The 57,671-nt window shown below is 20.3% G+C and carries 55 protein-coding genes and 3 tRNA genes (2 of these 58 only partly in view); 20 read left to right on the top strand and 38 right to left on the bottom strand.

Annotated features, from left to right (window positions below; all coding sequences use genetic code 11):
* From gshA to alaS, 5 genes are all read right to left on the bottom strand, one after another.
* A protein-coding gene (gshA, locus tag RJU59_RS01545; RefSeq protein WP_343155048.1) for a glutamate--cysteine ligase crosses the window boundary here: on the bottom strand, positions 1-811 show its 5' portion. 722 nt of this gene lie to the left of the window's left edge; the window shows 811 of its 1,533 coding nt (coding positions 1-811); the start codon lies at positions 809-811; its stop codon lies off the left edge, out of view.
* Between the two features lie 77 nt (positions 812-888).
* Positions 889-962: transfer RNA gene (locus tag RJU59_RS01540), tRNA-Arg, on the bottom strand.
* Positions 963-979: 17 nt separating this feature from the next.
* Positions 980-1,065, bottom strand: a tRNA-Ser gene (locus tag RJU59_RS01535).
* Positions 1,066-1,285: 220 nt separating this feature from the next.
* Positions 1,286-1,471 (bottom strand): carbon storage regulator CsrA, encoded by a 186-nt coding sequence (csrA, locus tag RJU59_RS01530; protein WP_343128457.1) that lies wholly within the window; start codon positions 1,469-1,471, stop codon positions 1,286-1,288.
* A gap of 104 nt (positions 1,472-1,575) precedes the next feature.
* Positions 1,576-4,212, bottom strand: coding sequence for an alanine--tRNA ligase (gene alaS / locus RJU59_RS01525; RefSeq protein WP_343155047.1), 2,637 nt, complete (start codon positions 4,210-4,212; stop codon positions 1,576-1,578).
* Between the two features lie 353 nt (positions 4,213-4,565).
* Between alaS and RJU59_RS01520 the strand changes: the two genes are divergently transcribed.
* Positions 4,566-5,336 carry an RluA family pseudouridine synthase gene (locus RJU59_RS01520; protein WP_343128455.1) on the top strand — a complete coding sequence of 257 codons (771 nt, stop codon included), beginning with the start codon at positions 4,566-4,568 and terminating at the stop codon, positions 5,334-5,336.
* An 87-nt stretch (positions 5,337-5,423) separates the two neighbouring features.
* Here the strand turns inward: RJU59_RS01520 and aroQ are convergent, their stop codons facing one another.
* Entirely contained in the window at positions 5,424-5,882 is a 459-nt protein-coding gene (aroQ, locus tag RJU59_RS01515; RefSeq protein WP_343155046.1) for a type II 3-dehydroquinate dehydratase, read from the bottom strand.
* A gap of 142 nt (positions 5,883-6,024) precedes the next feature.
* Between aroQ and tldD the strand changes: the two genes are divergently transcribed.
* Positions 6,025-7,485 (top strand): metalloprotease TldD, encoded by a 1,461-nt coding sequence (tldD, locus tag RJU59_RS01510; protein WP_343155045.1) that lies wholly within the window; start codon positions 6,025-6,027, stop codon positions 7,483-7,485.
* Between the two features lie 137 nt (positions 7,486-7,622).
* On the opposite strand, the gene rplS is transcribed toward tldD, so the two are convergent.
* From rplS to RJU59_RS01480, 6 genes are all read right to left on the bottom strand, one after another.
* A complete protein-coding gene (gene rplS / locus RJU59_RS01505; protein ID WP_343128452.1) occupies positions 7,623-7,967 on the bottom strand; it encodes a 50S ribosomal protein L19 in 345 nt (114 codons plus the stop codon).
* A gap of 24 nt (positions 7,968-7,991) precedes the next feature.
* Positions 7,992-8,720, bottom strand: a complete 729-nt coding sequence (gene trmD, locus RJU59_RS01500) for a tRNA (guanosine(37)-N1)-methyltransferase TrmD (protein ID WP_343155325.1) — start codon at positions 8,718-8,720, stop codon at positions 7,992-7,994.
* Positions 8,721-8,750: 30 nt separating this feature from the next.
* A complete protein-coding gene (gene rimM, locus RJU59_RS01495; RefSeq protein ID WP_343128451.1) occupies positions 8,751-9,287 on the bottom strand; it encodes a ribosome maturation factor RimM in 537 nt (178 codons plus the stop codon).
* The gene (gene rpsP, locus RJU59_RS01490; RefSeq protein ID WP_343128450.1) at positions 9,284-9,541 is read right to left on the bottom strand and encodes a 30S ribosomal protein S16; all 258 of its coding nucleotides are present in this window, start codon (positions 9,539-9,541) and stop codon (positions 9,284-9,286) included. Before rpsP ends, rimM begins: the two co-directional genes overlap by 4 nt.
* 63 nt (positions 9,542-9,604) lie before the next feature.
* On the bottom strand, positions 9,605-10,951 hold the full coding sequence (gene ffh / locus RJU59_RS01485) for a signal recognition particle protein (protein WP_343155044.1): 1,347 nt from the start codon (positions 10,949-10,951) through the stop codon (positions 9,605-9,607).
* Positions 10,952-11,126: 175 nt separating this feature from the next.
* Positions 11,127-12,260 carry a prephenate dehydratase domain-containing protein gene (locus tag RJU59_RS01480; RefSeq protein WP_343155043.1) on the bottom strand — a complete coding sequence of 378 codons (1,134 nt, stop codon included), beginning with the start codon at positions 12,258-12,260 and terminating at the stop codon, positions 11,127-11,129.
* Between the two features lie 305 nt (positions 12,261-12,565).
* On the opposite strand from RJU59_RS01480, the gene rplM reads away from it, so the two are divergent.
* Together rplM and rpsI are read left to right on the top strand one after the other, a co-directional pair.
* Positions 12,566-12,994, top strand: a complete 429-nt coding sequence (gene rplM, locus RJU59_RS01475) for a 50S ribosomal protein L13 (RefSeq protein WP_343155042.1) — start codon at positions 12,566-12,568, stop codon at positions 12,992-12,994.
* A 30-nt stretch (positions 12,995-13,024) separates the two neighbouring features.
* Positions 13,025-13,408 (top strand): 30S ribosomal protein S9, encoded by a 384-nt coding sequence (rpsI, locus tag RJU59_RS01470; RefSeq protein WP_343128446.1) that lies wholly within the window; start codon positions 13,025-13,027, stop codon positions 13,406-13,408.
* A 92-nt stretch (positions 13,409-13,500) separates the two neighbouring features.
* On the opposite strand, the gene cgtA is transcribed toward rpsI, so the two are convergent.
* The 4 genes from cgtA to RJU59_RS01450 form a co-directional block, all read right to left on the bottom strand.
* Positions 13,501-14,535 carry an Obg family GTPase CgtA gene (gene cgtA / locus RJU59_RS01465; protein WP_343128445.1) on the bottom strand — a complete coding sequence of 345 codons (1,035 nt, stop codon included), beginning with the start codon at positions 14,533-14,535 and terminating at the stop codon, positions 13,501-13,503.
* A 94-nt stretch (positions 14,536-14,629) separates the two neighbouring features.
* Positions 14,630-14,890 (bottom strand): 50S ribosomal protein L27, encoded by a 261-nt coding sequence (gene rpmA / locus RJU59_RS01460; RefSeq protein WP_343155041.1) that lies wholly within the window; start codon positions 14,888-14,890, stop codon positions 14,630-14,632.
* An 8-nt stretch (positions 14,891-14,898) separates the two neighbouring features.
* Positions 14,899-15,222: a 50S ribosomal protein L21 gene (gene rplU, locus RJU59_RS01455; protein ID WP_343155040.1), complete on the bottom strand. Its 324-nt coding sequence runs from the start codon at positions 15,220-15,222 to the stop codon at positions 14,899-14,901.
* A 386-nt stretch (positions 15,223-15,608) separates the two neighbouring features.
* Positions 15,609-15,860: a BolA/IbaG family iron-sulfur metabolism protein gene (locus RJU59_RS01450; protein ID WP_343128442.1), complete on the bottom strand. Its 252-nt coding sequence runs from the start codon at positions 15,858-15,860 to the stop codon at positions 15,609-15,611.
* Positions 15,861-16,234: 374 nt separating this feature from the next.
* Here RJU59_RS01450 and greA point away from each other — a divergent pair, with 374 nt between their 5' ends.
* From greA to RJU59_RS01395, 11 genes are all read left to right on the top strand, one after another.
* Positions 16,235-16,714 carry a transcription elongation factor GreA gene (gene greA, locus RJU59_RS01445; protein ID WP_343128441.1) on the top strand — a complete coding sequence of 160 codons (480 nt, stop codon included), beginning with the start codon at positions 16,235-16,237 and terminating at the stop codon, positions 16,712-16,714.
* An 85-nt stretch (positions 16,715-16,799) separates the two neighbouring features.
* Positions 16,800-17,435: an RlmE family RNA methyltransferase gene (locus RJU59_RS01440; protein WP_343155039.1), complete on the top strand. Its 636-nt coding sequence runs from the start codon at positions 16,800-16,802 to the stop codon at positions 17,433-17,435.
* A 52-nt stretch (positions 17,436-17,487) separates the two neighbouring features.
* Positions 17,488-19,323: an ATP-dependent zinc metalloprotease FtsH gene (gene ftsH / locus RJU59_RS01435; protein WP_343155038.1), complete on the top strand. Its 1,836-nt coding sequence runs from the start codon at positions 17,488-17,490 to the stop codon at positions 19,321-19,323.
* Between the two features lie 291 nt (positions 19,324-19,614).
* Positions 19,615-19,872: a preprotein translocase subunit SecG gene (gene secG / locus RJU59_RS01430; protein WP_343155037.1), complete on the top strand. Its 258-nt coding sequence runs from the start codon at positions 19,615-19,617 to the stop codon at positions 19,870-19,872.
* A 72-nt stretch (positions 19,873-19,944) separates the two neighbouring features.
* A tRNA-Leu gene (locus tag RJU59_RS01425) sits at positions 19,945-20,030 on the top strand.
* A gap of 243 nt (positions 20,031-20,273) precedes the next feature.
* A complete protein-coding gene (gene nusA, locus RJU59_RS01420) occupies positions 20,274-21,764 on the top strand; it encodes a transcription termination factor NusA (protein ID WP_343155324.1) in 1,491 nt (496 codons plus the stop codon).
* Positions 21,765-21,780: 16 nt separating this feature from the next.
* On the top strand, positions 21,781-24,453 hold the full coding sequence (gene infB / locus RJU59_RS01415) for a translation initiation factor IF-2 (protein WP_343155036.1): 2,673 nt from the start codon (positions 21,781-21,783) through the stop codon (positions 24,451-24,453).
* 72 nt (positions 24,454-24,525) lie between these two features.
* Complete coding sequence (gene rbfA / locus RJU59_RS01410) at positions 24,526-24,894, top strand: 30S ribosome-binding factor RbfA (protein WP_343155035.1); 369 nt, start codon at positions 24,526-24,528, stop codon at positions 24,892-24,894.
* A gap of 328 nt (positions 24,895-25,222) precedes the next feature.
* On the top strand, positions 25,223-25,492 hold the full coding sequence (gene rpsO, locus RJU59_RS01405; RefSeq protein WP_343155034.1) for a 30S ribosomal protein S15: 270 nt from the start codon (positions 25,223-25,225) through the stop codon (positions 25,490-25,492).
* Between the two features lie 182 nt (positions 25,493-25,674).
* The gene (gene pnp / locus RJU59_RS01400; protein WP_428994333.1) at positions 25,675-27,705 is read left to right on the top strand and encodes a polyribonucleotide nucleotidyltransferase; all 2,031 of its coding nucleotides are present in this window, start codon (positions 25,675-25,677) and stop codon (positions 27,703-27,705) included.
* A gap of 409 nt (positions 27,706-28,114) precedes the next feature.
* A complete protein-coding gene (locus RJU59_RS01395; protein WP_343155033.1) occupies positions 28,115-29,875 on the top strand; it encodes a DEAD/DEAH box helicase in 1,761 nt (586 codons plus the stop codon).
* 86 nt (positions 29,876-29,961) lie between these two features.
* On the opposite strand, the gene RJU59_RS01390 is transcribed toward RJU59_RS01395, so the two are convergent.
* Together RJU59_RS01390 and argF are read right to left on the bottom strand one after the other, a co-directional pair.
* Positions 29,962-30,348, bottom strand: coding sequence for a Rid family detoxifying hydrolase (locus RJU59_RS01390; RefSeq protein ID WP_343155032.1), 387 nt, complete (start codon positions 30,346-30,348; stop codon positions 29,962-29,964).
* Positions 30,349-30,378: 30 nt separating this feature from the next.
* Positions 30,379-31,428: an ornithine carbamoyltransferase gene (gene argF / locus RJU59_RS01385; protein WP_343155031.1), complete on the bottom strand. Its 1,050-nt coding sequence runs from the start codon at positions 31,426-31,428 to the stop codon at positions 30,379-30,381.
* Positions 31,429-32,403: 975 nt separating this feature from the next.
* Between argF and RJU59_RS01380 the strand changes: the two genes are divergently transcribed.
* From RJU59_RS01380 to asnS, 3 genes are all read left to right on the top strand, one after another.
* The gene (locus RJU59_RS01380) at positions 32,404-35,256 is read left to right on the top strand and encodes a valine--tRNA ligase (RefSeq protein ID WP_343155030.1); all 2,853 of its coding nucleotides are present in this window, start codon (positions 32,404-32,406) and stop codon (positions 35,254-35,256) included.
* Between the two features lie 116 nt (positions 35,257-35,372).
* A complete protein-coding gene (locus tag RJU59_RS01375) occupies positions 35,373-36,317 on the top strand; it encodes a rhodanese-related sulfurtransferase (RefSeq protein WP_343155029.1) in 945 nt (314 codons plus the stop codon).
* Positions 36,318-36,476: 159 nt separating this feature from the next.
* On the top strand, positions 36,477-37,874 hold the full coding sequence (gene asnS, locus RJU59_RS01370) for an asparagine--tRNA ligase (protein WP_343155028.1): 1,398 nt from the start codon (positions 36,477-36,479) through the stop codon (positions 37,872-37,874).
* Positions 37,875-37,914: 40 nt separating this feature from the next.
* Here the strand turns inward: asnS and RJU59_RS01365 are convergent, their stop codons facing one another.
* The 10 genes from RJU59_RS01365 to RJU59_RS01320 all read right to left on the bottom strand — a co-directional run bounded on the left by RJU59_RS01365 (position 37,915) and on the right by RJU59_RS01320 (position 45,789).
* Positions 37,915-38,247 (bottom strand): HIT domain-containing protein, encoded by a 333-nt coding sequence (locus tag RJU59_RS01365; RefSeq protein ID WP_343155027.1) that lies wholly within the window; start codon positions 38,245-38,247, stop codon positions 37,915-37,917.
* A gap of 123 nt (positions 38,248-38,370) precedes the next feature.
* Positions 38,371-39,813 carry a PTS glucose transporter subunit IIBC gene (ptsG, locus tag RJU59_RS01360; RefSeq protein WP_343155026.1) on the bottom strand — a complete coding sequence of 481 codons (1,443 nt, stop codon included), beginning with the start codon at positions 39,811-39,813 and terminating at the stop codon, positions 38,371-38,373.
* Between the two features lie 89 nt (positions 39,814-39,902).
* The gene (locus RJU59_RS01355) at positions 39,903-40,691 is read right to left on the bottom strand and encodes a TatD family hydrolase (RefSeq protein WP_343128425.1); all 789 of its coding nucleotides are present in this window, start codon (positions 40,689-40,691) and stop codon (positions 39,903-39,905) included.
* Between the two features lie 34 nt (positions 40,692-40,725).
* The gene (locus RJU59_RS01350; RefSeq protein ID WP_343155025.1) at positions 40,726-41,703 is read right to left on the bottom strand and encodes a DNA polymerase III subunit delta' C-terminal domain-containing protein; all 978 of its coding nucleotides are present in this window, start codon (positions 41,701-41,703) and stop codon (positions 40,726-40,728) included.
* Entirely contained in the window at positions 41,703-42,332 is a 630-nt protein-coding gene (gene tmk, locus RJU59_RS01345) for a dTMP kinase (RefSeq protein ID WP_343155024.1), read from the bottom strand. The genes RJU59_RS01350 and tmk overlap by 1 nt, the downstream gene beginning before the upstream one ends.
* Before the next feature lie 197 nt (positions 42,333-42,529).
* Positions 42,530-42,772: an acyl carrier protein gene (gene acpP / locus RJU59_RS01340; protein WP_343155023.1), complete on the bottom strand. Its 243-nt coding sequence runs from the start codon at positions 42,770-42,772 to the stop codon at positions 42,530-42,532.
* Positions 42,773-42,806: 34 nt separating this feature from the next.
* The gene (gene fabG, locus RJU59_RS01335; protein ID WP_343155022.1) at positions 42,807-43,553 is read right to left on the bottom strand and encodes a 3-oxoacyl-ACP reductase FabG; all 747 of its coding nucleotides are present in this window, start codon (positions 43,551-43,553) and stop codon (positions 42,807-42,809) included.
* Entirely contained in the window at positions 43,531-44,481 is a 951-nt protein-coding gene (locus RJU59_RS01330) for an acyltransferase domain-containing protein (RefSeq protein WP_343155021.1), read from the bottom strand. Before RJU59_RS01330 ends, fabG begins: the two co-directional genes overlap by 23 nt.
* An 82-nt stretch (positions 44,482-44,563) precedes the next feature.
* Positions 44,564-44,737 carry a 50S ribosomal protein L32 gene (gene rpmF / locus RJU59_RS01325; protein ID WP_343128419.1) on the bottom strand — a complete coding sequence of 58 codons (174 nt, stop codon included), beginning with the start codon at positions 44,735-44,737 and terminating at the stop codon, positions 44,564-44,566.
* Between the two features lie 101 nt (positions 44,738-44,838).
* Positions 44,839-45,789 (bottom strand): RluA family pseudouridine synthase, encoded by a 951-nt coding sequence (locus RJU59_RS01320; RefSeq protein ID WP_343155020.1) that lies wholly within the window; start codon positions 45,787-45,789, stop codon positions 44,839-44,841.
* Between the two features lie 414 nt (positions 45,790-46,203).
* On the opposite strand from RJU59_RS01320, the gene RJU59_RS01315 reads away from it, so the two are divergent.
* Positions 46,204-48,846 (top strand): Rne/Rng family ribonuclease, encoded by a 2,643-nt coding sequence (locus RJU59_RS01315; RefSeq protein ID WP_343155019.1) that lies wholly within the window; start codon positions 46,204-46,206, stop codon positions 48,844-48,846.
* Positions 48,847-48,904: 58 nt separating this feature from the next.
* Here the strand turns inward: RJU59_RS01315 and RJU59_RS01310 are convergent, their stop codons facing one another.
* The 10 genes from RJU59_RS01310 to flgB all read right to left on the bottom strand — a co-directional run bounded on the left by RJU59_RS01310 (position 48,905) and on the right by flgB (position 55,884).
* Entirely contained in the window at positions 48,905-49,204 is a 300-nt protein-coding gene (locus tag RJU59_RS01310; RefSeq protein ID WP_343128416.1) for a rod-binding protein, read from the bottom strand.
* On the bottom strand, positions 49,204-50,289 hold the full coding sequence (locus RJU59_RS01305; RefSeq protein ID WP_343155018.1) for a flagellar basal body P-ring protein FlgI: 1,086 nt from the start codon (positions 50,287-50,289) through the stop codon (positions 49,204-49,206). Before RJU59_RS01305 ends, RJU59_RS01310 begins: the two co-directional genes overlap by 1 nt.
* Positions 50,290-50,373: 84 nt before the next feature.
* Complete coding sequence (locus tag RJU59_RS01300) at positions 50,374-50,919, bottom strand: flagellar basal body L-ring protein FlgH (protein ID WP_343155017.1); 546 nt, start codon at positions 50,917-50,919, stop codon at positions 50,374-50,376.
* Positions 50,920-50,957: 38 nt separating this feature from the next.
* Positions 50,958-51,092, bottom strand: coding sequence for a hypothetical protein (locus RJU59_RS01295; protein WP_343155016.1), 135 nt, complete (start codon positions 51,090-51,092; stop codon positions 50,958-50,960).
* 90 nt (positions 51,093-51,182) lie between these two features.
* Positions 51,183-51,971: a flagellar basal-body rod protein FlgG gene (gene flgG / locus RJU59_RS01290; RefSeq protein ID WP_343155015.1), complete on the bottom strand. Its 789-nt coding sequence runs from the start codon at positions 51,969-51,971 to the stop codon at positions 51,183-51,185.
* 32 nt (positions 51,972-52,003) lie between these two features.
* Entirely contained in the window at positions 52,004-52,774 is a 771-nt protein-coding gene (locus tag RJU59_RS01285; RefSeq protein WP_343155014.1) for a flagellar basal body rod C-terminal domain-containing protein, read from the bottom strand.
* A gap of 69 nt (positions 52,775-52,843) precedes the next feature.
* Positions 52,844-54,028 carry a flagellar hook-basal body complex protein gene (locus tag RJU59_RS01280; RefSeq protein WP_343155013.1) on the bottom strand — a complete coding sequence of 395 codons (1,185 nt, stop codon included), beginning with the start codon at positions 54,026-54,028 and terminating at the stop codon, positions 52,844-52,846.
* Between the two features lie 111 nt (positions 54,029-54,139).
* Positions 54,140-54,859, bottom strand: a complete 720-nt coding sequence (locus RJU59_RS01275) for a FlgD immunoglobulin-like domain containing protein (RefSeq protein ID WP_343155012.1) — start codon at positions 54,857-54,859, stop codon at positions 54,140-54,142.
* A 44-nt stretch (positions 54,860-54,903) separates the two neighbouring features.
* A complete protein-coding gene (gene flgC / locus RJU59_RS01270) occupies positions 54,904-55,320 on the bottom strand; it encodes a flagellar basal body rod protein FlgC (RefSeq protein WP_343155011.1) in 417 nt (138 codons plus the stop codon).
* A 168-nt stretch (positions 55,321-55,488) separates the two neighbouring features.
* Entirely contained in the window at positions 55,489-55,884 is a 396-nt protein-coding gene (gene flgB, locus RJU59_RS01265; protein WP_343128408.1) for a flagellar basal body rod protein FlgB, read from the bottom strand.
* 617 nt (positions 55,885-56,501) lie between these two features.
* Between flgB and murJ the strand changes: the two genes are divergently transcribed.
* On the top strand, positions 56,502-57,671 hold the 5' portion of the coding sequence (gene murJ / locus RJU59_RS01260) for a murein biosynthesis integral membrane protein MurJ (protein ID WP_343155010.1). It continues 366 nt past the right edge of the window; 1,170 of the gene's 1,536 nt are visible here — the first part of the coding sequence; the start codon lies at positions 56,502-56,504; its stop codon lies off the right edge, out of view.

The raw sequence follows: 57,671 nt of genomic DNA, 5'->3' as shown, positions 1-57,671 counted from the left end.
TTTTTGCAAATTTAACTTTTGTAATATATTCATCTAAACTATTATAATGAATTTTCAATATTTTTTTTTCTATATCATTATTATATCCAATATTACTAGTTCTGATAGAAGTAGACCAAGGTAAGTATAAGAAATTTTTTTTATGTTTTTTAAATTTAATATTTTTATTTATTTTATTTTCTAAAAAATTAATAGGTAAAGCAGGAGAAGATCCAAATAATAACGGTATTATCCAACCTACTCTATAATAATTTCTTATTAAACCTAAGTATCCTGTAGAAATTATTTTTTTTTGTTCTTCTATATTTTTTATATTTTTCCATTTTTTCCAAAAATTTAAAGGAAAAGAAAAATTATAATGAATACCTGCTATTATATTTTTTGCGTTTCCATATCTATTTTTTAAACCTTTTCTATATATTTCTTTTAAAATTCCTATATCAGAATTTCCATATCTAGCAATATTTATTTTTGTATTTTTATTATTATAATAAGGAATACTTAATGGCCAAAGTCTTTCTTTAAAATAAATATTTTTAGTAGAATATTTATACAAATCCTGTAAAAATTTTATTATATAATTTATAGATTTATTTTTTGGAGTTATAAATTCTATTAAATTTTCAGAAAAATCAGTAGTAATCCATTTATGCGTTAATGTACTTCCCATATTACCAGGATGATTTTTTAAAGATGGGTTTCCTTTACAATCTACTCTTAATGTCTCTCTTTCTATACCTCTTGTTATATCTTTTAGTTCAGATATATTTTCTTTTAACCAATTTATTTCTTTTGATATGTTTAAAAACAAAATTTCTATTCCTGATTTAAATTTAAATTAAATATAATTTAATATTTTATTATTTTTTATATTTTAAAAAATTTATTTGCATCCGAAAGGATTCGAACCTTTGACCTCTCGGTTCGTAGCCGAGTGCTCTATCCAACTAAGCTACGGATGCAAAAATTTTTTCACTATTGGCGAGAGAGGGATTCGAACCCTCGATGCAAAAATTGCATACTACCTTAGCAGGGGAGCGCCTTAAACCACTCGGCCATCTCGCCTTGTTAAAAATATATACAATTTATTTAAAGTATAAGTAAAAATAATACTGTATATGATATTACTGTGTTTAAATAATAAGTCAATTATATTTTTTAATTTTAAATTAAAAAAAAAAAATAAAATTTTATTTTTTAAAAAATTTTTATAAAAAATATATAATTATTTTTTTTAAAATTACGTCTTAATATTAAGACGTAATTTTTTATTCATATATATTTTTTATTTAATTAGTTTTTTATTTTTTTCTGCTTTGATTCTTTCATATATTTCTTCACGATGTACTGATACATTTTTCGGAGCATTAACACCTATTCGAACCTGGTTTCCTTTAACACCTAATACTGTAACGGTAACTTCATCACCAATAATTAAAGTTTCTCCAACTCTACGCGTTAGAATAAGCATTCTATGAAATCCTGATTAAATTAAAATACAAAATTTTTGTTTATGTTTGTATGAAATACTATTTTTTAATATATATAAATTATTATTTTTTTTAATTATTTTTTCTAATTTATTTTTTTTAAATCATTATTAATCCAATTATAAATTTTATCTTCTAATTGTGAAAGAAATATAATTTTTTTAATACCTCCTTTAGCTACTGTAATATTACCACCTCCTTTTCCTTTTATTTCAGACATAATTTTTTTTAATATATTTACTGCACTAATTTGATTTGTAATATTTTTATTAATTTTAATAATAAAAAATGTTTTATTATCATAAATATTACTAAATATAATAATTAGATTATTAATTTTATTCATTAAAAAATCTATTACGTTATACAAAAAATTATTATTTTTTTTATTAAATTGATATATTAATATATTAAAACTATATTTTGAAATAATCTTTAAAATTAGTTTTTTACTTAAGTAATATATTTCTATTTTTTCTAATTCAGATATTTTTTTTTCTAAAATATTTATTTTATTTATTTTTTTTTTTATTTCTTGTATTAATTGTAATTCATTTATTTGTAATTCTTGTTTAATTGTATCTAAAATAAGATGTTTATTTTGAATATCATGAATCGCTTGATTTCTTGTTACAGCTTCAATTCTTCTAATTCCGGAAGATACACTAGATTCTGAAACAATTTTAAATGTTCCAATTTCTCCTGTTCTAGAAACATGAGTTCCTCCACAAAGTTCGATAGAAAAATCATTTATTTTTACTACACGTACCTTGTTTTCATATTTATCTTTAAAACTAGCAATAGCATTTATTTTTTTCGATTCCAGTAAAGACATATTTTTTATTTTTACTGAAACATTATTTTGAATTTCAGAATTTACTAATTTTTCAATTTTAAACAATGTTTTAATAGATAGTTTTTTATTATGGGAAAAATCGAATGTTAAATGATTTTCGTCAATCCATGATCCTTGTTGATTTATTTTATTCCCTAATACATATCGTAAAGAAGCATGTAATAAATGAGTAGCAGTATGATTAGATGATATATTTATTCTATTTTTTTTATTTATTTTAGTTGTAAAAATATTTTTTTCTTGTATATATCCTGTAATAACATTTCCAAAATGTAATATTAAATCTTCTTTTTTTTGAGTTTTATATACTTTAAATATTCCTGTGTTGTTGTAAATAATTCCTGAATCACCTGTTTGTCCGGATGATTCTCCAAAAAAAGTTGTTTTATTTAAAATAATATAAGCATTTTCTCCGTAATATATTTTTTTTTTTCTTTTTCCATTAGAAATAATAAATAATATTTTAGATGTAGTAATATCTTTTTTATATCCTACAAATTTAGAAGAATTAATTGTTGGTAAAAATATATTTTCAGTATTATTTTTTAGATCTCTATTTTTTCTTCCTTTTTCTTTTTGTATAGCCATTTCTTTTTTAAATCCATATTCATCTATTTTAATATTATTTTTTTTACAAATTTCATTAGTAATTTCAACAGGAAAACCAAATGTATCATATAAATAAAATAATATTTTTCCTTGTAAAGTATTATTTCTTACTTTTTTTATTTCTTTATTCAATATAAAAAGTCCTTTTTCTAAAGCGAAATGGAATTTTTCTTCTTCATCATAAATAATTTTTTTTATTTCTTTTTCTGTTTTTTTAAAAGTAACATATTTATTATCTATAGATTTTATAAAAATATTTACTATTTTATAAAAAAACAAATTCTTAATTCCAATGTTATTTCCATGAACTATCGCTCTTCGAATGATTCTTCTTAATATGTACCCTCTACCTTCATTTGAGGGAATAATATTACAATCGATCATAAATACCGCTGCTCTGATATGATCAGATATTACTCTTAAAGAAATTCTATTTTTTTTATCTATATTGAAAAAATTAATAATATTTTCAATTAATATTTTAAAAATATCAGTTTCATAGCTTGATTTTACATTTTGTAGTACAGAACTAATACGTTCTAATCCCATTCCAGTATCTACACAAAAACTTTTTAAATTTTTTAATGGTTTATTTTTTTCTTTTTGGAATTGCATAAATACAATATTCCAAATTTCTACACATTGATTATTAAGAAATTTTTCATATAAACTTATATTTTTTAATTTTTTACTATGTTGATAAAATATTTCCGTTGATAATCCACAAGGTCCATATTTTCCCATTTTCCAAAAGTTTTCATCTTTTTCAGAAATGATATTCTTTTTACCTAATTGAATTATTTTATTAATGGGAATTTTTATTAAATTTTTCCATATATTATATGATTCTATATCTGAAGAATGTACAGTTACCCATAATTTTTCAGGAGAAATATTAAAACCGTATGGTTCAGTTAATAATTCCCATGCATATGATATTGCCTCTTCTTTAAAATAGTTATTAAAACTAAAATTCCCTAACATTTCAAAAAATGTATGATGATATTGAGTATATCCTACTTGTTCTAAATCATTATGTTTACCTCCTGTTCTCAAACAATTTTGTGCAGTAACAATTCTTTTATGAACAGATTTTTTTCCTAAAAAAAAGTTTTTAAATTGATTCATTCCAGCATTGACAAACAGAATCGATGAGTCTTCTTTAGGTATTATTGATGATCCAGGTAATATTTTATGATTTTTTTTTTCAAAAAATTTTAAAAAAATATCTCGTATTTCTGCAGTTTTTTTATACATATTACTCCTTTTTTATGTATTATGTATTTGCATTATTAAAAAAAAATAATTTTAATTGAAAGAAATTTATTTATTTTATAATATAATTAATATTACATACTGTATTTTTATATACTTTTTGCTTGTTTTAAAGTAAACAGTCAACATATAAATTATTTATATATTAAAAAAATGATATTAAAAACAATAGTATTAAATAAAATTTTTCATAAAAAACGTTTAGATGTTTTTCTGTCTTTATTTTTTTCAAATTATTCCAGATCATTTTTTAAAAAATGTATTAAAAACGGATATGTAACTATAAATAGCATAATATGTTTTTATCCTAAAAAAAAATATTTATTCAAGATTTAGTGGTTGTTAATATTCAACAACAAAAAAAAATTTTTCCTGAAGAACAAAAAATATTTTTTGATATTATTTATGAAGATAAATATTTATTAATAATTAATAAACCAGAAAACTTAGTTATGCATCATGGACATGGAAATTATACAGGAACATTACTAGATATTTTATTGGAAAAATATGATTTTTTAAAATATATTCCCAGATCAGGTATTGTTCACAGATTAGATAAAAATACTTCAGGTTTATTAATAATTGCAAAAACTTTAGAATCATATTTTATTTTGAAAAAAGATTTAAAAAATAGAAAAATTACAAGAGAATATGAAGCTATTGTGCATGGTCTAATTTTTTTTGATAATACAATTATAGAAAAAATAAATAGACATCCGGTTCATAGAATAAAAATGTGTGTTAGCAAACAAGGAAGAAATGCTATTACGCATTATAAAGTAATTAAAAGATTAAAATTTTATACTCATATCAAAGTTATTTTAGAAACTGGGAGAACTCATCAAATTAGAGTTCATATGGATTATATTCATCATCCTATAGTAGGAGATAGTTTGTATAAAGGTAGTAACGGAATTTATAAAAAAATTATATCTAAAAATAGTAAAAAATATAATTTTTATTTTTATGATTTTCATAGACAAGCATTACATGCGAAAAAAATATCTTTATTACATCCTATATCTAAAAATAAAATGAAATGGGAAATAAGTTTACCTAAAGATTTAATGAATTTAATTTATAATTTAAAAAAAATAAATTAGTATTTTAATATATATTTAATATAATTATTTTTATGTACTGATCACAAATATTAATTTTTGATCAGTATATAATATTTTTAATAAGTATTATTTAGAAGTATTTTTTAATCTATTAGAAATAGTTTTTAAAGCCCAAAAATAACAATCAATTCCTAAACCTGTTATAGTTCCTTGAGATATATCTGAAAACCATGAATTAGAACGAAAAGTTTCTCTAGAATAAATATTAGAAATATGTACTTCTATAAATGGAATATTAACTGCTAATAAAGCATCTCTTAATGCAATACTAGTATGTGTAAATGCTGCAGGATTAATAATAATATAATCTATTTTTATATTTTTGGATTCATGAATTTTATTAATTAATTTAGATTCTGAATTAGATTGAAAATCAAATAAATTAATATTATTTTGTTTTGATTTTTTTTTTAATTTTTTTATTAATTCAGTTAATGATATATTACCATATATATTAATTTCACGATTTCCTAATAGATTTAAATTAGGACCATTTATCAGTAAAACATTAAATTTAATATTCATATGTAACTTAATTGATTTCCAATGTTTAAAAAAATATATTGTTTTTATTCAGTATAAATACGCATACAAAATAAAATTATAATTTGTTTTGAAAAAAAAATACATATTTTATATGGTACAAATCCTTATTGGAAAAGTAATTATGAAAAATGATATAGCATTTGATACTCTTTTAAATAAGAATAATATTTCTAAAAATAATGTTTTTTCTATATTAACAGATGTATGTCAAAAAAAAATAGAATATTCAGATTTATATTTTCAAAAAAAAATAGAAGAATCTTGGTTTTTAGAAGATAGAATCGTAAAAGAAGGTAATTTCAATATTGATCAAGGTATAGGATTACGGTTAATAAAGAACAATTCTACTTTTTTTTCTTATTCTGATGAAATTTCTGTATGTTCTTTAAATTCGATTACTAAAGATATAGTATCTTGTTTGAATAACAAAAATCAGAAAAATATTCTGAAACCATTTATTAAATGTAACAATTCTTTATTTTATGAAAATAAAAATCCAATATATAGTTTAACAAATGAAAAAAAAATAGAAATATTATATATGATAGACAAGATAGCTAGAAATTTTGATCCACGTGTAAAAAGTGTTACTGCATATCTTAGTAGTTCTTATGAAAATATTTTGATTGCATCAACTGATAGCATGTTTACAACAGATACACGTCCGTTGACATACCTTTCTATCAATGTTCGTGTTGAAGAAAAAGGAAAAATTGAAACCGGAAGTATGGGTGGAGGTAGAAGAAGTAATTACAATTTTTTTTTAAAAGATGAAATCACTTCAGGAGATAGTGTAGTTGATTTTTGGACAAAAGAAGCTGTAAGAATAGCTTTGGTTAAATTATCATCTAAAGAAACTCCTTCAGGAACATTCCCTGTGGTTTTAGGACCAGGTTGGCCTGGAATTTTGTTGCATGAAGCAGTCGGTCATGGACTTGAAGGTGATTTTAATAGATCTAGGACATCTATTTTTAATAATAAAATAGGAAAAAAAATAGCTTCAAATATATGTACTGTAGTTGACGATGGAACTGTTAGTTTAAGAAGAGGATCAATTAATATAGACGATGAAGGTACTCCAGGGCAATATAATATTTTAATTGAAAATGGAGTTTTAAAATCTTTTATGCACGATAAATTAAATGCAAGATTAATGGGATTAAAAAAATCTACAGGAAATGCAAGAAGACAATCTTATGCACATATTCCTATGCCTAGAATGACAAATACATATATGCTACCAAATTTGAATACAAATCCAGATGATATTATTCAAAGTGTAAAATATGGAATATACGCTAAAAATTTTTCAGGAGGTGAAGTCGATATTACCTCAGGAGAATTTGTTTTTTCTACTTCAGAAGCGTATTTAATAAAAAATGGAAAAATTTTATATCCTGTAAAAAAAACCATGTTAATGGGTTCTGGTATACATGTAATGAATAATATATCGATGATTGGGAATGATTTATGTTTAGATTCAGGTGTAGGTATATGTGTAAAAAATGGACAAAGTATTCCTGTAGGTGTAGGACAACCAACTGTTAAAGTAGATTCTTTAACTGTAGGAGGTACAAAATAATTATAATGTTTATATCTAAATTAATTATTTAAATTAATTTAGTGTTAAAATCATTTGATTTAAATAATAATGCAGTGATATAATACTGCATAATTATTTATATTTGTAATATACATTAGTTTAAATATTATTTATTACTATAATCTTTCTTTAATTTTTGCATTTTTTCCTGTTTTATTTCGTAAATAATATAATTTAGATTTTCTCACTAAACCTTTTCTTAATATTTTTATATTTTCTATAACTGGTGAATGAGTTTGAAATACTCTTTCCACTCCTTCCCCATTAGAAATTTTTCTAATTGTAAAAGAAGAATTTAAATTTCTATTTTTAATAGCAATAACTATTCCTGAAAACTTTTGTATTCTTTTTTTTTCTCCTTCTACTACCCATACTTTAATTTCTAATGTATCTCCTGATCGGAAAAAAGGAATATTTTTTTTCATTTGATTAATTTCAATATTTTGAATTATTTTATTCATAATTTTGTATTCTTTTTATTAAATTTAAGTTTTTAATTTTTTTATTATTTTTTTTTCTTGTTTATTCAGTTTTATTTTTTTTAATAGTTCAGGTTTTTTAATCCAAGTAGCTTGTAAAGATTTTTTTTTTTTCCATTTTTTAATTTCTTGATGATTTCCAGATAATAAAATTTTTGGAACTTTTATTCCCCATATTTCTTGAGGTCTGGTATATTGAGGATAATCTAATCTGTTTTTTATGAATGATTCTTCTTGTAAAGATATTTTTTTTTTTATAACCCCAGGTATAAATCTAGTTATTACATCAATCAGAACCATTGCTGCTAGTTCTCCTCCACTTAATACATAATCTCCAATAGAAATTTCTTCATCAATTTCAGTAATAATAATGCGTTCATCAATTCCTTCATATCGACCGCATACTAAAATTAAAGATTTATTTTTAATTAATTGAAAAATTTTTTTATTATTTATTTTTTTTCCTTGAGGAGATAAATAAATTACTTTTATTGGTTTTATAGATTTTTTTTTTGCACATGTAATAGCTGATTTTAATGGGATTGGAGATAATAACATTCCAGGACCTCCACCATAAGGTTTATCATCAACATTACGATATTTATTATTTGAATAATTTCGTAAATCAAGCAAATTTATTTTAAGAATATTTTCTTGTATAGCTTTTCTAGTTAGACCATATTCTGTAATAGCTTTAAACATTTTTGGAAAAATACTTATAATATTTATTATTATCATATTTTATATATATTTTTTTTAAAAAAATTATTCAATTAAGATTATTTTTTTTTTTATATTAACTAATTTAATGATTTTTTTTTCAATAAACGGAATATATTTATATTTAATATTTATGTTATTATTTTCCATATATTGAACTTTTACGATTAAAATATCATAAATAGTATTGTTTGTTATTTTATAAACTAATCCTATTTTTTTATTTTTTTTATAAATAGTACATCCTATTATGTCTTTCCAATAATATTCTGTATCATTTGATTTTGGTAATGTTTTTTCATGTATAAAAATATTAATTGTATTAAATTTTTCTGCTTCTGTTCTATCATTAATTTTTTTTATTTTTATAATAAATTGTTTTTTATATATTTTCCATTTTTGAATTAATAATTTTTTCCATATATATTTTTTTTTACTAATGAATTTTTTTATTAATAAAGGATGATATTTAAATAAATTTTTTTTTTTTTCTGTAAAAGAAAATAAATGTAACCATCCTAGTATTCCATATGGTTTAAGTATTTTTCCCACTATAATATATTTATTTTCATTTAAATTCATTTTATAGAATTACACTTTTTTATATTTTTTAATAAATTTTTTACTCTTTCTGAACATTTTGCTCCTTTTTGTGTCCAATATTGTATTCTTTCCATATTAATTGAAATTTTTGTATTAATATTTTTAGAAAAAGGATTAAAAAATCCTATTTTTTCAATAAATTTACCATCTCTAGGAGATTGACTTCTTGCTATTACAATTTTATAAAAAGGTTTTTTTTTTACTCCATGTCTTGCTAATCTAATTTTAATCATATTTTTTTCCTTATAATATTAAAGTTTATTAAATTAATTATATGTTGAATTGATAAATTTTTACTAATTAAAAAAATTTTTTATATTTTTAAAAATTTGAGTTATATTGCCATTATTTACTTTTTTAATAACTTTTTGAATACTTGTAAACTGTTTTAACATAATGTTAATATCTTGTATTTTTACACCAGATCCTAGTGCTATTCTTTTTTTTCTAGAAAATTTTATAATTTCAGGATGATTTCTTTCTTTTAATGTCATTGATAATATTATAGAAGAAAATTTGTTAATTACATTACTATTAATATTGTGATCTAAATTTTTATTATTCATAAAACTATTTTGTGGCATCTTATCTATTAAATTTTTTAAATTTCCCATTTTTTTTACTTGTTGTAAATGTAATAAAAAATCATTTAGATTAAATTTTTTATTTCTTTTATTATTTTTTTCAAAATTTTTTTTTTGAACTAAACTAAAGTTTTCTTCAATTTCTTCTATTATGGATAATACATCTCCCATTCCAAGTATTCTATTAACTATTTTTTCAGAATTAAAAATTTCTAAATCTTGTATTTTTTCACCAATTCCTAAAAATTTTACAGGTTTTTTAGTCATTTCACATATGGAAAAAGCTACACCTCCTCGAGAATCTCCATCTATTTTTGTGATAATAAAACCTGAAAGTTCAATATATTTTTTAAAATTTTTTGCAATATTAATTGAATCTTGACCAATCATGGAATCAATTACTAATATTGTTTCAATAGGTTTAAAAAAATTATGTACAATTTTTAATTCTTCCATCATCTCAGTATTTATGTGCATTCTTCCTGATGTATCAACGATTAATACATCATACATATTATTTTTTGAAAACTCTAATATTTCATTAGATCGATTTAGAATATTTTTAGAAAAATGGGGTTGAAAGAAATCAATTTTGTCGCTTTGACACAAAATTTTTAATTGTTCAATACCTGCTGGTCTCATAATATCTATTGAAGATACTAAAACTTTTTTTTTTATTTTATTTTTTATAAAAAATCCTAATTTCGCTGCAGAAGTAGTTTTTCCCATGCCTTGCAATCCTACAATTAAAATAATAGCAGGAGGTGTTGTAGATAAATTTAGTAAATAATTTTTATTATTTATGCAAGAAATTAGTTCTTTTTTTACTATTTTTATTAATTCTTGTCCTGGTGTAAGAGTTTTATTTATTTTTTTACCAATAGATATATTTTTAATATTCTTTATAAATCGTTTAATTACAGGAAGTGCAACATCTGCTTCTAACAAAGCTGTTCTAACTTCTCGTAAAGTATCTTGAATATGTTTTTCAGTTATCATTCCATGATTAGATATTTTATTAAAAATATTTGTTAATCTTTTAGTTAAGTTTTTAAACATATAATCCTTTTTACATTTTTAATTTATTTGAAAAAAAATAAACAATTTATACATATTATTAATTTTTTATTTTGTACTAAATTTATTTTTTTATATAAATATTACAAAAAAATATTTTATCGATATTAAATGTTTTAATTATTATATTAATGTAACATTATTACATTTTATATAATTATATAATTGGATACGAACCTAAATATTGCATGAAAATAGTATTTTTTTCTAATTTTTTTAAAAAAATATTTATTTTTTCTGATTGTTTATGATGTATCATTTCTAAATAAAAATAATCTTGTACAGGATTTTTTTTTATAGGATAAACTTTTATTTTTTGTAATTCAATTTTATTTTTTTTTATTTCTTTAAAAATTTTAAAAAGTTTACTTGTATCTTTATTAATAGTAAAAAATATTGATGTTTGAAAATTTAATTTAATTTTTATATTATTTTCTATTTTAGAAATAATTATAAATCGAGTATGGTTATCAATAATATTTGATATATTATTTTTAATAATTTGTAAACCATATTTTTTTCCATATATTTCATTTCCAATTACAGCTATATTTGTATTTGGATAATTTTTTATTTTTTTCATTCCATATGAACTACTAGAGACATATCGAATTTTCCATTTAGGAAATTGATTAAAAAATTTTTTGCATTGTTGAAAAGGTTGAATGTGTGTATATATTTCTTTAATTGTTTGAATTTTTGTATTTTTGTTTCCTAATAAACAATGGTTTATAGGAATATATATTTGATCAAAAATAAATATTTTTTTATCAAACAGTAAATTACATATTTCTTGTATATATCCAGAACACTTATTTTCTATCGGAAGAATACCAAAAATTGTATCTTCTTGTTCTACTTTCGTAATTACTTCTTGAAAATTAATACAATCTTGTTTGTGCATTTTTTTAAATTTATTTTTTTTAATATATTCTTTTGTAGCTAAATATGAATAGGATCCTTTAGGTCCAAGATATGCAATATATTGTTTTTTAGAAAGATTTTTTATGTCAAAAAATATTTTTTTTTGTATTAATTTAGAATATTCAATAATTATTTTAAAAATATTAACGATATAAAGTATATTTAGTTTGTATTTTATTGAATTTTTTTGTATTTTTTTAAAAATTTTTTTTTCACGAGTAAAATCTTTAATTTCTAATTTAGAATATATTTTTTTTTTTGCTATTTTTTTTGCAATTTTCATTCTTTTTGATATTAATTTAATGATTTGATTATCAATATAATCGATTTCATTTCGAAATTTATTTATATCATATTTCTCATACATATTTTATCTTTTCCTTTTTTAAAAAAAATTATGTTTTATTAATAATTTTTAAAATCGTATATAAATTATTATTTAATAAATTTAAAAAATTATAAAAAATATTTAAAACAATTTTAAATATTTTATTATAGTTTATGTTTTATTTTTAATATGTTTCAAAAATGTACTTTTATTATAAAATTGATCATGTTATTATTTTTAATTTTAATACAAACAAATTATTTTTAATACATTTTTATAAATTATTAGAATGAAATTATATATATATATTTGTAATTAAAATGAATTTTTCAAAGGATTATTCAATGAAAAAAAGTATAATACACAAACAATTAGTAAAAAAAAATTGGTATTGTGTTGATGCTACTAATAAAATATTAGGAAGATTATCTAGTAATATTGCAAGTTATTTACGAGGTAAAAATAAACCAGAATATTCTAGAAATTTAGACAATGGAGATTATATAATTGTAATTAATGCTAAAAAAATATTAGTAACTGGAAAAAAACAAAACGATAAAATTTATTATCATCATACTGGATATATTGGAGGTATAAAAAAAATTAAATTTCAAGATATGTTATCCATGTATCCTGAACGAATAATTTACTTAGCAGTAAAAGGAATGCTACCTAAAGGAATATTAGGTAGAAATATGTTAAAAAAATTAAAAATTTTTTCAACTGAAAATCATAATCATCAGTCACAAAATCCTATTTTTTTAAAAATATAATTGTTATTTATTTGTAGGTAAAAATTTTATATGAAAAACTATGGAACAGGAAGAAGAAAAAGTTCTTCTGCAAGAGTTTTTTTAAGTTTAGGAAATGGTTTAATTACTATTAATAAACGTACTTTAGAACAATATTTTGGAAGAAAAACTTCTTGTATGATTATATATCAACCTTTAGAATTAGTAAAAATGATTGATAAAGTAAATTTATATATTACTGTAAAAGGGGGAGGTATATCAGGACAAGCAGGAGCTATTAGACAGGGTATTACAAAAGCATTAATTCAATATGATAATACTTTTAAATTGATATTAAGACAATCAGGATATGTAACACGAGATTCTAGAAAAGTGGAAAGAAAAAAAGTAGGATTTCGAAAATCAAGAAAAAGACCTCAATTTTCTAAGCGTTAATTTTTTTAATACATTTTTTTCAACGCGAGATATAGAATATCCGGGTTGAAAAAAAAATATTTTCTTAAATATAAAAATATATTTATATAAATTTATATTTTTTTTAAATTAATTTTATTTTTTTTATTAATATAATATTGTATATTAGAACAAAGAAAATTAGTACCTATTTTTTTTTTAGCAGATATTAGAAAATATTTTTCTACAGAATCAATTTTTTTTAGAATTTTATTTATTTTTTTTTTCAATTTTTTCGAATCAAATAAATCTATTTTATTAAAAACAATCCATTTATTTTTTGAATATAATTTTTTACTGTACTTTTTTAATTCATTTAATATTATTTTAATATTTTCTGACGGATCAGATTTATCTATTGGTTTTAAATCAACTATATGAATTAATATTTGACAACGTTCTAAATGCTGTAAAAATCTATATCCTAAACCTAATCCTGTATGAGCTCCTTTGATTAATCCTGGTATATCAGCAATTACAAAATTATTTTTTTTTTTATTTGTATAAACAACACCTAAAGAAGGAAATAATGTAGTAAATGGATAAGAACCAACTTTATTTTTTTTTGAAGAAATACTATTTACTAAAGTAGATTTTCCTGCATTAGGCAATCCTAAAGTTCCAACATGAGCTAATAACATTAGTTGTAATTTTATTTCTTTTTCTTCTCCACACTTACCTTTGGTTTTTTTGTATGGAGATCTATTTGTAGAAGATTTAAATCTTGTATTTCCTAAACCATGCCATCCTCCTTGTACTAATAATATTTTTTTATTTTTAGAAATCATATCACTGATTAATTGGTTGTTTTTATTTTCTAATATTCTTGTGCCTAAAGGTACGTTAATTATTATGTCTTTTCCATTTTTACCAGTACAATTTTTTGATTTACCTTTTTCTCCATCTTCAGCTTTAAATTTTTTTTTAAATTGATAGTGAGATAAAGTATTAATATTAGAATCTGTTTTTATCCAAATATTACCTCCATTTCCTCCATTTCCTCCATCGGGACCTCCTTTTGGTATAAATTTTTCTCTTCTAAAACTAATACAACCATCTCCTCCTTTTCCTGCTGACACATTTATTACCACTTCATCAATAAATTTCATTTTTTCTCTGTATTTTATTTTTACTTAATATATTTTTATTTTTTTATTGTAGAAAAATTATATATATATTTTTATTTTTTTTAAATATTTTTTATTAATTTGGATGAATGACATTTACATAGGTTCGATTGTTTATTCCTTTTTTTGTAAATTTTACAATACCATTTGTTAAAGCAAATAATGTATGATCTCTTCCGCAACCTACATTGTATCCAGGATGAAATTTTGTACCTCTTTGTTTGATAATGATATTTCCAGAAATTACTTTTTCATTTCCAAATTTTTTAACACCTAATCTTTTTGATTTTGAATCTCTACCATTTCTAGTAGAACCACCAGCTTTTTTCTGTGCCATATTTTAACCTATAATTTTTTATTATAATTAATTTTTATTATTTTTACTTGTGTAAAAAATTGTCTATGACCTTGTTGTTTTTTATAATGTTTTCTGCAATTGAATTTTATTATTTTTATTTTTTTTCCTTTTCCATGATTTTCTATTAAAGCTTCTATATTTGTATCTAATAAATATGGTTTTCCAATATATATTTCTTTTGCATCAGAAATTAACATTATTTTTTTAAACTTAATTTTTTTTCCAGATTCATAGTTTAATTTTTCTAATTTAATAATATCTCCTTCGGATACTTTATATTGTTTTCCGCCATTATTAAAAACTGCATACATAAATTAATCCTTTTATATAATTTTTTTATATATTTTGTATTAAAAATATACTGCTATTTTTGGAATTTCTATTTAATTGTATAAATAAATTTAAATTATATAAATTATAATCTTTTTTTTTATTCTTCACAACTAAACTAATTATTTTATAATAAATAAAATTTTTTTATTATCAATGATATTGTTATTAACATAATATATTATTGTATAATTTACTTTTTAATATTTTTATAACATTTAATTTTTATTATTTGTTTATAATTTATAAATTATTTTGTAAATAATTTTTAATATGTTAAATTATATATTTCAATTGATATTTATTTGTTTAAAAATTTTAATTAAATTAAATATTTGTTCAAAAATTTTAATATTTTTAATTTATATTATATATTTTTCCATTCAGAAATTGTATAAGCATGTATAGTTACAGCATGTATACGTTTTTTTTCAAAATATTTCGTTAAACAAGAATAAATAGATTTTTGTCTTTTTAAAGATGACATGTTTTGAAAAATATCTCCTATAGCAGTTATTTTTAAATGATTTTCATCTCCTTCAATATAAATTTTTTGTAAAGATATTTTTTTTTTTATATTATTTTTAATATTTTTTATTTTCATTTTTTTATTATTCAATTTAAAATTTATAAATAAAGTTGAAACTTTAAAAGTTTTATTAGATTATGTATTTATACAAGTAAATTTTATATTATTTATTTTTTTTAAAATATACATTAATTAATATATAATTAACAACAAAATGTATTTTTTTTATTGAAATACAATAATTTATTTTATTTATAATAATACAATTTTCTATAATTTAATAAAATTAACATAAAATATTTATGATACAAGTATTGTATTTGTAATTTATAACTTCATATTATTTTAATAATTAATATTTTTTATAACTAAAAAATTTTTTGAAGGATTTTAGGTATATAAAATTTATTTAGTACAGATGTAGAATTTAAAAGATTTAATAAGGTAATTTTTGGAGTATAATTATGATTAATCAAATTCCGATGACAATAGAAGGTGCAGAAAAATTAAGAAAAGAATTACAAAAACTTAAAAATGTAATTAGACCTCGTATTATTTTTTCTATAAAAGAAGCAAGAAATCATGGTGATTTAAAAGAAAATGCAGAATATCATGCCGCTAGAGAAGAACAAGCTTTCTGTGAAGGTCGTATTCAACATATTGAATCTGTATTATCTAAGTCTAATATTATTGATATAACAAAAATATTTAATTCTGGAAAAGTAATTTTTGGTGTAACTGTAAAAATAATTAATATAGAAACAAAAAAAAAATTTATTTATAGGATAGTAGGAGATCATGAATCTGATTTCAAAAATAATTTAATTTCTATTAATTCACCTATGGCAAGAGGTTTAATAGGAAAAAAAATAAATGATATTGCTATTGTTGAAACTCCAAATAAGGAAATAGAATTTAAGATTTTATCTATTAAACATATTTAAAAAAAATAAAAATTTTATGAATATTATTAATTTTTTTAAATATATTAATTTTTGTTTATTTTAATGTATATAAATAAAAAATTATATGAATAAAAAAAATCGTTCTAAAAGTTCTTCTCGTTGGTTAAGAGAACATTTTAAAGATCCGTATGTTAATAAATGTCATCTTAATAAATTAAGATCAAGAGCATGGTTTAAATTAAAAGAATTGGATTCAGTATATTCTATTTTCAAAAAAGGAATGCATGTATTAGATTTAGGTTCATCACCTGGCAGTTGGTCTCAATATGCTATTGATAAAATAAAAAATAAAAATTCAGAACAGATTTTAGCATGTGATTTATTACCAATGAAACCAATTACTGGAGTTCATTTTTTTCAAGGAGATATTACTAAAAAATATTTTTTAAACAAAATATTAATATATTTTCAAATGAATCAAATTAATGTAGTTATGTCAGATATGTCTCCAAATTTAACAGGGATTTCTTCTATAGATATTCCTAAATCTATTCATTTATCTAATATAGCATTAAAAATTGCTATAAAAGTATTACATAAAAAAGGTTTTTTAATAATTAAATCGTTTCAAGGAATAGGATTATCACAATTAGTAAAAAAAATAAAAAATTTTTTTAAAATTGTAAAAATTAATAAACCTAATTCGTCACGTTCTCGATCTAATGAAATTTTCATAATTGCAAATAATTTACAAAAATAAAAATTTTATTTGCTTATTTTTAATTTTAAAATTAAATATGAGGTTATTTTTTTTGAATGATATGGTTAAAAACCTAATTTTTTGGTTAGTAATTGTAATTGCATCAATGTCTATTTTTCAGAGTTATCACTATTCTAAAATAAAAAATAATCAAATTGATTACTCATCGTTTATATCTGATATAAAACATAATAAAATTAATGAAGTTAAAATTAATAAAAAAAATATTTACGTAATAAAAAAAGATAATAATAGGTATTATACTCATATTCCTATGCAAGATCATAAACTATTAAATAATCTTTTAAAAAAAAATATTAAAGTTACTGGTCTTGTTTCTAAACATAAAGGAATTTTTACATCTATCATTATATCTTGGTTTCCTATGTTTGTATTGGTATTTTTTTGGTTTTTTTTCATGAGAAAAATACAAATAAATGGTGGAAAAGGAGCTTTATCTTTTGGAAATAGTAAAGCAAAAGAATTTTCTACAAATTCAATAAAGATTACATTTAATGATGTAGCAGGATGTGATGAAGCAAAAGAAGAAGTAAGAGAATTAGTAGATTATCTTAGAGAACCAAAACGTTTTCAAAAATTAGGAGGAAAAATACCTAAAGGAATTCTAATGATAGGACCTCCTGGTACAGGAAAAACATTATTAGCAAGAGCGATTGCTGGAGAAGCAAAAGTTCCTTTTTTTGCTATTTCTGGATCTGATTTTGTAGAAATGTTTGTGGGTATAGGAGCTTCTAGAGTGAGAGATATGTTTGCACAATCTAGAAAATCTGCACCATGTATCATTTTTATAGATGAAATAGATGCAGTTGGTAGAAAAAGAGGTTCTGGTTTAGGAGGAGGTCATGATGAAAGAGAACAAACTTTAAATCAAATGCTAGTTGAAATGGATGGTTTTGAAGAAAATGAAAGTATCATTTTAATTGCGGCAACTAATAGACCAGATGTGCTCGATCCAGCTTTATTAAGACCCGGAAGATTTGATAGACAAGTTTTTGTAGGTCTTCCTGATATTAGAGGAAGAAAAGATATATTAGATTTACATATGAATAAAGTTCCTATCAGTAAAGATGTTGATTCTTCAATTCTAGCGAGGAGTACACCGGGTTTTTCTGGTGCAGATTTATCGAATTTAGTTAATGAAGCAGCTTTAATTGCAGCTAAATTTAATTTTAATGTAATTTCTATGTTGGAATTTGAAAAAGCAAAAGATAAAATATTAATGGGTTCTGAAAGAAAATCTATGATTATGAGTAATTTTCAAAAAGAATCTACTGCTTATCATGAAGCAGGTCATGTTATTGTAGGAAGAATAGTTCCAAATCATGATCCAGCACATAAAGTTACAATCATACCAAGAGGTAGAGCATTAGGTGTAACTTTTTTCTTACCTAAAGAAGATATTTTAAGTATTAGTAAAAATAAATTAGAAAGTCAAATATCAACGTTATATGGAGGTCGTTTAGCAGAAGAAATAATTTATGGAAAAGAAAAAGTATCTACTGGATCTTATAATGATATTAAAGTTGCTACTGAATTAGCTCGTAATATGATTACAAAATGGGGTTTTTCAGATAAATTAGGTCCTTTACTATATGCAGATAGTGATGAAGAAGATTTTTTAAGTCATAATTTTTCAAAAAATAAAAAATTTTCAGATAATACTGCAAAAATAATAGATGAAGAAGTAAAATTATTGATACAAAAAAATTATAATCGAGCAAGAAAAATTTTAAATGACAATTTAGATATTTTACATTCTATGAAAGACGCATTGATAAAATATGAAACTATTGATTCCAAACAAATTGATGATTTAATGAATCGCAAAGAAGTAAGAATTCCTATTAATAGGAGAGAAAAAAAATAAATATTTTATTAATTATATTATTTTTTTATAAAAAGATATTTTTATAAAAAATATATCGTATAAAAATAGGAGTTTTTTAAAAAATACTCCTATTTTATTAAAAAAAAATTTTAATATTTTAATAAACGTTGAATTTATATATTTTATTATAATTTAATTTATAATATTATTTCTGTTTACAGAAATAATATTTTTGTTAATATTTAAAATAACTATACATAATAGTAATATATATTTGGTATTAAATTTGTTTAAATATCATTTAAATAATTATGATTAGGATTTGTAAAATTGAAAAATTTTCTTGTATTTGTTTTATCGGTTGTTTCATTTTTTTTAATTTTATTAATTATGATTCAACCAGGAAAAGAATCTAACATGAATTTTTCCTCTAGTTATAATACTACTTTAAAACTTTTTAGATTTATTTTGATAAAAAATAAATTTATAAGTATTTTAACTATTATTTTTGCTACTTTATTTTTTATAATAAATCTATTATTATGTCATTTTATCATACAAAATAATGGAAATAATATTATAAATTAAAATTCTATAAAAATATCTTTATTATTATTAATAAAATACTAAAAAACTTTTTAATATAAAAATTATTTTTATATCGAGATGGTGAAATTGGTAAACACGCTACCTTGAGGTGGTAGTGCTGAAGTTTAAGCATGCGGGTTCAAATCCCGCTCTCGGTAATAAAAAATAGATAATTTATTTTTTTTACATGTTATATTATTATTTTTATATATAAAATTAAAGAAATTTAAAAAAAATAATTTTTAAACCCCGGAATTATCGGGGTTTTTTATTTTTTTTTGACTTTTTTATTTATATCATTAAATATAATAGTATTTGTTAGTTATATAAATATATATTCGTTATAATAATTAATATGTAAAGTAATGTTTATAAATATAGTATTAAAGGAGGATAATTTGATAAATAAGGAAATTCTATCTGTAGTAGAAGCAGTTTCCAATGAAAAATCTTTACCTCGAGAAATAATATTTGAAGCATTAGAAAGTGCTTTGTCTACAGCTACTAAAAAAAAATACGATCAAGATATTGAGGTTCGCGTAATTATAGATCGTAATAATGGTATGGTTCATACGTTTAGAAGATGGAAAATTGTTAATAAAGTATTAAACCCAACGAAAGAAATTACTTTAGAAGCAGCTCAATTTGAAAATTCATCTTTAATTCTTAATGAATATGTTGAAGATAAAATAGAATCAGTTACATTTAATAGAATTACTACTCAAACAGCTAAACAAGTTATTGTACAAAAAGTAAGAGAAGCTGAACGATTAATGATCGTGAATCAATTTAGAAATCGAATAGGGGAAATAATTACAGGAATAGTAAAAAAAAATAGTCGCGACAATATTATTTTAGACTTAGGAAATAATGCAGAAGGAATAATTATTCGAGAAGATATGTTACCAAGAGAAAACTTTAGGCCTGGAGATCGAATTAGAGGGATATTATATGCAGTATATCCTGAAATAAAAGGGGCACAATTATTTATTAGTCGATCTAAATCTGAAATGCTTATAGAGTTATTTCGTATAGAAGTTCCTGAAATTGGAGAAGAAATAATTGAAATTAAAGCAGCTGCTAGAGATCCAGGATTAAGAGCTAAAATAGCTGTAAAAACGCATGATAATCGTATAGACCCGGTGGGTGCTTGTGTTGGAATGAGAGGTGCAAGAGTACAAGCTGTATCTAGTGAATTATGCGGAGAACGTATTGATATAGTATTGTGGGATGAAAATCCAGCTCAATTTGTTATTAATTCTATGTCTCCAGCAGAGGTTTATTCAATTATTGTTGATGAAGATCGACATTCTATGGATATTTCTGTTGATTCAACTAATTTAGCACAGGCTATTGGTAGAAATGGACAAAATGTACGATTAGCATCTCAATTAAGTGGTTGGGAATTAAACGTTATGACAATTGAAGAATTAAATTTAAAACATCAAAAAGAAATTAATTCATCAGTTAGTTGTTTTAAAAAATACTTAAATATTGATGATGATTTGGCTTTAAATTTAGTCAATGCAGGTTTTTCTTCTTTAGAAGAGTTAGCTTATGTTCCTATGAATGAATTATTAGAATCTAATTTATTTGATAAAGAAAAATATTTACAAATTAGATCTTTAGCAAAAAAAGGAATTTCATTATTAAATTTTAAAAAACAGGAATTACTAAAAAAAGAAGAACCTATTAAAGAATTGTTAAAAATAAATCTTATAAATCATGAAATAGGCTTTGCATTAGTTAAAAAAAAAATATTTACTTTAGAAGATTTAGCAGAGCAAGGAATAGATGATTTGATTGATATTAAATATTTATCCTCTGAACAAGCAGGAGAAATAATTATGCAAGCCCGTAATATTTGTTGGTTTAGTAAAAATTCTCAATAAAAAGGAAAAGTATTTGATGAAAGATGTAAAAATATCAGATTTAGCTTCTGAATTAAATATATCTATTACAGAATTAATAAAAAATTTTTCTTATTTTGGAATATTAAAAACAGAAAAAGATATAGTTAGTCAACAAGAAAGAGAATTGGTTTTAGAAAAAATAAAAAAAAAAAGAAAACATGTAAAAGTATTGACATTGCAAAGAAAGGTAAAAAGTACTTTAAAAGTCATAGGATCTAGTGGAAAAAATAAAACTGTTTCAATTGAAACTCGAAAAAGAAAAACGTATTTAAAAATTAAAAATAAAAAAATATTTGCAAAAAACAATACAAATAATATTCAAAATTTATCAAAATTAAAAAATAATACACAAAATAATTTAAAAAATGTTAAAAACAATATTAAAAAAAATAAAATAATTCAAAATAATAAATTATTAAAAAATAACAATAACAATAACAGTTTAAATAATAAATCAATAAATAATTCTATATTAAATAAAAAAATAGATTCTGTGAAAAAAAATAATAAAAAAATTAATAAAAAAACAATATTTTCTAAAAACAAAAATAAAGAAATATTTAATTTTGAATCTTTTAAAAATATTCCAATACATGAAAATAAAAAAAAAATATCTATTAATAAATTAAATTTTAAAGATAAAACGGACATTAATATTCCTTTTAAAGAAAAAAATAAAAAACAAGATAAAAAAATAAATATAAAAAGTTATAAAAATAAAAATTTTAATAATAATTCTTTAAATAATCAAAAAAAATATATTGTTTTTGATATTAACAAAAATAAAAATAATCAAAAAAATTATATTAATAGAAAAAAAAATACAAAAAATATTCATATGACACAAAAAAATAAAATACAAAGTAAGAATATGTATTCTATTCAACAAAATTTCAATAAACCTGTTCAATCTATTAATAGAGATATAATAATAGGAAAGTCTATTACAGTCAGCGATTTGGCTAATAAAATGGCTGTAAAAAGTAATGAATTGATTAAAAAGTTACTTAATTTAGGAGTTTCTGCAACAATAAATCAAGTAATAGATCAAGAAACAGCACAAATCGTTTCGGAAGAGATGGGTCATAAAGTAACTTTATATAATAAAAATCATTTAGAAAATGATTTAATGAAAAATCGTTTTTTAGGAGATAAAAAATTAGAAAAAAGATCTCCTATTGTAACAATTATGGGACATGTAGATCATGGTAAAACATCACTTTTGGATTTTATTAGATCTACAAAAATAGCATCTGAAGAATCAGGTGGTATTACACAACATATAGGAGCTTATCATATAAAAAAAGATGGTAAAAAAATTACATTTCTAGATACACCTGGTCATGCAGCTTTTACATCTATGAGATCTAGAGGAGCTAAAATTACTGACATAGTAATTTTAGTAGTTGCTGCAGATGATGGAGTTAAACCACAAACCATAGAAGCAATTCAACATGCTAAAGCAGCAAAAGTACCTATAATTATTGCGATTAATAAAATAGATAAAATAAATATAGATATAGAAAAAATAAAAAATTCTTTAATTAATTACGGTATTATTTCAGAAGAATTAGGAGGTGAAAATATTTTTGTTCCTATATCTGCAAAAACTGGTAAAGGAATTGATAAATTATTAGATATTATTCTTTTACAATCTGAAATATTAGAACTAAAGTCTGTATTTTCTGGAATGGCTAAAGGGGTAGTGATTGAATCCTATTTAGATAAAGGAAAAGGTTTTGTTGCAACTGTATTAATTCAAGAAGGAATGATAAAAAAAGGAGATATTGTTTTATCTGGATGTGTTTATGGTAAAATACGTTCTATTCGTACTGAACAAGGAAAAATTATTCAAAAATCAGGTCCATCTATTCCAATAGAAATTTTAGGATTATCTGGATTACCTATAGTAGGATCTGAAATTACTGTCGTGCATAATGAAAAAAAAGCTCGAGAAGTTGCATTGTATAGAATTCAAAATATGCGAGATAAAAAATTTTATAAAGAAAAAAAAATTAATTTAGATAATTTATTTCATAATATGAAAAAAAGTTTAAATTCAGAATTAAATATTGTATTAAAAACAGATGTACAAGGAACGTTAGAAGCAATCATAGAATCTTTAATAAGTCTTTCTACAAAAGAAATTAAAATTAATATTATTGGTTCTGGAGTAGGAGAAATTACAGAAACAGATGCGTATTTAGCGATTGCTTCTAATACTATTTTGATAGGATTTAATGTAAAAGCAAATTATTTAGCAAAAAAAATTATTAAATCTGAAAATTTGGATTTAAGATATTATTCTGTAATATATACTTTATTAAATGAAATAAAACTTGCAATGAAAGGTATGCTGTCTCCTGAATATAAAAAAGAAATAATTGGTATAGCAGAAGTTAGAAATGTATTTAAATCTCCAAAATTTGATGTAATTGCAGGTTGTATGGTTACTGAAGGTGTTATAAAAAGAAATAAATCAGTTAGAGTATTAAGGGATGAAATTATTATTTATGAAGGAGAATTAGAATCACTTCGTAGATTTAAAGAGGATGTTTCTGAAATACGAAGTAATATGGAATGCGGTATTGGCATAAAAAATTATCAAGATGTATGTATAGGTGATAAAATAGAAGTATTTGAAACACAAGAAATAAAACAAACATAATTTGAAAAATAAACATTGTAATATTTCAAACACAATATTATAAAAATTACTGTAAAAAATTAAGAAAATATTATGCAAGGCAATAGATCTTTTCGTGTTTCTAATGAATTAAAAAAAGAAATTTCCTGTATTCTGAAACAATCTATTCGTGATCCAAGACTTGATTGTTTAATTACTATTTCTGAAATTGATGTATCTAAAGATCTTTCATATGCTAAAGTATTTGTTACTTTTATTCAAGATAATATAAACGAATATGAAGATAAAAAAAAAATTAAAGAAATATTAAAAATATTAAAAAATGCATCAGGATACATTCGTTTTTTAATTTCAAAACGTCTTAATATGCGAATAATTCCATTTTTAAGTTTTTATTATGATGATTCCTTTTTTAAAGGATATAAAATATCTAAAATAATTGACAATGCTATTAATGAATAAAGTAAAAATATTTTATATATTTTTTCACATTATATTTATGAATATAAAAAAAATTAAATTTTTTATATTCATATATTCATTATGCATAAAATTTAAAAAAATAAATTATATAATATTTTAATATTAATATAAATTAAAAGTTATTTTTTTTTATAAATATTGTATTTTTATTAATTTATTCATTATATTTAATGATAATATTTTATATTAAAAATATAACATAATTATATTAAACTATAACATAAAAATATATATGTATATATTTAATTAATTTTTAGAATAAAAAATTAATTTTTAATTCATTTGTAAAAAATACAATAGGAAAAAAATGAATATTCATCTATTAGACAAAAAAACAATTATTTTACAATTTGGTAAAAACAAAAAAAATTCAGGAAAAACTACGGTACAAATAGCATTGTTGACAAATAAAATAAATATTTTGCAAAAACATTTTTTGATACATAAAAAAGATTTCGGAAGTCGTATGGGTCTTTTAAAAATGGTTTCTAAAAGAAGAAAACTATTAAATTATTTAAAAAACAAAAATTTATTACAATATTCTCATATTTTAAAAAAATTAAAATTACGACATTAGTATTTTTTATAGAATAATGTTTGTTGTTTAATATATAAAAATTAATATTTTAAAAATTTAATTTTTTACACGTAGTTACGATATAAATATATAAAAGTTATATTAAGGATATTGTTTTGTTAAATCCCATTGTACATAAATTTAAATATGGAAATCATAACATTACTTTAGAAACAGGAGTAATGGCTAGACAAGCAACTTCTGCTGTGATGGTAAGTATGGATGACACAGCAGTGTTTGTAACAGTTGTAGTACAAAAAAAACTTGAAAATATAACAGAAAAAAAATTTTTCCCCCTTACTGTAAATTATCAAGAAAGAACATATGCTGCTGGAAGAATACCAGGTAGCTTTTTTCGTAGAGAAGGAAGACCTAGTGAAAATGAAATTTTAATTGCACGGTTAATCGATAGACCAATTCGACCTCTTTTTCCAGATGATTTTTTTCATGAAATACAAATAGTAGCTACGGTGGTTTCAGTAAATCCTCAAATTAATCCTGATGTTGTATCATTAATAGGAGTTTCAGCTGCATTAAGTATTTCAGGATTACCTTTTAGAGGACCTATAGGAGTATCTCGTGTAGGTTATATTAAAGATAAATATGTTTTAAATCCACCTGTTGATTCTATGAAAGACAGTAAATTGGATTTAATTGTCTCTGGAACAAAAAATGCAGTATTGATGGTTGAAGCAGAAGCAAATATATTAACTGAATTAGAAATGTTAAATGGTATTATTTTTGGTCATGATCAACAACAAAGTTTAATTCATAACATTTTTTTGTTTTCTACAGAAGTAATTAAAAAACCATTTGAATACCATCCATTTACAAAAAATATAATTTTGTATGATAAAATATTGGAGAATTGTAAAAATAGAATCATCAACGCTTATAGTATAACTAATAAAATTGATCGTAATACTCAAATTAATGAAATTAAAGAAGAAATTATTACTCATTTAAATATTGAGAATGAATTATATAGTATTTTTGAAATTGAAGATATTTTTCATAAAATAGAAAGAAAAATAGTACGAGATCGTATTTTGAAAGGTGAACCTAGAATTGATGGAAGAGAAAAAGATATGGTAAGAGAATTAGATGTTCGAACAGGTATTTTACCAAGAACACATGGTTCTGCATTATTCACGAGAGGAGAAACACAGGCATTAGTGGCTGTTACTTTAGGTACTTCTAGAGATGCTCAAAATTTAGATGAGTTATTAGGTGATAGAACAGATAATTTTTTATTCCATTACAATTTTCCTCCTTATTCTGTTGGAGAAATTGGAATTGTAGGATCTCCAAAAAGACGTGAAATAGGTCATGGAAGATTAGCTAAAAGAAGTCTATTAGCAGTTATGCCTAACAGTGAAGAATTTCCTTATACTGTTCGAATTGTATCTGAAATTACAGAATCAAATGGATCTTCATCTATGGCTTCTGTTTGTGGAGCATCTCTTGCTTTAATGGATTCTGGAGTTCCTATAAAATCATCAATTGCTGGAATTGCTATGGGATTAGTAAAAGAAAAAGAAAAATTTGTTGTTTTATCAGATATTTTAGGAGAAGAAGATCATTTAGGAGATATGGATTTTAAAGTAGCTGGCACATCTTCTGGTATTACATCTTTACAAATGGATATGAAAATTGAAGGTGTAACCAACAATATTATACAAATTGCTTTACATCAAGCTAAAGGTGCTAGATTGCATATATTAAATATTATGCAAAAAGCATTAAGCGTTCCTAGAAGTAAAATTTCAGAATTCGCTCCTCGAATGCATACTATTAAAATTAATCCAGAAAAAATAAAGGATGTTATTGGAAAAGGAGGGTCAACTATTAGAATGTTGACGGAAGAAACTGGTACTATAATTGAAATTGAAGATGATGGAACCATAAAAATTTCTGCATCTATTGAAGAAAAAGCAAAAAATGCAATTAAAAGAATAAGAGAAATTACAGCAGAAATTGAAATAGGAAAAATTTATACAGGAAAAGTTACTCGTATAGTTGATTTTGGTGCTTTTATTTTAATTGGAATAGGAAAAGAAGGACTTGTTCATATATCTCAAATAGCTGAAAAAAGAGTAGAAAAAGTTACTGATCATTTACACATAGGACAATCTGTTTTAGTAAAAGTATTAGAATTAGATAGACAAGGAAGATTGAGATTGAGTATTAAAGAAGCAAAAAATACGTTTTAACGTATTTTTATCAACAAAATTGTTTAAATATAATTTATTTATAAACAATTTTTAATAAAATTAGTTATTTATGTTAATAATATTAAAATAATAATAAATAAAATAAAATTAATGTTATAATTATAAATAAATTTTTATAAAAAATTAATATATATTTTATATAGATATTAAAAATATATATTCAATTCATAGATATTACAACATACACATTTTCATAATTATTTATTGTAAATAAAAATATTTATTTTTTTAATAAAAAATTAATATTTTTAGTATTTTTCTATTTTTTTACAAGATAATTATACTTATTCTATAAGCCAGTTCACATTATTTCAATGAAAATAAAAAAATATTATCATAATGGGTTATGTAGACTGGCCTTTGTAACTTTAAGAGGCTTTTGTACTACATGATTGATTCTGAAACTACATTTTTACTTCTTGGTTTAAATGCCAATATAATTCGTGCATTAAGTGAAATGGGTTATGTTAAACCATCTCCTATTCAAAAAGAATGTATTCCATATTTATTGAAAAAACGAGATATATTAGGAATGGCACAAACAGGAAGTGGAAAAACAGCAGCATTTGCTTTACCTTTATTAAATAATATTAAAATTAATTTAAAAAAACCTCAAATATTAGTATTAACTCCTACTAGAGAGTTAGCAATACAAGTATCTGAAGCATTTATATCATTTTCAAAATATGTAAAAGGAATTCATGTATTAGCTTTATACGGAGGTCAAAGATATGATTTACAATTAAAATCTTTACGAACAGGCCCTCAAATTATAGTTGGAACTCCAGGAAGATTATTAGATCATTTAAAAAGAGGTACTTTAGATTTATCTTATATTAAATCTTTAGTTTTAGATGAAGCTGATGAAATGCTTCGAATGGGTTTTATAGAAGATGTAGAAACTATTATTTCAAAAATACCAAAAGAAAGACAAACTGCTCTTTTTTCTGCAACGATGCCAGAAGCTATTTGTAGAATATCTCGAAAATATATGAATAAACCAAAAGAAATTAAAATTCATTCCAATATAAAAAACAGACCAGATATTCAACAAAGTTTTTGGATTGTATATGGAAAAAAAACTGAAGCATTAATTCGTTTTTTAGAAACAGAAGAATTTTCTGCAACTATTATTTTTGTTAGAACTAAAAATTCTACATTGGAAGTTTCCGATATTTTAGAAAAAAATGGATATAATAGCGCTGCTTTAAATGGAGATATGAATCAATCACTAAGAGAAAAAACATTAGAAAGATTAAAAAATGGTAAATTAGATATTTTAATAGCTACGGATGTTGCTGCTAGAGGTTTAGACGTAGATAGAATTAGTTTAGTAATAAACTATGATATTCCTATGGATGCTGAATCTTATGTTCATAGAATAGGAAGAACAGGAAGAGCTGGAAGAACAGGAAAAGCTATTTTATTTGTAGAAAATAGAGAACGTCGTTTATTAAGGAATATAGAAAGAATAATGAAACTGAATATTTCTGAAATTCAATTACCTTCTAGTAAATTATTGGAATCTAAAAGAATAAAAAATTTTTCTGAAAAAATTAATTTATATTTAAAAAGTTCAGATTTAGAAAAATATAAAAATTTATTACCAAAAATTTATCCTATTAAAGAAGAAATGAATTTAATAAATTTATCAGCAGCATTATTAAAAATAGCACAAGGAGAACGAGTTTTAATTGTTCCTCCTGATGTTCAAAGAAGACCTTATCAGGATTTTAAAAAAAAAGAATGGAATAACAAATTTGAAAAAAATAATAAAAACAATTTTAGAAAAAATAAAAAAAATTTGGAATCAATTGACATTTATAGAATTGATCTTGGAAAAGATGACGGTATTGAAGTAAGACATATAGTTGGAGCAATAGCAAATGAAGGAAAAATACCTAGTAAACAGATAGGTAATATAAGATTGTTATCCTCATATTCTACAATTGAACTTCCTAAAGGAATATCAAAAGAAATATTGAATAGATGTAGTCGTACTCGTATTTTTAATAAATTTATATATATGAAATTATTGCCTAATTTTCAATTAAAAAATATTAGAAAGTTTAATAATAAAAATAATAGTTTTAGAAAATTTTCTGATAAAAAATTTTTTAAAAATCGTCGTATTATGAAAAAAAAATAATTTTTATATATAAAAAATATTTAATAAATAGTATAAAAAATTTTATTTATGCCACAATGTGGCATATTTTATATAAAAATTTTTTATTATTTTATTGCAATTGCTTCAATTTCTATTTTTACTTCTTTAGGTAATCTACTAACTTCTACACATGAACGAGCAGGATATGTACATTTTTTTTTGTCAAAAAAATTTTTATATATTTTGTTGATATTTTTAAAATCATTTAAATTAGAAACAAAAATAGTTGTTTTAACTATATTATGAACTTTTAGTTTAGCTTTATTTAAAATATTTTCAATATATAGTAAAACTAATTTAGTTTGATCCTTAATATCATCAGGTATATAATTTGATTCGTTTTGTATCGGAATCTGACCAGAAATAAAAATAAAGTTATTTTTTTGAACACCTTGACTATAAGGTCCTATAGGTATAGGGGATTTTTTTGTTTTAATAATAATTTTTGACATAAATAATATTTCTCTTATTGTTCATAAAATTTATATAATTTCTAAATATTGTATTTTTAATTTTTTTTTTATTATTTTAATTTTTTTTATAGTAGAAATTATTAATGATTTAATTGTATGCATTCTATTTTCAGCTTGATCAAAAATAATTTTTTTATTTTTTTGGAAAATTTCATCTGTAATTTCTATTCCACCATATAAATTATTTTCTTTTATTATCTTTTTTCCAATATTTGTGTTCATATCATGCAAAGAAGGTAGACAATGCATAATTTTAACCTCTTTTTTTGCACAAGATAAATTTTTTTTATTTATTTGATATTTTTTTAATAAATTAATTCTATTTTTCCATTCTATTACTGGAGTATTCATAGAAACCCATACATCAGTATATATAAAATCTGCATTATGAATTCCTTCTTGTATTTCATGAGTACACAATATTTTTCCATTAATTTTATTAGATTTTTTTTTACATATTTTTAACATTTTTTCATTAGGAGATAGATTTTTTGGTGATATAATATTTAAATTAAAATTTATTACTCCTGCTGCATCTAATAATGTATTACATATATTATTTTTAGCATCTCCAATATAAGCGCATGTGATCTCATTCCATTCTTTATTTTTAGTATATTCTTTTATTGTTAATAAATCTGCTAATAATTGTGTCGGATGAAACGTTTCAGTTAGTCCATTCCAAATTGGAATTTGAGAATATTTTGACATTAATTCAACTGTTTCATGATTTTTTCCTCTATATTGTATTCCATCATAAATTCTATTAAAAAAATATATGGAATCTTGTATAGATTCTTTATCATTAATATGAGAATCACCTGGTTGAATTAAACTGGTATATGCACCTTGATCTGATGCTGCTACTTCAAAAGAACATCTAGTTCTAGTAGATTCTTTTTCAAATATTAATAATATGTTTTTATTTTTTAAATATTGAATTTCTTTATTTTTATTTTTTTTGTTTTTTAAAAATATAGAAAAATTTAATATTTTTTCTATTTCTAATTTTGTAAAATCAGAAAATTTTAAAAAATTTTTTTTATATAAGCTTTGCATTAATACCTTCTTAATTTATATTAGTAAAATAAAATTTTTAATTAATATTTTTTTAAAAAATATTAAAAAAAAATATTAAAATATTTTTTATAAAAAAATTTTTTATAAATATTTTTATATTAATATAATTAATTTATTTTTTATTTAATGATTAAAAATTTATTATAATTTATTTAAAAAATATATTTTTATTTAACAATATATTTAATATATAATAAAAATATAAAAAAATTTTATTGTCTGTAATAATTATTTTAAAATAATTTTATAACTATTAATATTTGTAAAAATAATAAAAATTTAATTAATAAAATTATTTATATCAAAAATTTTTATTTTTTTATTATTTTATATATATAAATAAACATATAATATTAAATAGATCATTAAAAATAAAATTTTATCAAATATTACTTCTTAATTTTTTTACTTCCAAGGTGCATTTCTATTAAATATAAAAAATTTTAAAAAATAAAAAATATTTATACAATAGAGAATTAAAAAAACATTAATAACAGAATATTGATACATTTACAAAAAAATATATATAAAAAAAATATAAAAAAAATAACTTTTATATCAATATATTTATTTAAAAATATTAAATTTTATAAAAAAAATATAAATTTATATGTTATTAAGATTATTTTTTTGAAAATAATATTTTTATTTAAAATAAAATAATTAATTTTTATAAAGATTACTATTTTCATTTTATAAATTATATTTTTTATATATTTTATATTAATTTTAGTAAAAATTATTAATATTTAAATTTTACTTAATAATCATAAAATATTTATAAAAAATTGATTTAATATTTTAAAAATTTTATTTTTTTTAAAAAAATAAAATATTTTAAAAAAAATATTTTTATCAATTTAATATGTATAAAATTTTATTATTATTTTATAAATTTTTTAATATGAAATATAAATTTCAATAACTAGTTTTAACTATATAAAGAATATAAAAATGGATAAAGTTTATATACCGAATACAATAGAACAGTCAATTTATTCTTTTTGGGAAAAAAATAATTATTTTTCTCCGGAAAAAAATTCTAATAAAAAAAGTTTTTATATGGTTATTCCACCTCCTAATATTACTGGAGGTTTACATATGGGACATGCTTTTCAATATACTATCATTGATATTTTAATTCGTTATAATAGAATGAAAGGAAAAAATACATTATGGCAAATGGGTACAGATCATGCTGGAATAGCTACTCAAATATTAGTAGAAAAAAAATTATTAAAAGAAAAAAAAATATATAATATATCTCATACAAAAAAATATTTTTTAAAAAAAATATGGGAATGGAAAGAAAAAAAAGAAAAAACTATTTTTAAACAAATTAGAAGATTAGGAAGTTCTGTAGATTGGAATTCAAATTGTTTTACATTAGATCCAAAAATTTCGAATGCAGTAAATAAAGCATTTATTATTTTATATAATAACAATTTAATTTATAAAGGTAAAAGATTATCAAATTGGGATTCTAAATTAAACAGTGTAATATCTGATTTAGAAGTAGATATGCATAATGCTTCTATAAATATTTGGTATATAAAATATGAAATAGAAAATAACAATAAATCAGAAAAAATAAATAATCAAAAAAAATATATTACTATTGCAACTACACGTCCAGAAACGTTATTAGGTGATACAGCTATTGCAATACATCCTGATGATTCTAGATACAAAAATATGATAGGTAAAAAAGTTATTGTTCCTATTGTTAATCGATCTATTCCTATTATTTTCGATAAATATGTGGATATTAAAAAAGGAACAGGTTGTGTAAAAGTTACTCCTGGTCATGATTTTAATGATTATTCTATTGGAATTAGACATAAATTACCGATGATTAATATTTTTACGTTTAATTTAAAAATTAAAAAAAAATTAGACATATATGATTTTAATGGAATAAAATCTACTGAATATAACAACTGTGTTCCAATTTTTTTACAAAAGTTAGAAAAAAAAGAAGCTAGAAATAAAATATTAAAAATTTTAAAAAAAATAAATTTATTAGAAAATGTAAAAAAAATAGAAACTATGATTCCATACGGAGATCGAAGTAATGCTATTATAGAACCTATTTTAACATCTCAATGGTATGTAAAAACTAAAAAATTAGCTAAGAAAGCAATTCATGTCGTAAAAACAAAAAAAATCTTATTTTTTCCTAAAAAATACAAAAAATTATATTATTCTTGGATGAATAATATACAAGATTGGTGTATTTCCAGACAAGTAATTTGGGGTCATAGAATTCCAATTTGGTATGATAAAGAAAAAAATATTTATGTTGGAAAAAATGAATTAACAGTTCGAAATAAATATAATATTTCTGATACAGTTTATTTAAAACAAGAAAAAGATGTACTGGATACATGGTTTTCTTCTTCTTTATGGACTTTTTCTACTTTAGGTTGGCCAAACAAAAATAATTTAGTACATATTTTTCATCCTAGTAATATTTTAGTAAGTGGATTTGATATCATATTTTTTTGGATTGCACGAATGATTATGCTTACTCTTTATTTGATTAAAGATACTAAAAAAAATTCTCAAATTCCTTTTAAAAAAATTTATATCACAGGATTAATAAGAGATGAATTAGGTCAAAAAATGTCTAAATCTAAAGGAAATGTAATTGATCCTATTGATATGATTGATGGAATAAGTTTACCTAATCTTATTAAAAAAAGAACAAAAAATATGATAAAAACTGATTTAGTACACGATATAGTTATTAGAACTAAAAAATCTTTTCCTAAAGGAATTAAATCATATGGAACTGATGCATTAAGATTAACATTTGCATCTTTAGCTGCTCCTACTCGTAATATTATATGGGATATGAACCGATTAAAAAGCTATAGAAATTTTTGTAATAAAATTTGGAATGCAAGTCGATTTATTATTTTATATAATCAAAATAAAAAAATATCAAAAAAATTTATTCCAAAGAAATTATATTTTTTTGATCATTGGATTTTAATAGAATTAAATGAATTAATAAAAAAATTTAAAATAGAAATAGATATATTTAGATTTGATAACATAGTTATGTTAATTTTTGATTTTATTAAAAATAAATTTTGTGATTGGTATTTAGAATTGGTAAAATTATCTACATTAATTTATTCTGAAAATAAATTACAATCAACTCGAGATTGTATGATTTATGTACTAGAAAACATACTTTGTTTATCTCATCCTATTATTCCTTTTATTACTGAAAGTATTTGGGAAAAAGTAAAAAATTTAAAAAAAATAACTTATCATACAATTATGTTAGAAAAATTTCCTGTATATAAAAAATTTTTTTTAGATACAAAAATATTACAAGATATGTATTGGTTTAAAAAAATTATTAAATCTTTAAGAAATTTACGTTCTCAATGTAATATTAGTTATCGTAAGTTAATCACTTTATATTATAAAAGTAATAATAATAATATAAAAAAAATTTTATCTAAAAGAAAAAAATATTTTCAAAAAATAGCTTTTATTAAAAAAATAATTTTATTTGATAAAAATATAAATAATTTACATTATAGTAGCAATATAATTGATAATGAAATAGAAATTTTTATTTTATTTGATAAATGTAAGAATAATTATTCTAGTGAAGAATTAGATATTAAAATCAAAAAAATACAAAAAAAAATTAATTGTATTGAATTAAATTTATTAAATAAAAATTTTTTAAATAAAGCTCCATTAATCGTAATAAAAAAAGAAAAAGAAAAATTAATTTTATTAAAAAAAAATAAAAAAAATTTAATGTTAAAAAATAATATATAAATACTTGTATTTAAGTGATGTTGAATATTAGTATTATTACTAATAATGTAAATAAAAAATTTTTATATAATTAAAAATATTATTAACTAAATTTGTATTATGTAGAGTATTCCAAAATGACAAATTTGTATAACACTCTTTCAAGAAAAATATTAAAAGAAAATAATGAAAATAGAAAAAAAAAATATATGATTATATCTTTTTATAAATATTTTAGTATTGTAAATACTACAAAATTTAGAAATTTTATTTATAAATTTTTTAATAATTTAAATATTTTAGGTAGGATATATATATCTTCAGAAGGAATAAATGCACAAATCAGTGTACCTGAAAAAAATTATAAAAAAATGAAATATTTTCTTATTAAATTTAATAATAATTTCAAAGATATACATTTTAATCACTGTATAGAAAATAAAGATAATGCATTTTGGTTATTATCTGTAAAAGTACGTAAAAAAATTGTTGCAGATAATTTATATATTCCAAATTTAGATTACAAAAAAAAAGGAATATATATTGATCCTATACATGTTAATAAAATTATACATGAAAAAAATGTTATTTTTATAGACATAAGAAATCGATACGAATATGAAGTTGGTCATTTTATACGATCAATAAATTTTTCATATAATACTTTCAGAGAGCAATTACAAGAATTAATTAATTATATACAAAAATTAAAAAAAAATAAAAAAATTGTAATGTATTGTACTGGAGGTATAAGATGCGAAAAAGCAACATCTTTATTAATTCATTTTGGATTTAAAAAAATTTACCAAATACAAGGTGGAATTTTAAATTACGTAAATAAAATAAGAAAAAAAAATTTAAAATCATATTTTAAAGGAATTAATTTTGTTTTTGATGCAAGAATATCAGAAAAAATCACTCATGATATTTTAGGTAAATGCTATAATTGCGGTATTGCTTGTAACAAGCATCTCAATTGTAAAAATAGTAAATGCAATCTTCTGTTTATTCAATGTATAAGTTGCAATACAAATTTTAATAAATATTGTTCAAAAAAATGTATGATAGAAAATATATTATAATTATATATATACTTTTATTATATATAAATACTATTTATAAAATTTTAATAAAAATATATTTTTTAATATTTTCAAAAATAAATTTTTGTTTTGTAAAATTATATTAAAATTTTTCTGTTTTTATATTTTTAAATAAATTTTAATTATTAGGAAATTAAAATGATTTCAGTATCAATATCAGATATACACAATAATTGTATAAAAATTAATAGTCAAATTAAAATAAATGGTTGGATAAAAAGTAAACGTGATTCAAAAATAGGATTATCTTTTATTCATGTTTCTGATGGTTCTCATATTTTTGATTTGCAAGTAATCGCAAAAAAAAATTTAAAAAACTATTTTTCTGAAATATTAAAACTAAGTACAGGTTGTTCAATATGTATTAATGGAAAATTAATTTTTTCTACAGGAAAAAAACAAAAATATGAATTATTAGCTGATAAAATAAAAATTTTTGGATGGATAAAAAATAATAATACTTATCCTATATCTCCAAAAAAACATACTTTAGAATATTTACGAGATGTCAGTCATTTAAGATCAAGAACAAATATTATATCTTCTATATCGAGAATTAGAAATTCTGTTTTACATAGTATGCATAATTTTCTTTTTGAAAAAAAATATTTTTGGATACCTACTCCTATTATAACTAGTATTGATGCAGAAGGATCTGGTTCTATGTTTACGATATCATCTAAAAAAAATATTTCTACAAAAAAAAATATACAAAAAGATTATAATTCTAAATATTTTTTTTCTAAAAAAGTTTTTTTAAGTGTATCAGGTCAACTAACATTAGAAACATATTCTTCTTCTTTATCTAAAGTTTATACTTTTGGACCTATATTTAGAGCAGAAAATTCTAATACTAGTCGACATCTATCTGAATTTTGGATGTTAGAAGTAGAAACTTCTTTTCATATATTACAAGATATTATTATTTTTTCTGAAAATTTATTAAAAAATATTTTTTCTTATGTTTTAAAAATTAATGAAGAAGAAATATTTTTTTTATCAAATTATTTAAAAACAGATTTAAAAAACAGATTACTGTCATTCATAAAAAATGGTTTTATTATTATCGAATATAAAGAAGCAATTAAAATTTTAAATAAATTTTATAATTTTTCAAATAAAAAAATAATTTTTGGACATAATTTATCTTCTGATCAAGAAAAATATCTTTCAGAAAAATATTTTAAATCTGTTATTGTTATTATAAATTATCCCAAAGATTTAAAAGCATTTTATATGAAATTAAATAAAGATAAAAAAACTGTTGCTGCTATGGATGTTCTCTTTCCTTATGTAGGAGAAATAATAGGAGGTTCAGAAAGAGAAGATCAATTGTTTAAATTAGATCAAAGAATGTTAGAAATGCAATTAAACAAAGAAGATTATTGGTGGTATCGTGATTTAAGAAAATATGGAACTGTACCTCATGCTGGTTTTGGAATAGGTTTTGAAAGATTATTAATGTATATTACAGGAATAAATAATATAAGAGATGTTACTCCTTTTCCTAGAACAGTAAATAATGCTAATTTTTAATTATCAATGAAAAATTAATGAAATAATATAAAAAGTATTTTTATTTTTTTACACCTCCCATTAAATGTATATGTAAATGAGGTATTTCTTGTCCTCCTCCTTTATTGCAGTTTATTAAAACTTTATAACCAGTTTTATGAATTTTTAATTTTTTTGCTATTTTTATAGTATGAATAAGCATATGATTTAGTATATTTTGATTTGTATTATTTATAGCATTTAAATTTTTTATTTTTTTATTAGGAACAATTAAAACATGTACAGGATATTTTGGAAAAATATCTTTAAATATTGTAATAATATCATCTTGATATAATATATCTGATTTTATTTGTTTGTTAATTATTCGAGTAAAAATATTATTTTTTTTCATGATATAACTCTTATTGTAAAAATTATTTGAATTTAAAAAATATTTTAGGGCGAGTGATTATTTACTCACCCCTTTATGAAAATTTTTTAAAAAATGATTTAAAATAATTCAATATAATTTAATTTATTTATTTTTTTTAATAAATATATCTATTTCTGTCTTAATATTATCTGATTTGGTTCCAAATACTATTTGTATACCTAAACCAGATATAAATATTGCAGAAGCTCCTATATTTTTTAATTTTTGTTCATTTATCTTAGATATATTAAATACTGTTACTCTTAATCTTGTAATACAAGCATCTAAACTAGATATATTATTTTTTCCTCCCAAATATGATACTATTTTAGGAACTATTATTGGTATATCTTTAGTTTTTATACTAGAACTAATTTTTTTATCTTCCATTCCAATAGTATTTAAATTTAATTTAGTAATTAAAAAATAAAATAAAAAATAATAAGTTAATCCATATAATATACCTATTATTGGAAATAACCATATTTTATTACTATGTCCACTTAATATTATAAAATCTATAAATCCATGTGAAAAACTAGTTCCTGAACGCATATTAAAAAATATACAAATAGAAAATGCTAATCCAGATAAAATAGCATGTAATATATATAAAATAGGTGCTGTCAACATAAAAGAAAATTCAATAGGTTCTGTTATACCAGTTAAAAAAGAAGTTAATGCTGCAGAAAGCATGATACTTCCTACTTTTTTTCTATTTTTATTTTTACAAGAATGCCATATAGCAATCGCAGCAGCTGGAAGACCATACATTTTAAACAAGAAACCACCAGATAACTTTCCTGCTGTTTCATCTCCAGCCATATATCTAGCTATATCTCCATGAAAATATTGACCTAAAGAATTATGAAATTCTCCTACTTGCATTTGAAAAGGAACATTCCAAATGTGATGTAGACCAAATGGTACCAATGCACGTTCGACTATACCATAAATACCAAATGCTAATAATGGATTTTGATAAGCCGACCATTCAGAAAAATGTTTTATTATTTTTCCGATAGGTGGCCATATTAAAGAAAGTAATATTCCTAAAAAAATAGATACTAATCCTGATATTATAGGAATAAATCTTTTTCCACCAAAAAATCCTAAATATTCTGGCATTTGTATTTTATGAAATACATTAAACATATAAGCCGATACTATACCAATAATAATCCCTCCAAAAATACCTGTATCTATCAAATGCTCTTGTTGTATTTTTAAAAAAGACATATGTAATATAATAGGAGAAACAACTGTTATAGTTTTAATCATAATTCCATATGAAATAACTGATGCTAAAGCTGCGACTCCATCATTTTTAGTAAAACCTAATGCAACTCCTATAGAAAATATTATAGGCATATTTGTAAAAATTGAACTTCCTGCTTCAACCATAATTAAAGATATTACATCAGGTATAATATTAAATTTTGCAGAACCTATACCTAATAAAATACCGGCAATCGGTAAAACAGAAACAGGAAGCATTAATGATTTTCCTATTTTTTGAAGATTTGCAAAAGTGTATTTAAACATATTAATTAACTTCCTAAAATAGATTTTTATATATTTAAAATAAAAAAATATAATTTTTAAAAAATGATTTTATGTTATATAGTATAAAATTATTTTTTTAAAGTAACATTAAAAAGTGTAATAAAATTTTTTTTTATCGAATCAGAAAGTTTTTCCATACATATATTTTTTAAAGATGCAATACATTTTGCAATTTGATAAAGATATATAGGTTTGTTTTCTTTACCTCGGTAAGGAATAGGAGATAAATAAGGAGAATCAGTTTCTATTAATAAACGATCTAACGGTATATATTGTAATATTTTTCTTAAATATTCAGAATTTTTAAACGTTATAATACCAGAAAATGAAATATAAAAACCTAAATCTAATAATTTTTTCGCAAAACTTAAATTACCAGTAAAAGAATGTAATACCCCTGAACATAATTTATTTTTATTATTATTTAAATGTTTTATTATTTCTGTACTTGAATTTCGCGAATGAATTATTATAGGTTTTCTTGTTTCAAAAGAACAATTTATATGCATATCAAAATTTTTTTCTTGTAATAATTTATTACTAGTATTTTTATAAAAATCTAAACCTGTTTCTCCTACTGCAATAACATTTTTTATTTTTAAAATTTCTTTTAATTCAGAAATATTAAAAATATTTTTTTTTACATATAAAGGATGAATACCGCAAGAATAAAAAATATTTTTGTTATCAGATATTTTTGAAATCATTTTATGAAAATCGTTTATAGAAACAGAGACATTTAAAAAAAATTTTACATTTTTTTTATTAGCCTCTTGTATAATTTTTTTGATTTCACAATTTTTAATTTTTTGTTTTTTTAAATGATGTAAATGACAGTGAGAATCGATTAAAATCATAATAAAACCTTTCTTGTTCTGCAATAATTTAATACTAATTATTAATTTTCCATTTTATTAATTCTTGTAATATGACTAATTCAGAATTAATATTTATTTTTTTTAATAATTTTTTTTTACAACGTAATAAAGACTGAATTTTTTCGTTTAATGATTTTTTTGAAAAATTTTTATATAATTTTTTTATTAATTTGATTTGATCTATATTTTGTATATTTTTATATAATTTATAGTAATACTTTAAAGAATCTAAAAAAATACAGTTAATCCATTCTATTTTTAACAAATAATTTTTTGTATTTATCAATGGCAATAAATCTAAAAATAAATTGGTTTTTATCAGCTTATAGAATTTTTTAAATAAATCATATCTTTCTTGCCATAAATTACTATTTAATATATTTTTTGCTAAAATGGGAGAATAATTGCTAATTTTTAAAGCAATTAAACATTTTTTTTTTTCAAATAAAGTATTTTTTTTTAACCATATCAAACTATTTTTTTTATCAGGCTGTGTTATTTTGTATTTTACACATCTGCTATATAAAGTATCTTTATATTGTTTTAAAGGTTCATTATTAGTGATAAAAAAAAATGTATTATTAGGAGGTTCTTCTAATATTTTTAAAAGAGAATCACTAATAAAAGAGCTAAATTTAAAAGGATTTTTTAAATATATTATTTTTAAACCTCCTTGTTGAGGTGTATTAAATATTTTTTGTATAATCGATCTTGTGCTAACTGCATCAATTTTTTTATTATCTGCATCTAAAAAATACCAATCCGGATGACTTTTTGAAAACATTAGACAACAACCTAAACATTTTTTACAAAATTTCATACCAATTTTACTAGTACATAACATCCATGTACTTAAAGCCCAGATTAATTCAAAAGATCCAATTTTTTTTGGTGTTTCCATTAATAAAACAGGATTAAAAATTTTTTTATTATATTTAAAAATAATATTTTGATAATGTATACTTAACCAAGGATACCATTTTATTTTCATTATAAATTAATCCATTTTTTAATGATTAATTCCAAATTATTACGAACCAAATTTTTTTTTTGCATAGTATTAACAGTTATTATTGTAGGACAATTTTTAATTAATTTTAAATAAGTATTTCGTACTTTAGTAAAAAATTTTATTGATTTATTTTCAATTCTATCTTTTATTCCTCTTTGATTCACTCTACTTAATCCAACTTTAGGATCTACATCTAAGTAAATTGTCAAATGAGGGTTTAATGTTTTGATAAACATTTTTTTTAAACTAGAAATTTTTTTTTTATTAATTCCTAATCCTCCTCCTTGATATGCTAAAGATGATAAATGATGCCGATCTCCAATTACTATTAAACCTTTTTTTAAAGCTGGTTGAATTATTTTTTTTACCAATTGAACTCTTGCTGCGTATATTAATAATAGTTCAGTTTCTTTATTTAACGATTCATCATTATAATTAGAGATAATTAATTTTCTTATTTTTTCAGAAATAATAGTACCTCCTGGTTCTCTTACTATAATAGTATTCGTAATACCATATTTATATAAATAATCATAAATTATTTTACAAGCTTCAGTTTTTCCTGATCCCTCAATTCCTTCTACAACAATAAATTTGTTTTTTATCATTTTTTTTAAATAAAGTTTATACTTAAAAATATAATATTTTTAAAATAAAAAAATAAAAAATGAAATAATTTTTAAATATTTTTGTTTTATGTGAATAATTTTTATTTTTTTTAAAAATTGTATTTGTTTTTATTAATTTTATTTAATATAAAAATTTTTAATTAAAAATATATTTTTTTATAAATATGAAATATTGTTTATTTTTTTATTTTGTTTTTTTTTAAAAAAATACAAATAGAAGAAATAGTATCAAAATTACTTACTTCTTCATCAGATATTTCAATTTTAAATTTTTCTTCAATATTCATAATTAATTCTACAAGATCTAAAGAATCTGCTTTTAAATCATCTCGTAAAGAAAAATTATTTAGAATAGTATCGTATTTTATTCCAAATTGTTTTGAAATAATTTTTTTAATTTTTTTTTCAATATTTTTCATTACTTTTTTTCCATGATATTGTTATATTAATGTATTAATTTGAATATATTCCTCCATTTACATATATTGTTTGACCAGTAATATATGAAGATTGTGAAGAAGATAAGAAAAAAATTACACTGCTAATTTCTTCTACTGTTCCAAATCTTTTCATGGGTATTGTAGATAAAAAGTTTTTTTTTTGTAATAAATTGAGATTTTTTGTCATACCTGTATTAATAAAACCTGGAGAAACAGTATTCACAGTGATTCCAAAACGAGCTACCTCTAAAGAAAGGGATTTACTAAAACTAATTAATCCATTTTTTGAAACTGAATAATTCGTTTGTCCAATATTTCCTATATCTGCAACTACAGAACTAACATTAATAATTCTTCCTGATTTTTTTTTTATCATAAATTTTACTATATTTTTACATATATAAAATAAAGAAGTTAAATTAACATTAATTACATCATTCCATTCCTTTTCTGTCATATATATTAGTAAATTATCATGTTTAATAGCAGCATTATTAACTAATATATCAATTGTTCCAAATTTAGTATAAATTTTTTCTATTATTTTATTGATAGATTTATAATCTAATAAATTCAATTTTATACCATATCCATTATTTTTTAAATTTTTTTTTATTTTTTTTACTCCAATATCAGAAGTAGAAGTTCCAATAACAAAAATATTTTTTTTAATAAAGTATTTAGAGATTCCTTTTCCTATACCTGTATTAGCTCCAGTAATTAAAGCAATTTTTTTATTATAAAATGTATTTTTTATCATATATTTTTTTTTTTGCATATAAAAAATTTTTATAATTATTAATAGGTATAGTATATATATTTTTATATTCTTTATTTAAATGGGTTAAAATATAACTAGTTCCTATTTCTAAAAATATAGTAATTTTTTTATTTATTATATAATTAATACTATCACTCCATTTTATTACAGAAGTTAATTGTTTAGATAAATATTTTCTGATATTTTCTATACAATTATATTGTGAAACATGTACTGGATTAATAACAACATTTTTAGGTAAGTTAATATTTTTATTTTTCAAAAAATTTTTTAATAAAAATGAAGCATTTTTCATTAAAATACAATGTGATGCAATTTTAATGGGTAATGTGATAATTCTATATGCTCCATATTTTTTACACATTGTAGATGCTAGTATAACAGATGATTTTTTTCCTGATATTACTATCTGATTTTTAGAATTAATACTTGCGATAGATACAACATGATTATTTTTATTAAGTAATGAACATATTTTTTCTATTTTTTTTTTTTTTAAACCTATTACCACTTGCATTATACCTGAATTAATCTTCATAGTGTCATACATAATTCTTTCTCTAAATTTTAATATTGAAATAGCATCAAAAAAAGAAATAGAATTCGAACATACTAAAGCTGAATATTCTCCTACACTATGTCCTAACATAAATACTGGTTTTTTTATTATTTTTTTTTTCCAAAAATTATAAATTGCAACTGAGCTAATCATGATCATAATTTGAAAATATTTTTTTTTAATAGCTTGATGAACATTTTCATCTTTTATTAATTTCCAAAAATTAAAATTACAATAATCAGAAGCTTTATCAAAAGTATTTTTTATTATATTATTGTCTAAATTTAATTTTTTTAAAGAAGAACATTTAATTACACTATGTCCTGGAAATATCATAGAAAAATTCATATTGAAATTTTAAAATATTAAATAGGTGATATTATATTTTTAATATATATTTTTATAAATTTTTTATTCTTATAAATCAAATTTATTTAAAATCAATAAATTTTATTCCTTTATAAAAACCATTTTTAGTAATGTGATGTCTAATATGTTTTTCTTGAGTATGTTTATCTATAGAAATGTTATTTATATAACATTTATCATGCGATCTTCTCATTCCTCTTTTTGATCTAGTAGGTTTACTTTTTTGAACAGCCATTATATTATCCTTTTTTTAAATAAATACATTCTACTTTTAATAAAGTATAACTACAATAGTTAATTTGTAAAATGTTTATTTTATATTTTTATACTTAAAATTTATTGTAAAGTTTTCAAATAATTTTGAAATCTATCTTCTAGTTTTGCTTTAAAAACTATTTCTTTCTTTTTAATAGGATGAAATAAACGAATTTTATACGCATGTAAAAAAAATTTTTTATTTATTTTAATATTTAGAGATATTTTTTTGTCTAAATCGCTATTACCGTAATTTAAATCAAATAATAAAGGATAACCTAAATTAGATGCATGTACTCGAATTTGATGTGTTCTTCCAGTAATAGGAAAAGCATACATTAGAGTACAATTATTATATATTTTTTTAATTTTAAAATAAGTTATAGAAGTTTTTCCTTCATTATGAACAATAATATTTTTTTTTCCATTATGTAAAAATTTTTTTAGCAAAGGGAGAGATATTTTTTTATTTTTTTTGTTCCATTTACCATGTGTTAAAGTTAAATAACATTTTTTTATTCTTCTTTCTCTTAATTGTTTATGTAATTCTCGTAATACCGATTTTTTTTTAGAAATAATTAAAATTCCTGATGTATTTCGATCTAATCTATGTACTAATTCTAAATAAGGAATATGACAATATATTTTTCTAAAATATTCTATTATTCCAAATTTTAAACCACTTCCTCCATGAACTGCAATTCCGGAAGGTTTATTAATAATAAAAAAATAAGGATCTTCATAAATAATACTTTTTTTTAAAAAATCAAATATTTTTTTAAAAATAATTATTTTTTTATTTTTTATAATAACATTATTAATAGGAGGAATACGAATTCTATCACCTTCTTGAAGTTTATATTTACATAATACTCGTTTTTTATTTACTCGAATTCTTCCTTTTCTTAAAATTTTATAAAACATACTTTTAGGTATATGTTTAAATTTTTTAAATAAAAAATTATCTATTCTTTGATTTATATCATCTTGTCTAATTAATATAAATGTAACGGAATTTAGTATTTTGATCATTAAAATTAATCTCTAAAATATTGTGATCATTTTTTAAAAATTGATTACATCATTATACTCTATATATTTTAAATAATTTTTTTATTTTAAAAATAATATTATTTTTAATAAAAATATAAATTTTTACTGATAAAAAAATTTTGTATACATGATATAATATTCTATTAAAAAATTATTACTGCATATATTTCATTTTATCGTATTAATAAATTTCAATTAATTTCTTGATTACCACAAATATATAAAAAAATTATTATTGTAAAAAATTTATAAAATAACAATATAATTATGATTATAAATCGATTATATTTTTAATATAATTTAATTGACATATTTATTTTAATTATTTTTTAAATTTTTACATTCTCCTTTTGATTTTCATTCATTAACTAAAAGAATGCAAGAGATTTAATCATGAAAAGAATGTTAGTTAATGCAACTCAAAAAGAAGAAACACGAGTTGCCTGGATAGACGGAAAATATTTATATAATTTGGATATTGAAATTAATAGATCCAAACAAAAAAAATCTAATATATATAAAGGAATTATTACAAGAATAGAACCTAGTTTAGAAGCTATTTTTATTGATTATGGTTTTGAAAAATATGGCTTTCTTCCTTTTAAAGAAATATATATAAATAATATAGAAAATAAAATTAGTTATAAAAAAAAATGTAAAAAAATAAAAAATAAATTTAAAATAGGAGAAACAATTATAGTACAAATTAGTAAAGAAGAAAGAGGTAATAAAGGAGCTGCATTAACTACATTTATCACTTTAGCAGGAATTTATTTAATTTTAATGCCAAATAATCCTGAAATTATAGGTATATCAAAAAATATTAAAGGAAAAGATAGAAAAAAAATAAAAAAAATATCATCAGTATTAAATATACCTAAAAATATAGGAATAATATTTAGAACAGCTAGTTTAGGAAAATCAATAGAAGATTTACAACTAGATTTAAAATATAGATTAAAAATTTGGAAAAAAATAGAAAAAAAAAAGATAAATAATATAGCACCAAGTTTAATTTATCAAGAAAGAGATATTATAATTAGATCATTTCAAGATAGCATGATCGATAGTATTGAAGAAATTATTTTTGATAATCCTAAATTATTAAATATAGCTTATAAATATATTAAATCATTAGGAAGATCTGATTTAAAAAAAAAAATCAAACTTTATACAGGTAGTATTTCTTTATTTAATTTTTATCAAATTGAATCACAAATTAATTCAGCTTTTCAAAGAAAAGTTATTTTACCTTCAGGTGGTTCAATTATATTAGATACAACAGAAGCATTAACTGCGATAGATATAAATTCATCACGTTCTACAAAAGGAGTAAATTTAGAAGATACAGCATTTAATACTAATTTAGAAGCTGTATATGAAATTGTAAGACAATTAAAATTTAGAGATTTAGGAGGATTAATTGTTATTGATTTTATTGATATGAATATATTAAAAAATCAACGAAAAATTGAAAAAGAACTAAAAAAATTAGTTATTAAAGACCGAGCTAAAGTACAAATTGGTTCTATTTCTCGATTTGGATTATTAGAAATGTCTCGACAACATTTAAATTCTTCTTTTAAAGAATTTAGTCATTATACATGCCCTAGATGTAAAGGAATTGGTAATATAAGAGATAATGAATCTTTTTCTTTATATATTTTAAGATTAATTGAACAAGAACTATTAAAAGAAAATACAAAAGAAGTGCATGTAATTGTACCTATTCAAATCGCTTGTTATTTATTAAATGAAAAACGAGATTTTATATATAAAATAGAAAAAAAAAAAATAGGTAAAAAAACTTTTATTATTCCTAATAAATTAATGGAAACACCACAATATTCCATTTTTCAAATAAAAAAAGGAGAAGAATTTCAGTATAAAAGCTATAATTTAGAAGAATTATATAAAAAAAATAATTATCAAAAAATTTATAAACATAATTTTATAAAAGAAAAATATTCAAATTTTACTATACAACATATTTATAATAATAGGTATATTATTTTAAAAAATTTTTTATTACAATTAAAAAAAATTTTTTTAAAAACAAAAAAAATTAGTAATTTTAATTATATAAATAATAATTTAAATTTACTTCTTTCAATAAAAAAAAGTAATTTATATATAAAAAAAACAAAAAATATTTTATATAAAAAAAAAAAAATAAATTATTATTATGAAAACAATACAAAAAAAAAATTATATTTTTTAAATTTTTATAAATATTATTTTCTTAAAGTACAAAAAATAATGGAAAAACAAAAAAATATAATTTTTATATTTGCAATTTTTATAAAAAAATTTTTTTTAAATTTTCAATTTTTAAAAAAACATGAAAAAAAAACTTATATTCAAATATATAAAAAAAATTTAAGAATAATTAATTTTTTTTTGAAATATTATAACAAAAACATTATTTTTAAATATAAAATTTTTTTAAATATAAAAAAGATAAATATTTTTTTATTGAAAAAATATAAAAAAAATACATTAATTATAAAAAATTTGTTAATAGATAAAAAAAAAAAAAAATATGACTTACAGTGTTTTCAAAAAAAAATAAAAATTAATTTTTCAAATAAAAAAAATTTTTATAAAAAAAATTTAAATCATTCATTTTTATTAAAAAAAAAAATAATTTTATGTAATAAAAATTTTTTTTATATATATCAATATTATAATATCAAAATAAAAAATTTATTTTTAAATATTAATAATATAAAAATTTTTTTTAATTTAAAATATTTTATTTTTATACATTATAATTTAAAATTTATTATTAGAAAAAAAAATAAAAATATTGTTATTTTTGGTTTTTTAAAAAAAAATAACATTTTATATAATTTTAAAGATAAAATTAATTTTAATAAAAAAAATTCTATTTATACTATTTCCTTAATGATTTATAAAAGTAATCAAAATAATAAAAAAATAAATTCTTGTAAAATTATTTATATTTTAAAATCAGCCGGAGTTCATGCAGCCACTGAATATTCTAGTTTTCCAGCTAGTATTCCTTATTATTGATTAATAATTTTATTTTTTTCACATCCCTTTTCAAAAAATAAAAAAAAGGGATGTATTTTTATTTTTTTTTATTTTCATATAATTGTTTTGATATTATTTCTGAAATCCCAAATCCTTTTTTACTGATCAATGAAGATAAATTTTCGTCATATATATTTGTATAAAATTTTGATTGTTCATTGCTAAATAAATCATTTTGATTAAGTGTTTTTCGCATGCTTTTAATTATAATATTTATAAAAATACTTTCTATATTTTTTGATAACTCATTTTTTTTTTCGTTATAGTAATTTTCTTTAATATCTGCTGGTAGTGTGAAAGGATAACTATCTTCTATATATTTCGAATATATTTTCATTATAATATTTCTATATTATTAGTTAAAAAATGGGATTTTTGCATAAATTTTAACAGATATACAATATCTTGTTTAGGAAAATGTGATTTATTTAAATAATATATCAAATTAATTAAAGTAACATTTTTTGTAAATATTTTTTTAATATAATTTTTTTCTGTTTTATTTAAAATAATTAATTTTTTATTATTAAATATAATAAAAAAATTTTTATATGAAAGAAAAAAAGAATTTAATTTTATATTTTTATTAAAAAAAAATGATCGATTTATATTATTAAAAAATACTGTATTATTTTTTGTTTTTTCAATATTTAAAAAATTATCTATTTCTAAAGATTCTAATTTAGATAATATTTTTACTCGATCAGAAATATTTTTTGAATACATATTTAACTGAATTATTTTTGAATTTATTGGTTTTGCCATATTAAAATAATGTCTATTAATAGTAGAACATATTTTTTGAATTAAATTATAGTTTTCTTCTTTTAATTGTAACTTAAAATTACCAAATTCATTTAAAGAATATATATTTTTTCTTTGAATGATACCTCCTTTAAATATTGTTCCTGTATTTTTTGTAGTAAAAAAATTGTTTATTTCTTTATAATTGTTAATATTCTTATTTGTTAATTTGTTATTTTGTTCTATTCTTCCTTGAGCAATAGCATACACTTTATTATTTATTCCTTTTAAAGGAGTCATTAGTAAAATACCTCCATTTAAATTTTTTGCATTTCCTATAGAAGATACAACTACATCTATTTTTTCACCTTCCTGTGATAATGAATTCATATTTCCGATAACAATGACTGAAGCTATATTTTTTATTTGCGGGATATTATTGGAAAAAATTTTTGTTCCTAAATTATGTAACATATCCTCTAACGTTTTATATGTAAACGGATTATTTACCATTTCATCCCCAGTACCATTTAAACCAACTACTAAACCATATCCAATTAGTTGATATTCTCTAATTCCCTGAATAGATGCTACCTCACGAATTGTTTGAGAATATGAAATAGCAGGAATAAAAAATGTACATAATAAAAAAATTATTCTACATATATTCTTATACATATTATCCTTTATTACAAAAGTAAAAAAAACTTTTTTATTTTCTATGCAATATATATAACTATATTACTAGATAATATTAAATATTTATACAGGTAGTAAACTTAAAAACCAATTTTTTAACCATTTAGATGCACTATATGAATTATCATACCCAGTATTAGTATATTCAATATATGTATTTGCTACTTTATTAGAAGAAACTATGTTATCTTTTTCTATACTTTTAGGATTGATTACTCCTGTAAATCGAATATATTCAGTAGTATTATTAATACCAATTTGTTTTTCTCCTGCTACTTGTATATTTCCATTTTCTAATATTTTTGTTACTGTTACAGTAATTAGACCTTTTAATGAATCTGTTGCACCTGTTGTTCCTGAATTACTATCAAAACTTTTATTAGACTGATCGAAAACTGCTTTATTATAATTAATTTTAAAAATTTTATTAATAAAAAGTGGAAATGAATTTAATCCAAAAGCGGAATTTGTAGTATTATCAGAATTGGTAAAAGAATTATTTTTAGCACGAATATTTTCTTCAAGAGAAATAGTTATTATATCTCCAACATGATATTTTTTTTGATTTTCAAATAAAGAATAATAATTTTTATCTTTTTTTTTAGACATTAATTCTTGTAATTTTAATACGTCAGGTATAATTGGTTTTATAATTGAAGTATCAGATAAAATTTTTTTTTTTTTGAGTTATTATTTAATAAATGAGTACATCCGTTTAAAGAAATCAATAAAAAAGTTATAAAAAAAAATTTTCTAATTTGTAATAAAGATTTTATTAACATAAAACTCCTTATTTTTATATTTTATTTATTATAAATAATAAATAAATTTGTGTAAAATTTAAAATTTATGTTTTGATTATTTTTAGAAATTTATAATTGAGTTAATTTTTGTAACATCTGATCTGAAATATTAATTGCTTTACTATTTATTTCATATGATCTTTGAGTTCTAATCATATTAATTAATTCTTCTGCTACATTAACATTAGATGTTTCTGTATACCCTTGATATAAAGATCCTAATCCGTTTGTTCCTGGAATATTTTCAATAGCAGGTCCAGAAGCATCTGTTTCTTGATATAAATTACCTCCTAAATTTTCTAGACCAGATTCATTCATAAAAGATACAATATTCAATTGACCAGAATTAAAATTTTGATGACTTCCTTGAAATTTAGTTGTTATAATACCATCTTTTCCAATGTTAATACTCGTTGCATTTTCAGGTATAAAAATACCTCCAGATGAATGTATTACAAAACCATTATTGTTTACAAATTGACCTTTATTATTAATTTGAAATGATCCATCTCTGGTATAAGCAGTTTTTCCTTCTGGTAACAATACTTGAAAAAAACCTTTTCCATTTATAGATATGTCTTTATTGGAATCAGTTTTTAATAAGTTCCCTTGTGTAAAAATTTTTTCTGTAGAAAGTGGTCGCACACCAGTACCAATTTGTAATCCTACAGGAATAACAGTATTTTTAGAAGAATTAGATCCAGAATCTCTTAAGTTTTGATAAATTAAATCTTCAAAAATAGGACGAGACTTTTTAAAACCATTTGTACTTACGTTAGCTAAATTATTAGCAATAATATCCATATTCATTTGTTGGGCATCTAGCCCTGTTTTTGCTATCCATAAAGATGGAAACATATTTTTACCTTTTTATAATATATTTGTTTAAATTAATTATTTACAATCATACATTGATTGGCCATTTTTTCTTTTTCATTACAATAAGAAATAATTTTCATGTTCATTTCAAATTCTCTTGCATTACTAATCATATTTACCATACTATTAGTAGGAGAAACGTTACTATCTTCTAATGTTCCAGAAAAAATTTTATAATTATTCTTTTTAATTCGATTTTTTTTAATTATATTTTTTTTAAGATATAAATTTCCGAAATTAGATTGATATATTTCATCTCTATTTAAGTATGTTACTTTTATTTTTCCTATATCTATTACTTTATTAAAAACAGATAAATTATTTGGAATAATTACTTGAATCATTCCATTTTGTAATATTTTAATATTACTGTTTTTTGGAATGATAATTTTTTTATTATCATCTCCTAAAATAGGATTTCCTAAAATATTTAATTCATTTTTTTTGTTAACTGAAATATTTCCATTTCTTGTAAAAAATGTTTTTTTTAAATTTTCGTTAAGAACAGAAAACCAAAAATCTTTTTTATTTAAAGCTATATCTAATATTTTATCTGTTTTTTTTAAAACACCTGGAAAATTATTAAAACTTGGTTGAAAAATTTCAACAATATTATTATTTATTTTATTATTTTTATTAGAGTTAATTTTTTTATTTAAAATTGAAATAAATTTTTCTTTAAATCCTGGTGTAGAAATATTAGTAATATTATTACTATTAATTTCTTGCTTATTCAAAATAAAATTAGCTTTATTAGCTGCATAATATATAGCTTTATCCATATTTTTCTTCTTATCTTACGTTATTAATTTTTATCTAATTAAAATTAGAATTTATGATTTAAAAATATTTTATATACCATATTCTTGTTGTTTTCGCATTTCTCTTCCTATTTGCAATTGACTTTCATGATATGCTTCATATTCCTTGGAATTTTTATTCAATATTTTACCAAATCTAGGTGATCCTGGAATAGAAACTTCTTGATTATTTGGAGAAATTTTATCTTTAGGTATTTCCCAAAAAAAACCACCTCTATATTCTATTTTTTTGATATTTTTTAATCTTATTAATATAAGTTGTTTTAATGGTATTTTTTCATTATTGGTATATATACCATATATCATTCCTGAATGATTTACTTCTAAATCTTTTAAATCATATGATTCTTTTCCATTTTGCAAAAATTTTATTGTTGTACTCATATTTGAAGATTTCATTCTTTTAGATTTTAATTCTCGTAAATCTATTATCATATTTTGAGTATCAGGATATCCTAATTTATGAAATGCAATATTTTTATAAATTGGTTTAGAAATTATATTTCCTTCTTCATTAAATTCAATTTTAAAAGATTTGTTAAATATTCTATGATTACTAAATGATGGATAAAGTTCCCATGTATGTGGAGATCTTTTAACACAAAAAATTTTTATTTCATACTTTTTTCCATCAATATCATAACCAAATACTGGAATTACTGTATTATAGGAATTATTTTTGTGCATATCAAATTTAGAAAATGGTTTTATATCAGTATTGGAATTTAATTCAGTATTAATTGATATTAAATTGGTTGTTTTTCCTGGTATAGTCATGTGTTTACTAAAATTAATAGCTTTAGGTGTTTCATTAGAAGATAATTTTCCTGCATCATAACCTTCTATATAATATCCTCTTGAAGTTACTAAATTGTTTTTTTTATCTAAATGAAATGTATCATCATGGGTTACGTATAATCTTTTATCATCATCAGTAGTTCTGAAAAATCCATAATCATCAACGCATACTTCAAGTACTTTTTCTTTTCTATTTATGTGTTTTAAATCTAAAGGAGGATTTTCTTCATTATTATTAGAACTATTACAAGATTTATAAAAACTAGAATAGTTCATCATATTTATAAAATTTTTAGGTTTAGAAACAATATTTTTTTTTTGTTTTTCAATATTTTCTAAGCCAGAATTATTTTTATTAATAGTATATAATTGTTGAAAATTATTATATAAATTATTAATTTTTGAAATGTATGGCATTTTTTTTCCTTATATGATCTGAATAAAATAATTTCTATATTTACTTTCAATATAAGTTAAAGCATATAAAAATTATGTATAAAAATTATTTTCTACCTAAAATTTTATATTTTAATATATTGCTCCTTTAGTTACATACGGTTGAATAGGAAATGTATCGTGATTTTTTTTTGCATAAATTTTTATTTTATATGTTCCATAAGGAACTGGATTATTTTCATAATCTTTAAAATCCCAATTACAAATATTTAATCCTGCTGCATTAGTAGTAATTTTTTTATAAAATACTCCTTCATTAGTTTTTATTTTAGAAATTCTCATTAAAACAACTCTAACATTTTTTGGTAATTTGTATCCTATTCTTATTGTATCTGTTCCTTTTTGATAAAATACAATATCACTTTTTACTAATTCACGATTATTAACTTTACGTATTTTTTTTCTTTTACGAGCTTTACGTCTTTTGAAAATTTTTTTATTTTCTGCATCTGCTTTTTTTCTACTTTTTTGCATTTTTATCATATCTTTTAATTCATCATCTATGTGTTTCATCCTTTTATCTATTTTTAAAAATGCATCTGAAGTAAAACCATCTAATATTCTTTTTACAAAATTATCATTTTTATTCGGATTTATAGGATCTTGATGTGAAAATTCTTCAGATACAATTCTGATAACATTATTTTTAACATTAGGAAGTTTATCTATTATATTTTTAATATTTAAATTTGAAGAAAAATTAGAAGGGTTATTCTGAATTAAAGGAGCATCTTTTATTGATTCTGTTTGATATAAATTTTTAAAAGGGATAGTGTTTGTATTTATAAACATAATCTTTCCTTATATTTTTATTATATTATTAATTATTTTTATTATTATTTTCCTATACTTAAAGTTTGTAATATCATATATTTAATTGTATTTAAAAGTGATATATTAGATTCGTAACTACGAACTGCTTCCATTGCATTAATATTTTCAGATATTACATCTATATTTGGATAATTAACAAAACCATCTTTTGATGCAAAAATATGATCAGGATTATATATTAATTTTCCTTTTTTTTCTTTCGATTCTACAACTTTTGATTTTATTCCACCAATTAATTTATTTCTTTTATCAAAACAATTAAATTGCATTACGACTTTTTTAGCTTGATAAGGCAAATATTTTCCATTTTCATAAATAAATGTTTCTGAGTTTGCTAAATTTTCAGCACAAGTATTAATTTTTTTAGTTTGTGCATTCATTGCTGATGATACTATATTTAATGTGGTATATAAAGACACAATATTAACCTTTTTTAAAAATTAAAAAACATTAAAAATACAATAATAAAAAATTTTTATATAACTTATAAATTTAAAAAATATTTAATAATTAAAATACTAGAAAATAAAATTTAATATTTTTAATTTAAATAAAAAAATAATTAATTTATTTAAATTTTTTAAAATTTATTCCTGTAATACCAATAATATATTTTTAATTTTATTATTCAATAAAATAATTTCTTCTTGATATTTTAAACTATTTTTAATTAAGTTTATTCTTTCTTCATCCATATTTACTGTATTTCCGTTTATTGAATTTGCTTTTTTAACAGTATAGACATGCGGTATACTATAATATTTTGATTTTTCTAAATTAAATTTTTCATTAATATGAATATTGTTAGATTTAGAATTTCTATCAATTATATTTTTCATTTCTTTCTGAAAATTTATTTTTCTTGCTTTATAATTTTTAGTTCCTGCATTTGCAATATTAGATGCAATTATTTCTTCTTGAAAAGATCTTAAATTCAACATATCCTTATTTATTTTAAATTCTTCGTTAATATTAAAAGGCATATTTTTTCTCTATATTAAAAATACAAAATATTAAATATAAACATTTTAGTTATGTCAATAAAAAATATAAAATTTTTTAAAATAATTTTATTTATTAAAATGATATATCATTTTTATATCTTTAAATCTATATATATTTTATAATTCTTATAAAAAATTTTTAGTTTATTTTTTTTTAAAATTAAAATATAATATTATAATAACTATTATAAAAAATTTTATTAAAAATAAATTTTTTCTTTTAATTTTATTTAGTATTTTTATATATATTCAAAAATTTAGATTTTATAAATAACATTTTTATTTGATACATAAATATATTTTTATTTTTAAAATAAAAAAATACTTCCTAAAAATATTTATTCACAAAATAATTAAAAATTCATATAAAATTACAAAGTTTAAAATTTTTTATAAAAAATTATTGCAATAATTTTTTTAAAATTTGTTAAAAAATTATTTTAATACTAAAATTGTATTTAACATAATAATTTTAAAATATATAAAAAATTATTTTTTAATTCAAATGATATATTTTTTTTAAAAATTTTTATGTTTATTACTCTCTATTAAAAAAGTTAAAACTTAATTATAAAAGTTTTAGAAGGCGTAATAATATGAATTTATTAAAATCAATTTTTTCTATTGGATTTATTACTCTATTTTCTAAAATTTTAGGTTTTTTTCGCGATGTTTTAATTGCTCAAATGTTTGGAGCACAAATATATACTGATGCTTTTTTTTTATCTTTTAAAGTACCTAATTATTTAAAAAAATTTTTCTCTGAAGGAATATTTTTTCAAGCATTTCTTCCAATTTTAATTGGATATAAAAATAATAAAAAAAATAATAAATTTCTTAAAAAATTTGTTTCGAGTGTTTTTTGTGCAACAATTATAATTGTTTCTTTAATTAGTGTTGTAGGTATTTTTTTTTCAAAATATATAGTTTTAATTATTGCTCCTGGTTTTGATATTAATACCATTAAATTTAGTTTAACAGTACATTTATTACAAATCATGTTTCCATATGTACTATTTTCTTCATTAGCTATCTTTATTTCATCTATATTACATTCTTATAACTATTTTTTGATACCCGCTTTGTCACCTGTTATTTTTAATATAATTCTAATTTCTTGTGTATATTTTGTTAGTTCATATTTTTTTATTCCTATATTTAGTTTAGCATGGGGTGTAATTTTAGGATCTATATTCCAATTTATATATCAGATTCCATTTTTAAAAAAAATAAATATGTTAGTAATACCTAAAATAAATATTTTTCAAATCAAATTACTAAAATTAATAAAAATATTATCTCCTATAGTATTAGGATTTTTTATTAGTCAATTATCTTTTCTTTTTAATAGTTTTTTTTCTTCATATATTGCTTCAGGTTCAATATCTTGGATATATTATGCAAATAGAATCATGGAGTTTCCTGTTGGTATTATAGGAATATCGTTAAGTACAGTATTACTACCTTTTTTATCTAAAATTTTTTCCCGTGGTAATCAAAAAGATTACAATAACTTATTGGATTGGGGGTTAAGATTATCAATAGTATTAGGAATTCCTTGTTCAATAATTATTGGTATTTTTTCCTATCCTATTATTGTTTCTTTGTTTCAATACGGATATTTTAATTATTTTGATAGCATAATGACTTCAAAAGCATTATCAGCTTATTCTATAGGTCTTATGGCTTTTATTTTAATAAAAATTGTATCTCCAGCTTTTTATTCAAGACAAAATTTAAAAATACCCATAAATTCTTACATTATA

This window comes from Buchnera aphidicola (Kurisakia onigurumii), assembly GCF_039394605.1.
Taxonomy (GTDB): Bacteria; Pseudomonadota; Gammaproteobacteria; order Enterobacterales; family Enterobacteriaceae; genus Buchnera_I; species Buchnera_I aphidicola_B.
This window is presented reverse-complemented; position numbering and strand designations above follow the sequence as displayed.

Excerpts from the sequence above, each read along its gene's own strand:
- csrA (WP_343128457.1), bottom strand. The coding sequence starts at position 1,471 with ATGCTTATTCTAACGCGTAGAGTTGGAGAAACTTTAATTATTGGTGAT.
- alaS (WP_343155047.1), bottom strand. The coding sequence starts at position 4,212 with ATGTATAAAAAAACTGCAGAAATACGAGATATTTTTTTAAAATTTTTT.
- aroQ (WP_343155046.1), bottom strand. The coding sequence starts at position 5,882 with ATGAATATTAAATTTAATGTTTTACTGATAAATGGTCCTAATTTAAAT.
- tldD (WP_343155045.1), top strand. The coding sequence starts at position 6,025 with ATGAAAAATGATATAGCATTTGATACTCTTTTAAATAAGAATAATATT.
- rplS (WP_343128452.1), bottom strand. The coding sequence starts at position 7,967 with ATGAATAAAATAATTCAAAATATTGAAATTAATCAAATGAAAAAAAAT.
- rimM (WP_343128451.1), bottom strand. The coding sequence starts at position 9,287 with ATGAATTTAAATGAAAATAAATATATTATAGTGGGAAAAATACTTAAA.
- rpsP (WP_343128450.1), bottom strand. The coding sequence starts at position 9,541 with ATGATTAAAATTAGATTAGCAAGACATGGAGTAAAAAAAAAACCTTTT.
- ffh (WP_343155044.1), bottom strand. The coding sequence starts at position 10,951 with ATGTTTAAAAACTTAACTAAAAGATTAACAAATATTTTTAATAAAATA.
- RJU59_RS01480 (WP_343155043.1), bottom strand. The coding sequence starts at position 12,260 with ATGTATGAGAAATATGATATAAATAAATTTCGAAATGAAATCGATTAT.
- rplM (WP_343155042.1), top strand. The coding sequence starts at position 12,566 with ATGAAAAAAAGTATAATACACAAACAATTAGTAAAAAAAAATTGGTAT.
- rpsI (WP_343128446.1), top strand. The coding sequence starts at position 13,025 with ATGAAAAACTATGGAACAGGAAGAAGAAAAAGTTCTTCTGCAAGAGTT.
- cgtA (WP_343128445.1), bottom strand. The coding sequence starts at position 14,535 with ATGAAATTTATTGATGAAGTGGTAATAAATGTGTCAGCAGGAAAAGGA.
- rpmA (WP_343155041.1), bottom strand. The coding sequence starts at position 14,890 with ATGGCACAGAAAAAAGCTGGTGGTTCTACTAGAAATGGTAGAGATTCA.
- rplU (WP_343155040.1), bottom strand. The coding sequence starts at position 15,222 with ATGTATGCAGTTTTTAATAATGGCGGAAAACAATATAAAGTATCCGAA.
- greA (WP_343128441.1), top strand. The coding sequence starts at position 16,235 with ATGATTAATCAAATTCCGATGACAATAGAAGGTGCAGAAAAATTAAGA.
- RJU59_RS01440 (WP_343155039.1), top strand. The coding sequence starts at position 16,800 with ATGAATAAAAAAAATCGTTCTAAAAGTTCTTCTCGTTGGTTAAGAGAA.
- infB (WP_343155036.1), top strand. The coding sequence starts at position 21,781 with ATGAAAGATGTAAAAATATCAGATTTAGCTTCTGAATTAAATATATCT.
- rbfA (WP_343155035.1), top strand. The coding sequence starts at position 24,526 with ATGCAAGGCAATAGATCTTTTCGTGTTTCTAATGAATTAAAAAAAGAA.
- rpsO (WP_343155034.1), top strand. The coding sequence starts at position 25,223 with ATGAATATTCATCTATTAGACAAAAAAACAATTATTTTACAATTTGGT.
- pnp (WP_428994333.1), top strand. The coding sequence starts at position 25,675 with ATGGCTAGACAAGCAACTTCTGCTGTGATGGTAAGTATGGATGACACA.
- RJU59_RS01395 (WP_343155033.1), top strand. The coding sequence starts at position 28,115 with ATGATTGATTCTGAAACTACATTTTTACTTCTTGGTTTAAATGCCAAT.
- RJU59_RS01390 (WP_343155032.1), bottom strand. The coding sequence starts at position 30,348 with ATGTCAAAAATTATTATTAAAACAAAAAAATCCCCTATACCTATAGGA.
- argF (WP_343155031.1), bottom strand. The coding sequence starts at position 31,428 with ATGCAAAGCTTATATAAAAAAAATTTTTTAAAATTTTCTGATTTTACA.
- RJU59_RS01380 (WP_343155030.1), top strand. The coding sequence starts at position 32,404 with ATGGATAAAGTTTATATACCGAATACAATAGAACAGTCAATTTATTCT.
- RJU59_RS01375 (WP_343155029.1), top strand. The coding sequence starts at position 35,373 with ATGACAAATTTGTATAACACTCTTTCAAGAAAAATATTAAAAGAAAAT.
- asnS (WP_343155028.1), top strand. The coding sequence starts at position 36,477 with ATGATTTCAGTATCAATATCAGATATACACAATAATTGTATAAAAATT.
- RJU59_RS01365 (WP_343155027.1), bottom strand. The coding sequence starts at position 38,247 with ATGAAAAAAAATAATATTTTTACTCGAATAATTAACAAACAAATAAAA.
- ptsG (WP_343155026.1), bottom strand. The coding sequence starts at position 39,813 with ATGTTTAAATACACTTTTGCAAATCTTCAAAAAATAGGAAAATCATTA.
- RJU59_RS01355 (WP_343128425.1), bottom strand. The coding sequence starts at position 40,691 with ATGATTTTAATCGATTCTCACTGTCATTTACATCATTTAAAAAAACAA.
- RJU59_RS01350 (WP_343155025.1), bottom strand. The coding sequence starts at position 41,703 with ATGAAAATAAAATGGTATCCTTGGTTAAGTATACATTATCAAAATATT.
- tmk (WP_343155024.1), bottom strand. The coding sequence starts at position 42,332 with ATGATAAAAAACAAATTTATTGTTGTAGAAGGAATTGAGGGATCAGGA.
- acpP (WP_343155023.1), bottom strand. The coding sequence starts at position 42,772 with ATGAAAAATATTGAAAAAAAAATTAAAAAAATTATTTCAAAACAATTT.
- fabG (WP_343155022.1), bottom strand. The coding sequence starts at position 43,553 with ATGATAAAAAATACATTTTATAATAAAAAAATTGCTTTAATTACTGGA.
- RJU59_RS01330 (WP_343155021.1), bottom strand. The coding sequence starts at position 44,481 with ATGAATTTTTCTATGATATTTCCAGGACATAGTGTAATTAAATGTTCT.
- rpmF (WP_343128419.1), bottom strand. The coding sequence starts at position 44,737 with ATGGCTGTTCAAAAAAGTAAACCTACTAGATCAAAAAGAGGAATGAGA.
- RJU59_RS01320 (WP_343155020.1), bottom strand. The coding sequence starts at position 45,789 with ATGATCAAAATACTAAATTCCGTTACATTTATATTAATTAGACAAGAT.
- RJU59_RS01315 (WP_343155019.1), top strand. The coding sequence starts at position 46,204 with ATGAAAAGAATGTTAGTTAATGCAACTCAAAAAGAAGAAACACGAGTT.
- RJU59_RS01310 (WP_343128416.1), bottom strand. The coding sequence starts at position 49,204 with ATGAAAATATATTCGAAATATATAGAAGATAGTTATCCTTTCACACTA.
- RJU59_RS01305 (WP_343155018.1), bottom strand. The coding sequence starts at position 50,289 with ATGTATAAGAATATATGTAGAATAATTTTTTTATTATGTACATTTTTT.
- RJU59_RS01300 (WP_343155017.1), bottom strand. The coding sequence starts at position 50,919 with ATGTCTAAAAAAAAAGATAAAAATTATTATTCTTTATTTGAAAATCAA.
- RJU59_RS01295 (WP_343155016.1), bottom strand. The coding sequence starts at position 51,092 with ATGTTAATAAAATCTTTATTACAAATTAGAAAATTTTTTTTTATAACT.
- flgG (WP_343155015.1), bottom strand. The coding sequence starts at position 51,971 with ATGTTTCCATCTTTATGGATAGCAAAAACAGGGCTAGATGCCCAACAA.
- RJU59_RS01285 (WP_343155014.1), bottom strand. The coding sequence starts at position 52,774 with ATGGATAAAGCTATATATTATGCAGCTAATAAAGCTAATTTTATTTTG.
- RJU59_RS01280 (WP_343155013.1), bottom strand. The coding sequence starts at position 54,028 with ATGCCATACATTTCAAAAATTAATAATTTATATAATAATTTTCAACAA.
- RJU59_RS01275 (WP_343155012.1), bottom strand. The coding sequence starts at position 54,859 with ATGTTTATAAATACAAACACTATCCCTTTTAAAAATTTATATCAAACA.
- flgB (WP_343128408.1), bottom strand. The coding sequence starts at position 55,884 with ATGCCTTTTAATATTAACGAAGAATTTAAAATAAATAAGGATATGTTG.